Below are 57,671 nucleotides of genomic sequence, written 5' to 3'. Positions count from 1 at the left end.
ATTTTCCCTCGCTGAGCGCCTGCGCCTCGTCGTCGGTTACGTGGAGAGTGGGGTAGCAGGCCTGGAGGGCCTCGTCGAGGGTCAGGCTTAGCTCCGGATGATCCTCAAAGTGGGCGAGGGGGTGGGACCGGGAGATGTCGAAGGGGCCGACGTTTAAACGTCGTAAAGCAATTAGGTGCGCTCCCACCCCGAGACCGTGACCCAGATCGCGGGCTAGTGCGCGGATGTACGTACCGGAAGAACAGTGGACGCGCACCCGCAGATCGGTGCCCTCGCGGCCAGTCACCTCAAACGAGTGAATCGTCACCGGGCGGGGCGGGATCTCCACCTTCTCGCCCTCGCGCACGAGCTGGTGGGCACGCTTGCCGTTAATTTTGATGGCGCTGACCGAACTGGGGCGCTGCATGATGTCGCCTGTGAGCTTTTCCACCTCGCGAGCGATATCGGCATCGGTGACGTGAGAAGCATCCACCTCGCGGGTGATCTCACCGTCGGCATCCTCTGTGGTAGTCTCCTGACCCAGTCGAATCGTCGCCTCGTACGTCTTGGTCTCCGCCACCAGGTGCGCGAGGAACTTCGTGCCGCGCTCCACACCGACTACAAGCAGGCCAGTGGCCATCGGGTCGAGCGTGCCTGCGTGTCCCACCTTTTTCGTGCCAAAGTATCGGCGAATCGCCCCAACCACGCTGTGTGAGGTCATCCCCCTGGGCTTATCCACCAACACAAGCCCGCCTAATCTCTTCTCATCGGTCATACCCCCAAAATATACGGAACAAGATAACGCAGTACTGTCTAAGGGGTGAATATCTGGCCAGGATTAGACGAGTTCCCCCACGACATCGGGAAAACAGTAGTCACCATCGGAGTGTTCGACGGCGTCCACAGGGGGCACCAAAAGCTCATCTGTCGTGCCGTGGAGAAAGCACACGAACTTGGGCTGCCGTGCGTCATGATCACCTTTGATCCGCACCCGCTCGCCGTCATCCGCCCCCAGGCCATGCCGCCGATCCTCGGCACCGTGGAGCAGCGGGCGCGCCGGGCAGACGAACTGGGCGTGGACCACATCGTCGCCCTGCAGTTCGACCGGGCGCTGTCCAGCCTCGAGCCGGAGGACTTTTTCGAACACGTGCTGCAGGACAAGATTCATGCCGCCGCTGTTCTCGTGGGAGAGAACTTCACCTTCGGCCATAAGGCTGCTGGCACTACGGAGACCCTGCAAAAACTGGGGGAGAAGTACGGCGTGGAAGTGGACGTGGTGGAGCTCCTCAAAGACCACGGGGAACGGATTTGCTCCACGATGATCCGCAAGGCACTGCTTTTGGGTGACATCAGAAAGGTAAACTGGGCGCTTGGCCGTCCGTTCACCGTCCGCTCGCTTGTTGTCCGTGGCGCCGGCCGCGGCGGGGCGGAACTCGGCTACCCCACGGCAAACATGTACTTCGGCCCCGACGTAGCCATCCCCGCCGACGGCGTATACGCAGGCTTCTTCACCGTGCTCGACGAGGCCCCTTCCACAGCTCCCATCGAGGGCACGATGAAGCCGGGGGTGCGGTACATGACGGCCGTGTCCGTGGGCAGCAACCCTACCTTCGGCGACGAGAGGCGCTCCGTGGAATCCTTCGTGTTGGACGAGCACGCCGACCTCTACGGCCGGTACTGTCGCGTGGAGTTCATCGACTTCATCCGCGGGATGGAGAAATTCTCCAGCGTAGACGAGCTGCTCACGCACATGGACCGCGACGTGGCCAAGGCACGCGAGATTCTCGCGGACGCGGACACACCGGTGGAGCACCTGAAAGAGATCAACTAGTGAAACTCATCTGCGACCTCGACACCGGCATCGACGATGCCCTCGCCATCGCGTACGCGCTCGGCTCGCCCGACGCCGAGCTCATCGGCGTCACAGGCACGTACGGCAACGTGACGGTGGAGCAGGGCGTGGCCAATTCCCGCCGGCTGCTGGGGATCCTCGGCGCGCCGGGAATCCCGGTGTTCCCGGGTATTGGTCATCCGTGGGGTAAGCGAGAGTTTGTACGCACGGATGCCTCCAGGTTCATCCACGGCGACAACGGAGTGGGCGGGGTGGATATTGGTGCAGCAGTGCCGGAGGAACCCGCGGACGGGGAGAAGGCGATCGCGTTCATCGCGGACCAGGTGCGTCGGTGCGGGCAGGAGCTCACCATCGTCCCCACCGGTGCTCTCACCACCATCGCGGAGGCGATGAAACGCCACCCACAGGTCGCCCGCGCCCGCATCGTGCTCATGGGCGGGGCGCTTACCGTCCCCGGCAATGTGAGCGCGGTGGCTGAGGCGAACATTTCCCAGGATCCGGATGCCGCCGATTACGTTTTCCGCCACGGAGAGAACGTGACGATGGTGGGGCTCGATGTCACGTTGCAGACTCTCCTTACCGGCGCGCAAACGCGCCGGTGGCGCGACCTCGGTATGGTTGCGGCAGCAACGTACGCGGACATGGTGGACTACTACATCGGCGCCTACGCCACCACGTCCCCGGGCCTGGGCGGCTGCGGGCTGCACGACCCGCTGGCCGTGGCCGTGGCGCTCGACCCCACGCTGGTGACATCACTTAATACCAACCTCAAGGTGGATCTCGGCGGGCGTACCATCGGTGACGAGGCGCGGCTACTCGATCCGGTGAAGAACACCCACGTCGCGGTGAGTGTGGACGCGGACCGCTTCGTGGGGGAGCTCATGGCGCGCACGCTGCGCCTGTTCGGCGAAAAATAACCGAAGAACAGAGCTGATTTGCCTTGCGCGTTGCTTAACGACTACCATGTCGAAGGTTCGTGTTTGTCTGCGGTCCGCAGCAGATGAGCACACGGAAACGTGAACTATCATGCGGAACTGAAATATTAGGGAGTTTAACCCATGGCACTGTCTTCAGAAGAGAAGAAGGAAATCCTCAAGGAATTCGGCCTGCACGAGACCGACACCGGTTCGCCCGAGGCTCAGGTTGCGCTGCTGACGCGTCGCATCACCCAGCTGACCGAGCACCTGCGCACCCACCGTCACGATCACCACTCGCGTCGTGGCCTCATGCTCCTCGTTGGTCGCCGCAAGGGCCTGCTCAAGTACCTGGCTTCCCGCGACATCGACCGTTACCGTGACCTCATCGCACGTCTCGGCCTCCGCCGCTAAGAGCTTCAAAGAACAATGCGCTAGGTTTTCCTAGCGCATTTTTTTGTGTGAGTAAGCAACATAGATTGCGGACGCAACCGTGGCGAGTACTGTCTGACTTACCCAGCAACATGTCGATCTGCGCCGTTGCTAGTATCTTCCGATCCCTCTGCTCGTGCACTTTGGTGTCCGTGGGCATAAAGTTTGTTGATTCCATCGGCGTAAAACCTGCGGCGTACAAGGTCAGCAAACACGTTTCGGCCTTTGGCTCGCACGGTGGTTTTTACTCTTCGTCGCCTGGTATACCCGCAAAGGCCTAAATCCTTCATGATCCTGGCCACACGCTTGTGGTTTAGAGGAGTAGAACCTGGATCATCATTGAGTTTAAGCCGTAATACGCTTGGCACCGTAGCAACCGTTTTCTTGCCGGAAGACCTCCGTGATGCGCACCCCAAGAAGCGCATCTGACAAAGCCTTGTGATCCCGCCTTTCGCGTCTAAAACGCCAGGTGTTGTAGCTACTGCGGTGGATTGTCAAAACAGCACACATCCGCTTGACCGAGTACACGGTGCGGTGGTCATCAACAAACCGGAAGCGGATCACCAGTTTGTCTCTCCCGCGAAATATTTCGCGGCCTTGACCAAAATATCCCGCTCCTCACGAAGCCTGGTGTTTTCCTTTTTCAGACGGCGGTTTTCATCTTCTAGATTGCGGTCATCAGAAGGCTTTTCCACAGCTACAGGTGCTGTTTTCTTACCAGTTCCAAATTGGTCGATCCAATAACGCAGTGTGGCTCGATTGATCCCCAAATCCTTGGAGACCTGGTTCATCGACACATCGGGGTCGTTCTCATACATCGCAACCGCATCGCGCTTGAATTCCTTAAGAAAAATTTCTACGCGGCATGACAGTAGACTACCTTTCCCCCGACCCAACAAGCCGGGAATCAGGGTGTCCACACAAACGGGGTCAGCTCCGTCGTCGGTATTTTCCCCAACCGCGACGCTGTTACCCGGCTAGTCGGCGCCGTACTGTCGGAGCAACACGACGAGTGGATCCAACAAAAACGGTACATGTCACTAGCTGCTCTAGCAGAAACACGAAGAACAATAAACCAAACTTCTATCGATGCCGAGCCGGAAAAGAAAGAAATAGCCTAACCATTGACCCCCACACGCAACCACAACCCATCGAGGACACACTTGACCGCATCGCCTCCATGCTGAACGCCCTGCCGATGATCATCGACCAAATCGCCCTGCAACCCAACGATACCCACCCAATCCTCGCCCTAAACAACGCGCTGCAACCAATCATGCCCGAAATCGAAGACCCCCTCGGTCACCTGATGAACATCAGCGCACAATGCTACCAGGAGGTCATAACCTACCTCCACGACTAGCAAAAACCAGTATCAACTACCCCCACACCCCCAAACAGTTAATACACCACACAAATCGACTTGACCCTTGGGAAATCTAGAGGAGAACTGGTTTACGATTATTTGTGTGATTTTTATCTCTCTTGCAAGATTTTTGAGTTCAGTGGAGCTCTTTGTCGTATCTTCTTTTATAAGCAATCGCGAAAGGAGTGTCTCGTGCCACGGTTTTTCTCGCCGGAAAGCGAACCCCTTTTTAATGCGGTTAGATCCCACGCCACTTCTGTAGCATGCGGTAAGGCTGCGAACGCGTTCGAGTTGACTATTAATCTCGTACAGACCTGTAACTTAGCTTGTAGCTGCTGTTTTGCTGGTGGGGGTTCATATTCGTCATTCCGTAGAGCAATCTCCAAAGAAATGCTGCGTGAAACTATGGGGTGGGGAGCATCCTGTTTCCCCCAAACTACTAGTATCAAACTTTTTGGTGGTGAACCGCTGCTTCGTCCCGACTTAGTGATCTATGCAATCCAGCTTGCCGAAGAATCATTTTCGAAAGTGCCTTCGATTGGAGCTGTTACAAACCTCACAGTACTGAGTGATAAGTTAATACCGTATTTAAAAAAGAGGCAACTAAGGTTGACCGTCTCCGTGGATGGCTCAGAGTCAATCCACGATGCGCAGCGGTTCGACAAAACAGGGAAGGGTTCCTTTTCCCGAGTAAGTTCAAACTTAAGATCATTGCAATTTGAAGGAATTGATTTTTCGACTGAGTGTACTTACACACCAGAGCACCTTCGTAGGGGGTTAACCCCTTTTGAAGTGTTTAGATACATCGATGCGGAATTTAGCCCTTATTCGATAATGATGATCCCGATGACAGGTGCACGAGATTGGCCACTGTCTCCGAATGAGTTTCAGGAATTAGCGTTTCATTTTGTAGTTTCGCTTATAGAAAATTGTGACACTCGTGCTGCTAAACGCCTTATTCTAGACCACCTTCATATCATATTTCAACGGGAAAATCGGCTTACCCATTGCGAACTTATGCGGAGCACGATTTCCGTGTCGGCAGATGGGCAGATCTGGCCGTGCTATCGCGCAATTGGAAGCCATGAGTTTCATTTAGGAAGCGTGTTGGACGGGGAGCCATTTCAAACGGCTACGGCACAGGCTCAACATAGTGTTGAGAGCGTTATTCGAAATGATAGACCTGAATGCCTCGCATGTCCGGTTCGGAGCATTTGTCGTAGTTGCGTCGGGGAGCTCCTTGAAGGTGAGGAGAGTATGAACCCATATATGTGTGCCTGGAGAGTCGGGGTGATTGAGGGGATCTTAAGTGGGGTTGTAGGAAAAAGAGGATCTATTTATTTTCGGTCAGTGGGGCTAGCCCCCAAATGACTGGTGGCGTTATCGGATTAAATCTTGAGGAGGGAGGCGAAAATGGAAGAGCTTCAGTTGTCTGAATGGATTGATGAAATTGATGAGGTGCTAGCTGCTGATTTGTATCGTGACATCGAACATTGCGGCGGTGGAGGCACTCTCTGTGGTGGCTTCTAGCTCCCAATCAGCTATTACTTTCCCTCTGGCTATACCGTAGCCAGAGGGAAAGGGGAATTTAACTTACCTTCTAGGGAGAATTATTCCTTCTTACGAACGAGGCTTGTCAGCATTAGAGGTGAGCTTGTTACAGGGCACCTATGAGAAACTAATACTAGAAATACAAAATCCATGAAAAAACTTTATTCCTATACCTCTTATATCGGATCGATTTTTAAGGGTGCAAAGCCCGCAGTTTCAGTAGCATTTTTGGCAGCAATTACGTCGGCAGTGGCAAATATTGCAATTCTTTTTGCCACAAAGGCGCTAATTGATGCTGTTGTTGGCTCAGGAAAGGATGCAGGCCACGTAGCTTTGATACTGGCGGTGCTGGCTCTGGCTATGTTTGCGGCGAAGACGATGCCAAGAATTCAAAACGTTGCAGTGGAAAGAGCAAATACTGGGTTCCTAAAACACCAGTTTGATGATCTTCACGTGGCGCTTTACGGCTCTCCTACACTTGAGGTAGTAGAAGATCCACAAATGCGTTCGACCTTAGAGACAGTGTCGAACCAGCTTGTGAAGATGAGCGGAAGTGTCGGCGTCGGGCCCTTGTTCCAGATTTTCAATGCTCGGTTAAGCGCACTGTGCGTGACAGGTGTCGTTCTTGCATGGAATCCGCTTATTGCGCTGGCTCTCATCGGGTTGATGTGGTGGGCAGCCGCAACGTGGGAAAGCTATGGAGAGAAAGCTTTTGCTTCGTTGTACGACTCTGGTTCGCAAGCCCTCTCTCACGCTACCTGGTACAACAGCTTGCTTACTGACTGGCGAAATGCGGGAGAAGCACGTGTATGGGGAATACGATCCCTAGCACTGTCACGGTTTTCCCAACTGTGGCATGAGGCAGTGCGGCCGATGTGGGCAGAGCAGGACAAACAGCTTCGTGCGGTGTATCTATCCAGCGGTGTCGCCTCCACTTTCGTTGTGGGGTGCTGGCTGTGGAGTATCCACGGTGCGCTCACCGGGGCGCTGACAGTGGGGTCTTGCATCATGATTATCCAAGCGGTGGATCAAATGGGACTTTGGGGTCCGGTCGGAGGCGATGCTGAAATACGCGTTGCCCAGCATAAGAAACAGTGGGAAGAACTACGGCGTATGAGGCACCAGGCGGAAGCTGGAGCTGACGGGAAGGGAAGCGATCGCTGGAGGAAAAAGAGCCTGAATGGGGATGGCGGGGACGCAGAGGTGCGATCGCACCAGGTGGCCCCCGAGGCAACGGTGGGGGAGGCAGGTGCCATACACGTGCGGGAGCTGACGTTCGGTTACCCGGGAGGTACTGACGTACTCAAAAACGTGAGCTTTGATGTCCAGCCGGGAGAAGTCGTCGGGGTCGTCGGCAAGAATGGCTGCGGGAAATCGACACTGGTGAAACTTCTTTGTGGTCTTTACAAACCGGAGGCCGGCACGATTGAAGTTGGAGGAAACTCGCCAGGGGAATGTGTGGCGGAAAGAAAACTCGCGGTCGTTCACCAGCAAGGCGCGCGTCTCCCATTAACTGTGGTGGAAAATGCCACTATTGGTGCAGGTGTACACGGCTCTGCCGCGGATGCTGCTCGTGACGCATTGGAGCTGGCTGGATCTCCGGAACTGATGCACCGTACCGGCGTTTTAGATATCAGCCAAAGCGAAGGTTCGTCGCTATCTGGAGGACAGTGGCAGCGCATCGGGCTTGCGCGCGCTTTTGTTCGAACCGCGAGCCAAGCTGAGGTCCTCATTCTTGATGAGCCTACGGCAAAACTTGACATCAAGACGGAGGCCGATATGTATGCCTCAGTGATGGGAAACCGTGGCAAAATCACCACGATTCTAGTGACACACAGGCTTGCGACAGTCCGGGGTTGCGATCGAATCATTGTCCTCGACGGGGGAGGAATAGCCGAGGTAGGCACGCATGATCAGCTCATGCACGATGGTGGACTATATGCCGAGGCATTTAAAACGCAAGCAACTTTGCTGGGACTAGGGGAGAGCCGTCATGAGTAAACCACGATCCGGTAAGAACCGAAAAACAGCACATTCCAGTGACAGACCTCAAGTGGAAAACGCCACAGTGTACGCCGAAGACGACGACGTAAAGGAAAACGTGGTGGAGGACTCTACGGTTGGCAACGAAGATAAAACGCGCACCGGAATATGGGGGCAAATAGCCGGCACGGCCGGCTGCTTGCGCTACCTCGTCGCCTCTGGGTGGAGCGTTGCCCGGCGGGAAATGGTTTTGTCCGTGTCTGGCCTCATCTCCGCGCTAATCACCACGCTGTATCCGTTTGCCATAGCTGGTCTCGTGGGAGGTCTTGCACGCCACGATGAAACCCTCATCATTTTTTCTCTAGCAGGACTTGCCGTCTATTCAATCCTGCCGTCCTTTTTATCCGCGATGGGCGTTCATTATCGGCTCCGCGTCGCAGACAAGATCGGGCATCACTTTGATCGCGAGATAGCGGACTATCTCTCCCGGCCCCGGACGCTTTCGGTTTTTTACGATAGTAAAGTCGCGGATGCGCTCGGGCTCCTGATCGCGAGGAAAGGCACACTTGGACAGTCCTTCAACATCCTTGGAAACGTCGCCCCACTTTTTATCTCCCAGGTTGTTCTGCTCGTCCTTGCAGTGCTGACAGACTGGCGCCTCATTTTCGTCGCTATTGCCGGGCTTGGTGAGACACTCTTCCAAACAAAGGTGATGGCTTGGCAGGCAGAAGCAGACGACGCATCGGCGCCGTATGTCCGCCAGATTCAACAACTCGTGAGTGCGGGGCTCGACCCGCAGATGAGCGCAGACCTTCGAACCCTCAATTCGCAATCTGATCTGCATGAAATTCTACGTAAGCGAGTTCATAACTGGCGGGCTCCGATCCACGTGCGCGACAATAAACAGGCGGCGGTATCCATCGGGTCGAGCGTGGTTTATTACGCAGTGGCTGCTGCTGTCCTCATTAGTATGGGAGTGGACACCGTCCACGGCCACGTGTCAATCGAGCAGCTTACAGCCGCGTGCGCACTCGTACCCAAGCTCACAAATTCTCTCGCGATGGTATTGGCTTCCGTGACCGCTCTTGGGAGCAGCGTGCACGCCGTTGACCGTTATTTGTGGTTGGCTTCGCACATCGAGACAATGCAGGCAAACGAGGCAAATAACAACGATGAGTCAGCGAATAACAACGATGAGTCTGCGAATAACAACGATGAGTCTGCGAATAAGAACGAAGAGCCTGTGACGCTCCCTGACGGCGTTGCCAGCCAGCAAGACACAGTAGTGGACGGCTACAGTGCGGGTGATGGAGCGCCGATTGCGGTTTGCCCGCACCAGTCGCTTTTCAAGGAACTTCGCTATGGCATCGATGTTGACCACCTCACCATCACATATCCGGGGCATGATTCACCTGCTGTGTCAGACCTCAGTTTTCGCATCCCCGCCGGTCATGTGTTGGCTGTCGTAGGGGAAAACGGTGCAGGTAAATCGACATTGTCGCTGTGCCTTCTCGGTCTTCTCGATTACGACGGCCATATTGTTGTGGACGGTAAAGAACTGTCGGGCATCGGCAATTGGCATTCTCGCGTCTCGGCCGTTTTCCAGGATTTCCTTCGGCCTCGGATGATTGCGGCTGAGGCACTCACTCTTGGCGGCGTGGACGGGCACGATGGTGTATTCGGTTCTGCAGAGGTCGCTGCACAAGCCCTCTCCCGCGCAGGCGTGGAGGATGTTCTGGAGGCGTTACCTGACGGTCTATCCACGCCACTTGGTTTGGAAGACGGCGGCAAACAGCTTTCTGGTGGACAGTGGCAAAAAATTGCTTTGGCTCGAGGATGCACGCGGCCGCATCCTCTCTTGCTGGTTCTGGATGAACCCACCTCGGCGCTTGACCCGGAATCAGAGAAGAGGTTGTTCTCCGCTTACGAACGCATCGCTAAGGACAACGCACGTTACGGCGGGATTACCGTCATCGTCAGTCACCGTTTGCCCAGTACCCTGCTGGCGGATGAAGTGCTCGTACTCGACCATGGGAAGCTCGTGGAATTCGGCTCGCCGGAAGCCCTGTTACGTGCTGATGGATACTACGCGGAGCTAAGAAGGCTCCAAGCAGCCGGATATCGTGATGGTGATGGGGAAGCAGAATCAGCTGGAGAACCTGAGAAAATCGGTGACCAATAGCTAGGCCGGGTGGCCGGAAACCGGCTGCGTGACCAGTGACCCCTAGACCGGTGGTCAGCCCGCACGTTCCACACCAGCGCGCTTGTGTGGTTGCTAAACCTGCGACTGGAGAACGTGCGTCTGGTGAGACCTGGGGGAATGAGCGCCGTAGCTTGGACCCAACCCCATGGAAGTGGACACCTGGGGTTGGGTCCGAGCCTTCTCTGTCGGCCTTGGCACCTTTGTGCATTGCCACCCAGGCAGCGCAGGATGCCGTGGGCGAAAATGGAGGGTCGAGGTGGGTGACACAAACCCCGCAAAACGTGACCGGTTCTCTGAGGGGGTAGGCCGAGTTGCTTCTAACCGAGACACCTCCCCTGTGGTGGGGAACCGAGAAATAGTACAGCGAGCAATAAGTGGTTAGCGCCCGTTGGCCCGGGGCATCCCCTCAAGGAAGCCGGAGGCGGACTGCACGCCGACGACGGCACGCTCATGGAAGGACGCGAGGGAATCGGCGCCCGCGTACGTCATAGCGGAACGGAGGCCGGAAACCATGTTGTCAATGAGGTCCTCCACGCCGCCCTTCTTCTTATCCACAGTGATCTTCGCCGTGGAGATGCCTTCCTCAAACATGGCGCGCCGGGCGCGGTCGAAGGCCGCGGCAGCGGAGTTTCGATTCTCCACCGCGCGGCGGGAAGCCATACCGAAACTTTCCTTGTACCAGTTCCCATCGCCGTCGACAAGCAAATCCCCAGGGGACTCAAACGTTCCAGCAAACAGTGACCCAATCATGACGTTTGAGGCGCCGGCGGCAAGTGCGAGCGCAACGTCGCGGGGGTTGCGGATCCCGCCGTCTGCCCACACGTGGCCGCCGAGCTCCCGGGCCTGGGCAGCACAGTCGAGGACGGCGGAGAATTGCGGCCTACCCACGCCGGTCTGCATGCGGGTGGTACACATCGCGCCGGGACCGACACCGACTTTCACGATGTTCGCACCGGCAGAGATGAGGTCGGCGACACCCTCCGGTGTCACCACGTTGCCGGCTACGAGCGGAATATCAGGAAGTGCTGCGCGGACCTTTTCTACCGCGCTGATGGCGGAATCCTGGTGGCCGTGGGCCGTGTCCACGACGACGAGGTTCGCGCCGTGCCCCACAAGTGCGGTGGCGCGACCGGCGGGATCGCCGTTGATCCCCACGGCGACACCGACGCGGAAAGTGCCTTCCTCGTCCAAGGCAGGGGAGTAGAGCGTCGCGCGAAGGGCTGACTTCCGGGTGAGCACACCGACGAGCGCGCCCTCACCGTCGATGACGGGCGCGACTTTGCGGGAAGCCTCGGCGAGGAGCGTGAATGCCTCCTTCGGCTCAACCGAGTCGGGGATCGTCATGAGCTCCGTTGACATGATGGCCTGCACCTGGGTGAAGTTGTCCCGGTTGGCAAGATCCTTATCCGTCACCAGGCCAATCGGTCGCCCCTCTTCATCGACGACGATTGCGGCACCGTGGGCGCGCTTGTGGATGAGATTCTTGGTGTAGCCAACCGTGTGGTGTGGCTTGACGGTGATCGGAGTATCGAAAACCGGGTGTGATGCCTTTACTATGCGGATCGTCTCTGCGGCGATGTCCGTTGGCACGTCCTGAGGAAGGATTGCGATGCCGCCACGCCGGGCGACGGTTTCTGCCATGCGACGACCAGAAACCGCCGTCATGTTGGACACCACGAGCGGGATGGTCGTGCCGGAGCCGTCAGTTGTCGTGATGTCGACGTTGCCACGCGAGCCGACGCTCGAGCGCGAGGGCACCATGAAAACATCGTGGTAGGTCAGTTCGTAGGGCGGGGTGGAATCGTTGAGGAACCTCATGCCTGCCACACTAGTTGGTTGCGAACATGGCGTTCGGTTCGGTTCCCGTAGGTGGGACGTTGGATGCCTGTGGCCTGCGGGGTCTCGCCGGACAGGAGACTCTGGTGCGGGAAAATGCGGGTGGTTGCGTCTGTGAACGCGATAACGGTTTCGTAGGGGTAGAGGAGGGCTGTGCGGGCACGGCTATCTGCCCCTTTCAACGCGCTAGCAAAATGCCTGCTAGAATGGTTCGAGGTCTAGATACCCGAAAAGATTTATGAGGGCAGCACCGACGATTGCCCGAGAGGATTTTGGATACGAGGAGTGAACTCGTACATGAACGATGTACAGACTTTTGTCGACGAAGAGGTCGGCACCTTTGAAGCCACAGCCACCATTGATAACGGTGACTTTGGCACCCGCACCATCCGGTTTGAGACCGGTCAGCTAGCCCGCCAGGCAGACGGTTCCGTTACCGCCTACCTGGACGAGGACACAATGATGCTCGCCACCACGACGGCGAGCAACAACCCCCGCGAGGGTTTCGACTTCTTCCCGCTGACCGTGGATGTGGAAGAGCGCATGTACGCCAAGGGCAAGATCCCTGGTTCCTTCTTCCGTCGAGAAGGTCGCCCCTCCACGGACGCCATCCTCGCCTGCCGCCTCATCGACCGTCCGCTGCGCCCCACTTTCCAGAAGGGCCTGCGCAACGAGGTCCAGTGCGTCATCACCGTGATGAGCGTTGACCCCAACGAGTTCTACGATGTCGTCGCCATCAACGCGGCCTCCGCAGCAACGCAGCTCTCCGGTCTCCCCGTATCCGGTGCTGTCGGCGGTGTCCGCATGGCACTGATCGCTGATGAGGACCACAAGGACGGCCAGTGGGTCGCCTTCCCCAACGTTGAGCAGCACGAGGCTGCCCTCTTCGAGATGGTTGTCGCCGGCCGTCGTGTAAAGAAGGGCAAGAAGAACGACGTTGCCATCATGATGGTGGAAGCTGGTGCTACCGAGGGTGTCATCGAGCGCGTTGCAGACGGTGCGCCCGCACCGACGGAGTCCGTCGTTGCCGAGGGCCTCGAGGCAGCCAAGCCGTTCATCGATACCCTCTGCCGCGCACAGGATCAGCTGTCCAAGCTCGCCGCCAAGGACAAGAAGGAATTCCCGATCTTCCCGGACTACACCGACGAGATCCTGGAAGCAGTTCGCACGAGCGCTTCCAAGAAGATCGGCGAGATCATGTCCATCCCCGGCAAGCAGGAGCGCGATACCGCTACCGCCGAGCACATGGACCAGGTCGTCGAAAAGCTGCTGCCGAAGTTTGAGGAAGAAGACGAGACCGCAGAGAAGAAGATCCGCGCCGCCTACAACGCGGTAACCAAGGAAATCGTGCGCCACCGCATCCTCACCGAGGGTTTCCGCATCGACGGTCGCGATGTCAAGCAGATCCGTGACCTCTCCGTCGAGGTCGAGCTCGTTCCGCGCGCACACGGCTCCGCCCTCTTCGAGCGTGGCGAGACACAGATCCTCGGCGTCACCACTTTGGACATGCTGAAGATGGAGCAGCAGATCGACTCCCTGTCGCCTGTGACCTCCAAGCGCTACATCCACCACTACAACTTCCCGCCGTACTCCACCGGTGAGACGGGTCGCGTGGGTTCCCCGAAGCGCCGCGAGATCGGCCACGGTGCGCTTGCTGAGCGCGCCCTGCTGCCGGTGATCCCCTCCAAGGAGGAGTTCCCGTACGCCATCCGCCAGGTCTCTGAGGCCCTCGGCTCTAATGGCTCTACCTCCATGGGCTCCGTCTGTGCCTCCACGCTGTCGCTGCTCAACGCTGGCGTTCCGCTGAAGGCACCCGTTGCCGGCATCGCCATGGGTCTTGTCTCCGACAAGATCGACGGCAAGATGCACTACACGGCACTGACCGACATCCTCGGCGCTGAGGATGCCTTCGGTGACATGGACTTCAAGGTTGCCGGTACGTCCGAGATCGTGACCGCCCTGCAGCTGGATACCAAGCTCGACGGTATTCCCTCCAACGTCCTCGCCGCTGCCCTCCAGCAGGCACACGAGGCCCGCCTGGAGATCCTCGACACGATGGCACAGGTCATCGAGGAGCCGGACGAGATGAGTGACTTCGCACCGCGCATCACCTCCATCAAGGTTCCGGTGTCCAAGATCGGCGAGGTTATTGGGCCGAAGGGCAAGAACATTAACGCCATCACCGAGGAGACCGGTGCTGATGTGTCCATCGAGGAGGACGGCACCGTGTACGTGTCCGCCACGACGGGCGCAGCAGCCGATGCAGCGATTGAGAAGATCAACGCTGTGGCTAACCCGCAGATGCCGAAGGTGGGCGAGCGCTTCCTCGGCACCGTGGTGAAGATCGCCAACTTCGGTGCCTTCGTCTCCATCCTTCCTGGCCGCGACGGACTCATCCACATCTCGAAGCTCGGTGGCAAGAAGCGCATCGAGAAGGTAGAGGATGTTATCAACGTCGGCGAGAAGGTCGAGGTCGAGATCGCGGATATCGACAACCGTGGCAAGATCTCCCTCATCCCGGTCGATGGCCACTAGTCCGTAGCCGGTAAAAACGGTGCCATTAAGACGGAGCCGGTAAACCGTAAACGGGTTCATCCCCAGGGGACGCGCCCGTGCGCCGTCCCCTAGAGGATTGCCTCTCCAGGTCCGTCCTGTTAGAGATGGAGCTCACCGTCACCCACCGCGTGGGTGGCGGTTTTTGCTTGTCGACGCTTCCTCGTTGCGGTTGCTAGTAGGATGATGAACATGTCTTTACGTAAAGTTGGAGTTGTAGGTGCAAAAGGCCGCGTCGGCCAGGCTGTGGTTGAGGGGGTGACTGCCGCCGAGGACCTCGAGCTGGTTGCAGCAGTGGACAGGGATGACTCCCTGGAAGAATTGGTCAAGGCCGGGGCGGAGGTCGTTGTGGACTTCACCACACCGTCTGTCGTGATGGACAACCTCCGCTTCTACATCGACAACGGCATTGATGCCGTCATCGGCACGACCGGTTTTGATGAAGAGCGAATCGCCACCGTGAACTCCTGGCTCGAGGGCAAGGAAGGCCAAGGCGTGCTCATCGCCCCGAACTTCGCCATCTCGGCTGTTCTCACTATGGCCTTTGCCCGTCAGGCTGCGCCGTTCTTTGAGTCTGCGGAAGTCATTGAAATGCACCACCCGAACAAGGTCGATGCCCCGAGCGGCACCGCCATCCACACCGCCGAGGGTATCGCTGCCGCCCGCGAGGCCACCAGCGAGCCCGATGCCACCGAGCAGAGCCTCGACGGAGCCCGCGGTGCGGACGTTAAAGGCGTCCCGGTGCACGCTATCCGCATGACCGGTGCCGTCGCACACGAGACGGTGATCTTTGGTACGCAGGGGCAGTCGCTGACCATCAAGCAGGACTCCTACGATCGCACCAGCTTTATCCCCGGCGTGCTTGTCGGAGTGCGAAACATTTGTTCGCACCCGGGCCTCACCGTCGGCCTTGATAGCTACCTGGGGCTGTAAGCCATGGCAACACACGCTGACCTTTCTGTCGAGCTCATCGCGCTGACCGAGTTTCACAAGCCCGAGGGCATCGAGTGGACAACGGATGCGGTGGACTCCCCAGAAGCGTTAGTGGAGTTTGCCGGCCGTGCCTGCTACGAAACGTTTAACAAGCCGAATCCCCGAACCTCCACCAACGCGGCGTATGTCCGGCACATTATGGAGGTTGGACACCTGTCGCTGCTGGAGCACGCCTCCGCGTCGATGTATGTGCGCGGAATTTCCCGCTCGGCTACGCACGAACTCGTCCGCCACCGGCATTTTTCCTTCTCGCAACTATCTCAACGCTTCGTTCACCCCGGTGAAACCGAGGTTGTCGTCCCTGATGAAATCGCAGGCGATGAACAGTTGGAAAGACTGTTCATGCGAACCGTGGATGACACTCGGTTCGCCTTCGAAGAGATCTTGTCCTCGCTCGAACAGAAGCTTTCCGACGAACCCAACGCGCTGCTGCGCATGAAGCAGGCACGGCAGGCCGCACGGGCTGTGCTCCCTAACGCGACGGAGTCACGCATCGTAGTGACGGGAAACCTGCGGGCCTGGAGGCACTTTATCGGTATGCGGGCGACGGAACACGCCGATAAGGAAATACGCACTCTCGCCGTGGAATGTTTAAAAATACTTGCTAAGGAGTGTCCCGTCGTGTTTGGGGATTTTGAGGTAACCCGCCTGTCGGACGGATCCGAGATGGCAACGAGTCCCTACGTAACGGATTTCTAAAATTTATTTAAAGGAGTGCTGATGAGCAATACATTCGGAACAGTCGGCGTGGCCATGGTCACCCCGTTTACAGCGGACGGCGAGTTGAATGAAAAGGTGGCCCGGGAACTTTCCGCCAGGCTGGTCGATGGCGGATGCGATGCGCTCATCCTCAACGGCACAACGGGTGAGTCCCCCACGACAACGGCAGAGGAAAAGGTAGCCCTTATCCGTGCGGTAAAAGACGAGGTGGGGGATCGGGCAACGATCGTCGCCGGCGCGGGTACGAATAACACTCGCTCATCTATTGACCTGGCTAAACGATCCGCCGATGCGGGTGCCGACGGGCTGCTTGTGGTTACCCCGTACTACTCCAAGCCGAGCCAGGAGGGGCTCATCCAGCACTTCACGGCCGTAGCCGATGCGACAGAACTGCCGGTCATCCTGTATGATATTCCGGGTCGCTCTGGTATCCCCATTAAGCCGGATACTATTCGGGCATTGGCCGCGCACCCCCATATCAAGGGGATGAAGGAAGCGAAGGGCGATCTTGCGTCTGCCGCCTCGCTCATTCCGGACACAGGTCTGGAGTACTATTCCGGCGATGATGCACTCAATCTCCCATGGTTGGCCGTGGGGGCAACGGGCTTCATCTCCGTCATTGGCCATATTGCACCGCAGCTCCTCCGAGAACTGAAAACGAGCTTCGAGGCCGGCGACCTCGCCCGTGCACGGGAAATTAACGCCACGTTAGCACCGCTGTATGCCGCTCAAGGAAAACTTGGCGGTGTCAGCCTAAGTAAGGCAGCTCTGCAGTTGCAGGGCATTGAAGCGGGGGATCCCCGCCTGCCACAGGTTGCTTTGCAGCCGCAGCAGGTGGAGGAGCTCCGCTTGGAACTAGAAAAGGGTGGATTCCTTTAAATATGACCGAACCTCGCAACCGGAGGCGTCGCGCGGAGCGTAAGACTGGCTCCGCAGACGCGCCTTCGAACGTCGACTCCACGTCGGCTCCTAAAAAGCGCAGTAGCAGTCGTCGTGCCACCACTACAAAAAACCGTGGAAACGGTAAGGCTGCTCAGTCTGCGAACCAGAAGAATACGAACAACAACAATTCCACAAATAACAAGAATTCTGGCACCAACGGCTCCGCCAAAAAGGGCGGACGTGGCGGTCGTTCCGACCGCTCCAACCGGCATGGGCGCAACGTTGTCCATTCCATGCAGGGCGCGGATCTGACGCAGCGCCTGCCTGAACCCCCGAAGGCTCCGAAGAATGGCCTGCGGATTGTCGCTCTTGGTGGCATTTCTGAGATCGGCCGCAACATGACCGTGTTCGAGTACAAGAACCGGATCCTGCTCGTCGACTGTGGCGTTTTGTTCCCCAGTTCCGTCGAGCCGGGTGTCGATCTGATCCTGCCTGATTTCTCCTACATCGAGGATCGTCTCGATCAGGTCGAAGCGCTCGTTATCACGCACGGCCACGAGGATCACATTGGGGCGATCCCTTATCTCCTGCGCCACCGGCCGGATCTGCCCATCCTGGCATCGAAGTTCACGTGTGCCCTCATCTCGGCTAAGTGCCAGGAGCACCGCCAGCGTCCGAAGCTGATCGAAGTTAACGAGCTTTCTGAGGTTGATCGCGGACCGTTTAACATTCGCTTCTTCAACGTCGGCCACTCGATCCCGGACTGCTTGGGCATTGTGCTCAAGACGGGTGCAGGCACGATTCTGCACACGGGCGATATCAAACTGGATCAGACGCCTCCGGATGGGCGTCCCACCGATCTGCCCGCCATCTCCCGCTACGGCGATGAGGGCATCGATCTCCTCATGTGCGATTCGACGAACGCCACCACGCCGGGCATCTCCGGCTCTGAAGCGGACGTTGCCCCGACGATCAAACGGCTGGTGATGGGGGCAAAACAGAGGGTCATTCTCGCCTCCTTCGCGTCCAACGTGTACCGCGTACAGGCTGCTGTGGATGCGGCAGTCGCCGCCGGCCGCAAGGTTGCCTTCAACGGTCGCTCCATGATTCGCAACATGGACATTGCCCAGAAACTGGGCTACCTGCAGGCACCGCGTGGCACTTTTGTCACGATGGATGAGGCTGCCAAGATGGCACCCCACAAGATCATGCTCATCACGACGGGCACCCAGGGTGAGCCGATGGCCGCCCTGTCCCGTATGGCGCGCCGTGAGCACCGCCAGATTACGGTCCGCGACGGCGATCTCATCATCCTCAGCTCGTCCCTCGTCCCAGGCAATGAGGAAGCGGTCTTCGGCGTTATCAACATGCTGGCACAGATCGGCGCCACCGTGGTGACGTCCCGTGATGCGAAGGTTCACACCTCTGGCCACGGCTACGCCGGCGAATTGCTGTTCATTTACAACGCAGCACGCCCGGTGAACGCAATGCCGGTCCACGGCGAATGGCGACACCTCCGCGCGAACAAGGAACTCGCCATCTCCACCGGCGTTGATCCGGAGCGGGTCGTGCTTGCACAAAACGGCGTTGTTGTCGATCTTGTCGACGGACGCGCACAGGTGGTTGGCCAGATTCCGATCGGCCATCTCTACGTCGACGGCACCACCATGGGTGACGTTGGAGAGCATGTTCTCGCCGACCGCACCGAGCTTGGCGAGAGCGGCCTCATCGCTCTTACCGCCGTCATCGATAACCGCTCGGGTCGCCTGCTGGAGCGCCCCACCGTTCAGGCCCGTGGCTTCTCCGAGGACGCGAAGTCTATGATGCCGGAGATTGCAGAACTTGCAGAAAATATCATGCTCGACCTCGCAGGAGAGGGCGAAAACGATACGTACCGTATGGTGCAGCAGCTGCGCCGCCGGATCCGCAAGTACACGGAGAAGAAGTGGCAGCGTAGCCCGATGATCGTTCCGACGGTTGTCCAGATGGCTAGCCCGAATGACGGCCCCGACGACGAGGATGTCGCCCAGACCGTCGAATCCCGATAATAGGGGCCCCGTCAGAGGGTGAGGGTTCCTGCCTTCCCCTCTTCGCCCGCTACATCTGTAGCGGGCGATTTTTGTTGTCTACCCCGCCGGGGCTGAGTGTGTGCGCTGCACTATGAGGTTTCCCTCGTGAACTATCTGTGGGGTCCGCATGACGAAATGGTGGATGTGCTGGTAACACCAGACAACGCAGTGGCGAATGCCTTCCGGTGCGAAACATAAAAGGCGAATAGTAAACGGTTGGAAGTGGACTAGTGTCACGAAGTAGAAGGGTGCGCACCAGAGGGGAGGATCCATTGGGGCCGGGGGGAGTGGGTCTCGACGCGTCTCCGCGATGACACCCATCCTTCGACACACCGATGCTTTTGGTCTCATAAGCTTCTCTGCAGTGCATTCGAGAGAAAGGTAGAATTTTGGCATGAAGTTTGCTGAGGTTGAACGGCGTCGTCTAGCAGAAACCTTCCTCGAGGTAGGCCCCGACGCGCCTACCCTGTGCGAGGGGTGGAAAACCCGTGATCTGGCCGTCCATCTATGGGTTCGTGAGAACCGACTTGACGCGGCTGCAGGAATGTTCGTTCCTTTCCTCGAAGACCATCTGAAGAAAGTCTCGGATGAGGTCGCAGGGCACGGTTATGAAACAGTGGTGAAACAGTGGGCAAAGGGGCCGCGGATCCCAATGCCGGCGGGTGTGAACACCGCAGAACACTTCATTCACCATGAAGATGTTCTGCGCGCCCAGCCAGACTGGGAGGGGCCGCGCATCCTCAACGAGTGGGAAGAAAAGGAGCTATACGGTTCGCTCAAGGTGCTCAGTAAAGGCCTTCTTCGCAGTCACACGGTCCCTGTAATTTTGGAACCTACGGGATTCCCCCGATTTGTTGCTGTGGACAAGCACGGTGTCGCGGAAAAGGGCGACGAGGTCCTGCGTGTGAGCGGACCGGTCGGGGAGATCTTTATGTGGGCATTCGGCCGTCACGTGTACCGCAGTCTTGTTACCTCACGATAAAGTTCGGTGCCACTCCGCAGCCTAAGGCGGTGGCATTCCTCCTTAACTCCTAGCCGCTCAGGGGCCGGAATCATCCGGAAAATTGCCATCTCGGCGTTGCTTGTGTGGAAAATGGTGCAAAAGGGGTTATTGTTACTTACATGACTGTGCGTAACTCCTCTGCAAGCCGTAGAAAGAAGGCAGCTACCGGCCCGTCCTCCCGTCGACAGGCCGGGGATTCCCGCACGCATCCCCGCTCCTCGGCGTTTCGCGCTGCAGACACTGCGGGGGAGCGCACAGGGAGCGCTACCCGAGCGACGGCCAAGGGGGTAAGCACGATGTTTGGTGCCGTCGCGCGTGGCTCAGGCGCGCTATGGCGGTCCCTGACGAGCCCTAAGCCGAACCCGGAAGAGCTTGACGACGACTTTTGGAACGAGGAGGACGACTTCGCTATCGAGGCCGACGACGTGGCAAACCAACAAAACGACGATGAACCCGCCGACGAGGCCGGGAGCTCTACCCGCCGTCGGCGCAGCAGAAATCGCCAGCCTGAGCCGACGTCCCAGGAGGACCGCACGCAACCGGCACGCTGGCGCCGTGACGAACCCTCGGCACACTCGGATGGCATCGCACTAGTGTGCATCGGCCTTGCCGTTGTTCTCGCTGCTGCAGTGTGGTTCGACATCGCAGGTCCAGTAGGACAGTGGATTTCTATGGGGGTCGGATCCGTCATCGGCTCGGCCTCCTGGATCCTGCCTATCTGCCTGGTGGTCATGGCATGGGTTCTGTTCACCGGGAAATCCGTCGAACCGGCACGTCGAAAAGATATTGCCATTGGTGGTTCGATCATTGTCGCCTGCGTTCTTGCGATGCTGCACATTTTTGCCGGTCTCCCATCCGACTGGCCAGGTCGGATCGATGCCGGCGGGGCGATTGGTCTCGTTATCGGCCAGCCACTGGCCATCGGGTTTTCGCGCTACATAGCCATTCCTCTGCTTATTCTTGCTGTGATCTATGGTGCGGTCGTGGCAACCGGTACAACGGTGAAGGACTTCGTCAGTGAACTGATCGCGTACCTCGGATTCGGTAGCTTCGAAGAAGTCAATGAGCCTCTGGACGACCCGTACAGTGGGGCGGAGGCCGATATCGATGCGATAGCCGAAGACCGGCCACGCAGCCAGCGTCCTGCCCCGCGTCGGGCACGGTCGCATCGATTGGCATGGGGGAGACGTGATGGAGGCGCGGCCTACGACGATGAATCGTCTTACGCCGAGGGGGCAGAAACTGAACTGACTGGCAACCGCCGTCGGGCGGCAAACGATCGCCGTGGTGCGAAGTCTCGTCGCTCTGGTCGCACAGGCACCGGATTTGGTGGTGTCGCCGGCGCGGCAGGTGCTGCTGCGGGCGTCGTCGGCTCCGCAGCGAGTGCGGTCGCTGGTGCAGCAGGTGCCGCCTACGGGGCCGAGCACGGTGCCAAGGAAGGTGCCCGCGGTTTGATCCGGCGGGGCGTGGATGCTGCGGGAAAGGTCGGTCGTCGAGCAACGGAGGACCTGTATAAGCCGGAGACAGCTGCGATGCCTGCCGTTTCGCCCACGCAAGACGTGCTCGACGCAGGCACAACTCGAGTCCTTGACAGCCAGGCGCTCACTGCGCCGGAGGTCGACAGCGAATCCGCCGGTGCGGTCACGGGCGCAAACAGGCATCCGCAACCGACGACGGCTCCCAACCGTTCGGCGGGACCAGCGACCCCAGCGGCACAGAAAGCAATGGAACCGGTCACTGCTGGTTCTGCTACGGGTACTTCCGCAGATGTCTCTGAGGATACGGACGAGGATGCTGCGCCCGCGATGGACACTGCTTCGACGCACTCGGACTACCGAGTTCCTTCGACATCGTTGCTCATCCCCGGGCAGCCTCCCAAGGAGCACTCGGCAGCCAATGACCGGATTATTGATGCCATTGACGAGGTATTCCGTGAGTTTAAGGTCGGTGCCCAGGTCACCGGCTTTTCACGCGGCCCAACAGTGACCCGCTATGAAGTAGAGCTGTCACCCGGTGTCAAGGTGTCCAAGATTACGAACTTGCAGGCAGATCTCGCCTACGCGGTGGCCACGGACAACGTGCGTCTCCTTGCCCCGATTCCCGGCAAGTCAGCCGTGGGCATCGAGGTTCCCAACAGTGACCGTGAGATGGTTCGGCTTTCCGACGTCCTCAACGCACCCAAGGTGCATAGTAGTGACGATCCGCTCCTCATCGGATTGGGCAAGGACATTGAGGGCAACTTTGTCAGCCACTCCATCCAGAAGATGCCTCACCTGCTCGTTGCCGGTTCAACAGGTTCCGGTAAATCGGCGTTCGTGAACTCCCTTCTTGTATCCATTCTCACCCGGGCTACGCCGGATCAGGTGCGTCTCATTCTCGTGGACCCGAAGATGGTGGAGCTAACCCCCTACGAGGGAATTCCTCACCTCATCACACCGATTATTACGCAGCCGAAGAAAGCATCTGCGGCTTTGCAGTGGCTCGTGGAGGAGATGGAACAGCGCTACCTGGACATGAAGTCTGCCCGCGTGCGCCATATCAAGGATTACAACAGGAAGGTGCTGAGCGGTGAGATTCAGGCCCCTGCCGGCTCTGAACGCGAGTACCGTCCATACCCGTCGATCGTATGTGTCGTCGACGAGCTCGCGGATCTGATGATGACCGCTCCGAAGGAGATCGAGGACTCGATCGTGCGCATCACCCAGAAGGCGCGTGCCGCAGGTATCCACTTGGTGTTGGCCACCCAGCGTCCCTCTGTGGATGTCGTCACAGGTCTGATCAAGACAAACGTTCCTTCGCGTCTCGCATTTGCTACTAGCTCCCTGACGGACTCCCGCGTTATCCTCGATCAGGGTGGCGCAGAGAAGCTCATCGGCATGGGCGATGGTCTCTTTATCCCACAGGGTGCCGGGCGACCCCGGCGTATCCAGGGTGCGTTTGTCACCGATGAGGAAATCCAGGCCGTCGTTGATGCTGCCAAGCAGCAGGCGGAGCCGGAGTACGCCGAAGGCGTGACGGAAGAAAAGGAACCGGAAAAGAAGGCCATCGATGAAGAAATCGGCAAGGACATGGATGACCTCATTGAGGCCATCAATCTTGTTGTGACATCGCAGCTCGGTTCCACCTCAATGCTCCAGCGAAAGATGCGTATCGGCTTTGCTAAGGCTGGTCGGCTCATGGATCTCATGGAATCGAGGGAAATTGTTGGGCCTTCTGTGGGGAGCAAGGCGCGCGATGTGCTGGTTAAACCGGAGGAACTCGAGACTGTCATTTGGCTGGTGAAGGGTGCGGACCCTGCAACTGCCCCGAAGGAAGTGGACGATGATGTTATCGAGGGAGAAGTCATCGATAACTCGCAGGGTGCCACAACGACAAAGGTAGAGGTTGCCCGTCCAACGGAAGGCACCTTCTAAACTCGTCGAGCACCGACGTACTCGCGCCCAGTACCTTTCGCTGCGCCTCGGTGCAGCCGGCCATCCCATGCAGGATGGCCGGCTGCGTACGTCTAGTGGTTGTCACCTGCTCGCCGGAGTCCTCTGTGGGGGGATGCGGATGCATGGGGAAACAGGATCATACACGTCCGGCTTTACTTCTCTCCGCCTCTGAACTCCTCAATTTCAGCGCAAAGAAAACTGGAGCGATCCGTCACACACAATTGGTACGGACGTGGCGTTGTCGCGACGCACAGCGGTCTGTGTAGTCGATGGTGGGGCAGTGAGAGGCATGAAGGGCTGGCCCGTCTGGAACGGGCATAAGTGGTGGAGGAACCCTGACCGAAAAAGCACCCCGTTAGCGCACAGAGGGAAGTTCAGCTAAAGTCGAAGCAGTTGTGACGAGGGGAGTAACCCGCAACGGCGTGAACGTCATCACGGTGTGCCGCAAACCAGTGGTACATCCGGGCACGTCGGCCACGATAGTGGTGGGTAAGACCTCAAGGTTTAAGGACATATTAGCCGGAGGTCTAAGTAAATATCATGGAAGTAAACCTAGTTACGTGGATTATCACGATCGTGGTGCTACTAGGGTTCATCGCGTTCGATTTCTATTCCCACGTCAAAAGCCCACACGAGCCCTCAATGAAAGAGGCCGGTGGCTGGATGGCGTTTTACATGAGCCTCGCCGGCTTATTTACCATCTTCTTGTGGTTTATCTGGACGCACGAGCATGCGCTCGAATTTTTCAACGGTTACATCACCGAGTTGTCTCTGTCGATCGACAACCTGTTTATTTTCGCGTTGATCATCGGCTCCTTTAAGATTCCGCGCGCATACCAGCAGAAGGTGCTGCTCATCGGCATTGCGCTAGCCCTGGCCATGCGCCTCATCTTTATTTTACTCGGTGCCGCTGCCATCAACGCGTGGAGCTGGGTGTTCTACATCTTTGGTGCGTTCCTGCTCTACACGGCTGTAAAGCTTGTCGTTGATGAGGTCAAGGGCGAAGAAGACACGAATATCGATGACATGTTCGTGGTCAAGACCGCCCGCAAGGTGATTCCTGTTTCTTCTCATTTCCATGGCGATCACCTGTTCACCGTGGAAAATGGCAAGAAGATGGTCACTCCCTTAATGCTGGCGCTCATCTCCATCGGCTTTATTGACCTCATGTTTGCCTTCGACTCCATCCCCGCCATTTTCGGCCTGACGCAGGAGCCGTACATCGTGTTCGCCACGAATGCTTTCGCACTGATGGGCTTGCGGCAGATGTTCTTCCTTCTCGACGGCTTGTTGGAGCGGTTGGTCTACCTCCCTTACGGTTTGGCTACAATCCTGGCCTTCATCGGCATCAAACTCGTTCTCCATGCGCTGCATGAGAATAAACTCCCGTTCATCAACGGTGGCGAGGGAGTATCCGTACCGGAAATTGGCAACATTACCTCGCTGTTCGTCATCGTCGGTGTGCTTGCCATTACTGCCATTGCCTCAGTGATCAAGACAAAACGCGACGAGGCACAAGGTGCCGTCGCCCCAGATTGGAATCCTGCCTCGCATACACCGGATGATGAGGGTTCCAGTGGAGACGTCGCAACCGCAGCTGACAAGACAAACTCGAGCGACTAAAGCGTTCGGAGACTCTGGAGCGCAACGGCTACCAGCATCACCTGCCCACCGTACGGTTAGTGCACCTACACCGGTAGGAGAGATGCAGAAGCAGTGACCGAACGCGTGCCGGAGACCTCAGCGGAAAGCCCCTAACTCAAGCCCCTTTCCTCCAGCCTGCTGGAGGAAAGGGGCTTGAGAGCTAAAAAAAGGAAACTCCAGAGGGGTCGAGCAGCTCCGGCAGAAAGAGTGCAGTTCAGGTCATGGGGCAGCGCGCTCCTGCCTGAAATGCCAGGCTAAAACACCCGTAGAACTGGGTCCCATTCCTTGATCGTGCGCGAGGCGATCTTTTCCTTTTTGTGGAATGGATCGTTATCCATGACGGCTTTAGCATCGGAGACAGTAGCGTTGTCCGGCAACTGGAGCACGATGAGAGCCTCACCGGGATCCGTGCCTACGAGGGGGCCAGAACCTACAAGCGTGCCTTCGTCCTTTAGGCCGGCAAGAAACGCCCGGTGTTCGGGGCGGACAGCCGCAACTTGTTCGGCATCGCTAATGTAGGTATAGAAAACAGCAAAGTACGTCATGGCATAAAGTGTACTGAGTAAGACCAAAAATTCGTAGGTCAAAGGTGGTAGTGTGGCTTCTTCCGAGCACACGGTGACTGGCTCACCGAAACAGTCAAACGTCAACCTTCCCAATGCGCTGACGACGTTACGCATCATCGCCGTTCCCTTCCTCGGCTGGGCGGTCCTGCGTGGGGGAGGCGAAGACACCACATGGATGTGGTGGGCGCTGGCGATCTTCGTCGCTGCGATGATCACCGACAAGCTAGATGGGGACATTGCCCGTGCTCGGGGAATTGTGACGGATTTTGGCAAGATCGCTGATCCGATCGCTGATAAAGCGCTCATGATTACCGCGCTGGTAACTCTGAACATCATCGGATCTCTACCGTGGTGGATCACCGTAGTAATCGTCGTGCGGGAGCTGGGCATCACGTTCTGGCGCATGGTGAAACTCCGTCAGGGGCAGGTAGTGCCCGCATCTAAGGGGGGAAAGATTAAAACCACCCTCCAAGCCATCGCAGTCGGTCTCTACCTTGCGCCCCTCCCAGCGTGGATGGATATTCCGTCCCTGATCGTCATGCTCGCGGCCGTTATCGTGACCGTATCCACGGGCATTCAATATCTCGTTGATGCGAAACGTCTGAAGGAGAAGTGACACTATGACCGAGCCATCCCCCGTCGCACAGGAACTTGTCCAGACGCTGACTACTGGAGGACAAACCGTCGCCTTTGCGGAGTCACTAACAGCAGGCTTAGCTTCTGCAACTGTCGCCGGTATACCTGGAGCGTCGGCAGTACTCCGCGGTGGTGTCGTCAGCTATGCCACCGACGTCAAGCGAGACTTGCTGGGGGTCGATGCCTCTGTACTGGAAACCGTCGGGCCAGTTTCCCGGGAGTGTGCTGAGCAGATGGCTGCTACAGTACGGGTTCTGCTCGATGCAGATTGGGGCGTGAGCCTGACGGGGGTCGCCGGACCGAGCAAGCAAGACGGCCACGAAGTAGGCGAAGTATGGATTGGCCTATGTGATCCGCAGGGATATACTGTTGCTCTTCGCGCCTACCCACAACACAGCCACAGATGGATCCTGGTGCCCGGAGAGGCGACACCTGTGGCCGTTGTAGATGGAAACCGTAACGAGATTCGTCGCGCCTCTGTGGAGGCGGCGCTGGAAGAACTGCTCAAGCTGGTAAAGCTCATGAACACTCCCAAGGAGGAAAACGACCGGTAGAAGGAGGGAACAAAAGACTCTTCTTCTCCGTTGAAGTTAATGATGGTAACAACAATTTCCCCCGTAAAGACAGAAATAGCAGCAGGTATGGCACCAGTGGCTCGCCAGCACGTGCCCCATACCTCAGGTATTCCGGCCCACCGTCGTGCACCCGAGATGCTTCTTCGAGAGGCGCTCGGAACAGCTCTGCGGACGTTTAGGGCTGATAATCACCTGACGTTGCGTCAGCTTGCTGATCTCGCGCGGGTGTCTCCCGGTTACCTGTCGGAGCTTGAACGCGGGCGCAAGGAAGTATCCTCCGAGCTCCTAGCCTCCGTTTGTAGAGCCCTTGGCGTGTCTGTAGCCGACGTGCTCATTGAGGCCGCAGGGACGATGGCTCTTGCTGACGCAACTGCTGAGCTTGAGCGAGTCTAGCCTCAACGTCCCCCTCTTTTGTTCCTTTCGCTGCCACGGAAGGTGCGACAAGCTAAACTAAACTACCGACAATATCAACCGTTACACCCCATCAGGCTCGAGCGAGCGCTCAGCCGTGGATAACGAAAGGCTGGAAACTCACCAATGGCTAACCCCTTTGTGAAAGCGTGGAAGTACCTCATGGCGCTCTTCGATTCCAAGATCGAGGAGAACGCTGACCCGAAAGTACAGATTCAGCAGGCTATCGAGGATGCGCAGCGCCAGCACCAGGAGCTGTCTCAGCAGGCGGCTGCTGTTATCGGTAACCAGCATCAGCTGGAGATGAAGCTCAACCGCAACCTGAGCAATATCGAGAAGCTCCAGGGAAATACTCGACAGGCGTTGCAGCTGGCGGACAAAGCCCGTGCTGCAGGCGATGAGCAGAAAGCTCTCGAGTACGAAAACACAGCCGAGGCATTTGCCGCGCAGCTGGTCGCTGCGGAGCAGGAGGTTGAAGACCTCAAGGCGATGCACGATCAAGCTCTGCAGCAGGCAGCTCAGGCCAAGCAGGCCGTGGAGCGTAACTCCATGCAACTGCAGCAGAAAGTCAACGAGCGGACGAAGCTTCTGTCTCAGCTTGAGCAGGCCAAGATGCAGGAGAAGGTTTCCGAGTCTATCCAGTCGATGAATTCCCTCACTGCGTCCGGTTCCACTCCGAACCTAGACCAGGTGCGGGAGAAGATCGAGCGCCGCTACGCTAACGCCTTGGGCAAGGCCGAGCTGGCTCAGAACTCCGTGCAGAGCCGGATGGCTGAGGTTGAATCCGCAGGCTACCAGCTGGCAGGCCACAGTAGGCTGGAGGAGATCCGCGCTCAGATGCAGGGCGAATTGGAGTCTGGTTCCGGCAGTTCCAGCGCGTCACAGCTCACGCAGGGCAAGAAGGGCATTGAGGAACACTAACTCCCCGGGGTTGGGCACGCGCTGCATGCGTGCTTGCCAGCCACGTACATGATGAAAAAAGGCGCGAGAAATGTCTCGCGCCTTTTTACGTCCCTCCATGCTGATGCGTGTCACCCTGCTTCGCTGATCTCGCATGAGCAAATGATGCGTTCTCGTTCGGGGTGAGGAGGAAAGAGGGGGAGGCACACATCGGTGCCCTGGATGTGAGGTCGGGAGCCTTGTGAGGTTAGAAGGCTGGGACGCAGAGGACTGTAGTGCAAAGAAAAAGCGAGGCCGAAAACCTCGCTGCTATATCTCTGCTATATCTACTGGGCGATCATAGGCGGTCGCGCTAGATGATGTCCTTTTTCTTTAGCCAGTTCCCGAAACCGAGAATAGCTAACACAGGGGTGATAATGGATAGCTTGACTTTGTCGGGATGTACACGGCACCCGTTGTCATCCGTCGTGAAACCATTCGTTGTCAGCCCAAGGAAAAAGTCGATGAGACTGGAATCCGTGAGATAGGACCTACGGCTTCCATCGTCCCGCTCGGACGGTGCTTCTGCACAGTCGATAATCTTTGACTCAGCAGCGTTGCCGGTGGTAACTACAACCTCGGAGGCTGCAGAAGTCGGCGCTGGGCCGATGACTGCACCCGAAGTGAGCGCAACACCAACGAGCAGCGCTCCAAGCCGTGTGCAAATCTCTTTCATAGTTGTAATTTTGGTAAAAAACCTGCTGATTGTCAAAGGGAACCTGTGAATTGACCGTGTTTTTGGCTAATTGCTGAGGAATAGCGCGAAGAATAGCCTAATTAGGGGGTATTGCGTCAGCAGTGCGGAGGCGTGACATTTGTTGAAGATCTGGGCGGTTCACCGTGCGGCAGGGGGAAAGCCGGTTTGAACATGTATTATTCACATGCCAGGGGGACGGGCGGGATCGTCTAGCACGTCGCAACAATTTTTGCAGAAAAACAGCGTCGGGTTACCCCCGACCTTAATCCCCAACTCCACGGGCGACGAGGGCGTCACCAACAGCTTGGGAGCGTCGAATAGCGGAAACAATGAACGGAATCCCGAAAGCGAGGAGGGAGTGGTCAGCTCCCCGGGCTTTTCTTGCTTGAAGCACCTGAACGGCGCTCATTGCGATGAGCGGAATGAGCCGGATAGTGAGTGAAATGGCGAGAGCGACGAGCTCAGGGTTGACACCGAAACGCGAGAGTGGGCCGAGCCATCGTTCCAGGCCGTCGAGAAGCTCCTCGATGGTGGTTGTGAGAGTGAGTAGCGTGGCGGCGGCGATGGCTGCGGTAAAAGTTAGAACCATTGTCAACGCTGCCGGAAATCCCTTTTGCCACCATGTGAAGGCACCAAAGAACACGATGATGGGTAGCGGAGTCAGAATCTGCCCGACGGCGACTGTGGGGGGGATTTTCGCTATTACGTAACCGATGATGGGCACGATGAGCCAGCCGAGCGCATGCCAGGGCGTGGGGGAATAGATAGCGGAGGTGATGATGAACGCCAGGAGGACAATCATCTTCCACCCTGCCGTCATGTGATGAATGGGGGAGGTGCCGGGAATATAGAGTGCTAAGGGGATGAACTTAGTGATCATCGGTCATCTCCGAAACGTACGTGGGGAGGACGTTGTCGGGTGTGCCGTCGGCGCGAATCGTGCCGTCGGCGATGTAGATAACGCGGTCGAAACCCTCAAGAAGCGCCAGGTCGTGTGTGGCTACAATGATCTGCTGGTCTAGACGGGAAAGCTCCTTCTTAATGCGCACACGATTGCGGAGGTCTAGGAGGGTAGTTGGCTCATCGAGCAAAATGACAGACGGTTCCATAATGAGAATGGAGGCGAGCGCCAGGAGCTGTTTTTGTCCGCCCGACAGTGTGTACGGCGAGTCATCCGCGTGCGTTGCAAGACCATAGCGTTCGAGCATCGCTAGGGCTCGCTGTTCCCTCTGTTTGGCTGGGAGTTTGAAGCGCTTGAGGGAGAAGCCGATATCTTCTTTTACCGTAGGCATGATGATCTGGTTTTCCGCGTCGGAAAACATGAAACCGACCTTTTTGCGCACCTGCTTGCCGTTATCCGCGACAGGCAGTCCATCGACGCTCACTGCGCCCGACGTGGGGCTGCCAAGTCCATTAATGAGGCGCAAAAAGGTGGATTTTCCGGATCCGTTCGCGCCGACAATGCCAATGCGATTTTCGGTCAGAGTACAGGAGAGGGGGCGCAGGACGACGCGATTTTCGTAGCGGACTTCCACATCTGAAAACTCAATGGTGGGCACGGTGTGATCCGATTCTTCTTTCGTTACTGGTGGCGGAATAAAAGTGAAAAGCCCCCATGGATGCCATGGATGGCGAGAGGGGGCTGAGTGTTTGTCACCGTGGAGATTCTAGGCGGTGATGATCTTCTGGGGGCGCAGGCCGGGAAATGCCATGTGTACGGCAACGGCGATTGCGATCCAGAAGATAACCTCGATGAGGTCCGTGGGGATGAAAACGAGCTGGGACGTAAAAGCGGTTCCCCAATCTAGACCAGCGCGGAAGACGAGGCCAACGATTCCGAAACCGTACTCGATGAGCAGGCCGAGAACGCCAGCAACGGCGAGGTAGCCGATGAGGGCACCACGGCGACGGGGGGCCTTGTAGGCAATGAAACCGGCAAGTGCGGTAGCGACGATGTAACCGACGAGGTAACCAATGGTCGGGCCGACGATGGCGGTAAGAAGGGTCTTACCGGAGATAACCGGGAGAACGAGGCCAATGGCCAGCCAGAGAATTACGGAAAGGGTTCCGCGCTTGGCTCCTAGCACCATGCCAGCGAGGATGACGGCTGTATTTTGGAGAACGATGGGAACGCCAAGAACACCGACAGGGACAGAAACGAAGGCGAGAACTGAAATGAGCGCTGCGAAGACGGCGATATAGCCAAGGTCGCGTACATCAAAAGAAGAGTTATTGTTCACAGTTCAATTACTTTAGCAATTGAAAGTAGTTTAAGAAAGTGGGCTAAGGAAAGATATGTAGATGGCAGCATTGGTCGAAATGATCTGTCTCAGCGTGCCGAACGTACATTCATGGAGGTAACCGAGTCGGAGGATTGCCTAGCTGTGCCCTGAGCAGTCACGTGACCTCTATACAGCGAGGATGCTCAAGGGGCGGCGGTGAATCCGTGCGCTCCCCGCTGTACTATATGCGATATGCGTCTTAATCACTTCTACGAGCTGGTCCACCATGAATTCGGTGAATCCCGCGGTGACTACATCGTCGACCACCACCAGATCTCTAGCTTGGGTGATACCGCTGCTAACCTGCTGAACACTGACACCGATGTGCGGGATATCTGGGAGAAACTGTGTGATGACTTCGAAGTCCCCCACGACCGTCGCTGGGGGCCGAAGGATCTACCGTAGAGATCTGCTGTGCTTCCGCTCCCTGCCTCTCGCGCGGGTGATGACCGTGAGAAAAGCTATCTGAGTGGATCGTCGCAGGATGTCGGATTCTTACTCTATTGTGTGGTGTCCGTTTGTGGGGTCCGTCACGTACGGATCCCTGATGGTCGTGTGCCCTCTGGACACGCCGCGAGTAGTTGGGAGGTATTCGAACACATGTGCAGGTATAGTAGTGGGCGGAAACCGCGACCGCGTAGGGTCTGCTTTATAAGCGATACGGAATAGCGGGCTAACTCACCCTGACGGAAAAATTTTTACCCCCGAGGGATCCAAATGCCCGACTGAGACCGTCTAAGGAAATAGAGGCGCTCAAATGAGGCGTGAAACTCTGCGGGCCATCAGCGCTCGAGAGCTACTCTATGTACAGACGACCGAAGGAAAAGGAACTGATGGCACGAAAAACGACAACGTCCAAGAAGCCCGTGACTAAGTCCAGTGGCAGCGACCGCGAAAAGGCTCTCGATGCTGCGCTGAAGAAAATTGAGAAGGACTTTGGCAAAGGCTCGATCATGCGCCTGGGGGAGGAGAAACATCCTCCAATCGAGGCTATCTCATCCGGTAACACGGCTATTGATGTGGCACTTGGAATCGGTGGCTTCCCACGCGGTCGTATCGTAGAAATTTACGGCCCGGAATCCTCCGGTAAGACGACGGTAGCGCTCCACGCTATTGCCTCCGCGCAGAAGGAGGGAGGAATTGCGGCGTTCATCGATGCTGAGCACGCCCTCGACCCGGAGTACGCGAAGAAACTTGGCGTAGACACAGATCAGTTGCTCGTATCCCAGCCGGATACTGGTGAGCAAGCACTGGAAATCGCCGATATGCTCATCCGTTCCGGGGCTATCGATATCGTGGTCATTGACTCGGTAGCCGCTCTGACGCCGAAAGCCGAGATCGAAGGCGACATGGGCGATTCTCACGTCGGCCTGCAAGCCCGCCTGATGAGCCAGGCGCTCCGCAAGATGACCGGCGCGCTGTACCAGTCCGGCACGACGGCGATCTTTATCAACCAGCTGCGCGAGAAGATCGGTGTCATGTTCGGCTCGCCGGAAACGACCACGGGCGGTAAGGCGCTGAAGTTCTACGCGTCGGTACGCTGCGACATCCGTCGCATCCAGACGCTGAAGGACGGTGGTGACGCGATCGGTAACCGCACGAAGCTGAAGGTTGTGAAGAACAAGGTGTCGCCGCCGTTCAAGATCGCCGAGTTCGACATCATGTTTGGTGAGGGTATTTCCCGCGAGTCCTCCATCATCGACCTGGGTGTGGAAAATGGAATCGTCATGAAGTCCGGCTCGTGGTTCACCTACGAAGGCGACCAGCTCGGCCAGGGCAAGGAGAAATCCCGCCAGTTCCTGAAGTCGAATCCGGAGCTTGCCGACGAGATCGAGGACAAGATCTTCCGCAAGCTCAAGGTGGGGAAGTACTCCGCTGTCGAGGACGAGGAATCCGACGAGCTCTCCGATGACCTTGTTGACGTCGTACCTAACGTGGACATTGAAGACGATTACTCGTTCGACGATTCAGAGGATTAATACTCAGTGACACACCCCTCCCATTCCCGGATGGGTGTGTTTTCATGTGAAAGGTCATGGTGACATGGTTCGTAACCCGCACGAGCCCACTAAAGAAGAAAAGATTGCCCTGCTTTCCCGAGCGATCAGCGAATTTGAACAGTCGGACACCTCGTTGCTCTTCGATTCCGCCGCCGAATCTGCAGCGAAGCCAGTCCGTGAGCGCGCTCTCACACTGTTGGACTCCCGCATGCGCTCGGCACACGAGCTCACCGAGCGGCTCCTCCAGGCAGATTTTCCCCGTGATGTGGTCACCGCAGTCGTTGAGGAACTCAAGGGTTCTGGGCTTGTCGACGACGCCCTGTTTGCTCAAGAATGGGTGCGCGTGCGACATGCGCGCCGCGGGAAGTCGGTCACAGTTCTCGACCGGGAGCTGGAGCACAAGGGGGTGAGCGCGGACATCCGGGCTCACGCGTTGGAACAGATCACCCGCGAGGATGAGGAAGCCATGGTGCGGGCGCTCATCGAGAAGAAGGCGCGCTCCATTAGGGCAGTTCCAGCCGAACGCAAAGAACGCGACAAGGATCTGCGGCGCCTTGTCGGCGTGGCTGCGCGGCGCGGTTTCCCGCAAGGGCTGTGCTTCACCGTCGCCAAGGAAGTAGCAGAATCCCGCTACGCCGAGCTGGGGGAGTAGCCGGTAAAGAACAAAAAAAGAGGGTGCCTCCCAGCCTAGCTGGGAGGCACCCTCCGTCTTCTTGCTTTAGCCTACGAGGAAGGATCCTGCGTCGCTGACGAGCGAGATCACCCACGTGGGGAGAACGCCCATGAGGACGGTGAGAATCGCGGTGACGGCGATAATGACCGTCACTGCTCCTTGCGGAGCAACCATGCGCGCATTCTTCGAGGGGGTGTCGAAGAACATGACCGTGAGGAAGCGGAAGTAGGCGAAGGCTGCGACTGCGGACAGGAGCAGCGCAACGACGACGAGCCACGCCTGGCCAGCAAGCCACGGGACAGCGAAGGCTGACAATTTACCGATAAACCCAGCGGTGAGCGGGATGCCCGCAAAGCTGAGGAAGTAAATGACAAACGCTGCACCGATTGCCGGGTGCTTTCGCCCGATACCGGCCCACGAATCGAAATCTGTGGCTTCCTTGCCGTTCTCATCCCGCACGAGAGTGACAACGGCGAATGCGCCGATGGTTGCCAGACCGTACGCGAGAAGGTAGACAATCGCTGCGGACATTGCTGTGATCTCCAGACCGGCGACGGTGAACACTCCATCGGTGCTGCCGACGAAGGCCGCGAGGATGAAGCCCGCGTGACCGATCGAGGAGTACGCAATGAGTCGTTTCACGTCGCGCTGAGCGATGGCAACAATGGCACCGTATGCCATGGAGACGGCGGCGGCGATAGCAATGACGAGCTTCCACGTGTCCACGTCGTTCATCGGAACGGCGAGCGTGAGCAGTCGTCCGAGCGCGCCAAAGGCGGCGAGCTTGGTGGCGATCGCCATGAATGCCGTCACCGGGGTAGGGGCACCCTGGTAGACGTCCGGAACCCACGAGTGGAACGGCACAGCGCCGATCTTGAAGAAGAGACCAGCGATGATGAACAGGAAACCAAGGAAGAAGTTGGCTTCCACGCCATTCTCAGCAGCCTGTGCAATCGCCTGGTAGTCGAAACTGCCCGTGGCACCAAAGGTGAGGACAATACCGTAGAGCGTGAGTGCCGCAGCCACCACGCCAAGGAGGAAATACTTCAGGGAGGCTTCCTGGCTTCGGTTGGGGCGGTAGCGGTCCATGCTGCACAGCACGTACAGGGGCAGCGAGAGAACCTCGAGGGCGATGAACAGCATGAGGAGGTTCGTGGAGGCCACGAACATCACCATGCCGAATAAGGAGAACAGAGCCAGAGCGTGGATCTCGCTTTCCAGCTGGCTGTTGCGGCCACCGGCCTCGCGGGCGGAGGTGCTCGTGTGCGTGACAAACAAGAACATCGAGCCCACAGTGAACACGATGAGCGCCATCTGCATGATATAGGCAGGCTTGTCAGCCATAAGAAGCCCCGCGCCGTAGGAGCCGAAGCGTCCCTGCGCGAAGTTGTAGACGAGAACACCGAGCGTAGCGAGAAGCGTCAGTCCGACGGTGAAGACCTGGACAATCGAGCGCTGGGCTCCCTTGACCATGGCCTCAAACAGGATGGCGATGCAGGCACCACCAAACAGGACAAGCATGGGCACGAGGATCTGGTAATTCAAATCGGGCGCTTCCATTACGTCAGCGCTGCCGTGCCTGTTTCCCAGCTGAGCCAGCGTGGAGACGTGGGCAGAAAGGGGCATGAGTGCTGTCATTAAAGCGCACCTCCTTCGCTAGAAAGTTCGGCTCGCAAGGCGGGATCTGGAATATCCGGCGGGTCAACGACCCAGCCGTAGACCGTGCCCACGGGTGGGACACCCTTGGAGTTCAGGTATTCGACGGTGTTCACAGATGCCGGATTGACGAGGTTAGTCAGTGGCCCCGGGTAGACACCGAAGACAATCAGCAAAACGATGAGCGGGGCCAGGACCCAGCGCTCAGGATGGGTGAGGTCGGGCATCGTGCGGATCACCTCGTCGCCAGGCTCGCCGGTCATCGTGGTCTTGTACACGCGCATGATGTAGCACGCTGCCAGGACCATCGCGATAGCGGCGATACCTGCAGCCCACGGCGCGCCATTGAACGTGCCGGCGATGACACCGAATTCGGAAACGAACGGTGCCAGTCCGGGCAGCGCCACGGCGGATAGGAGGGCGATGAGGAGGTAGCCACCGAGAAGCGGAGCAACCTTCTGTACGCCGCCGAAGGCGTGAATGTCTGCAGTGCTGCGACGTTTGATCATGTAGCCGACGACGAGGAACAGCATCGCTGTAGACAGGCCGTGGTTGAACATGTAGAGCGAGGCAGCGGAGACTGCGGTCTCGTTCACAGCGAACATGCCGAGGACGATGAAGCCGAAGTGACTCACCGAGGTGTAGGCCACAAAGCGCATGAGGTTGGTCTGCGCAAGCGCGGCCAGCGCGCCCCAGATGACGGAGATAACCGCGAGCCAGATCATGACGTTGCGGAAGTACTCCGTGGCCTCCGGGAAGAGGCACATGGCGAACCGGATCATTCCGAAGGTGCCGATCTTATCCATGATGGCGACCATCATGACGGCACCGCCGGGAGTGGTGTTCTCTGCGGCGTCGGGTAGCCAGGTGTGGAAGGGGACCATCGGGGCCTTGACGATGAACGCGATCATGAAGCCGGCGAACAGCCACATTCCGACGGTGCCACCCAGATCTGCGTCTTGGAGATCCGACAGGAGGAAAGTACCGTCGCCGACGATGTACACGCCGATAATGGCGGCCAGCATGAGCAGGCCTGATCCCAGCGAGTACAGGAGGAACTTGATGGCCGCGTAGCGCCTGTTCTCACCACCGAAGCCGCCTATGAGGAAAAACATCGGGATGAGCGTTGCTTCGAAGAAGAGGTAGAACAGCAGGACATCGGTGGAGCTGAACACGAAGATAGAGAGCCCCTCGATGGCGAGAACGAAGCCGAGGAAGGCATGTTCTCTCATCTGATCGGCACGGTAGTGCTCCGTTCCGGAGTACAAGATGACGATCGGGGTCAAGATCGCTGTAAGGAGGACCATGGCCAGTGCGATGCCGTCTACACCGAGGGCGTAGTAGGCACCGAGAGCCGGGATCCACGGAATTTCTACCGTGTACTGCATCCCAGCGCCGGGGTCGAAACCCGCGACCATAACGATTGCCAGTGCGAGCGGGACGAGGCTTGCGACGAAGGCGACCACGCGGGCGGCACCGGATCGCAAGAACGTCATGAACAATGCCGCAACAAGCGGAACCAGAGCGGCTGTAGTGAGTAGATACATTCTTATTGCTCCTATGCCATCTGATTCAGGAAGAGGAGGACTGCTGCGATGACGACAGCACCGATGACCATGATGAGGCCGTAGGTGCGGGCGAGACCGTTTTGCAGCTTGCCAAACGCAGTAGCAAGCCCAGCGAAGCCCCGACCACCGTCGTCGACAGCGGTCGTAATGCCCACGGAATCCACAACAGCGGCAGTTTCCGCGAGAACGTGGGTGGGCTTCACGGCAACCCAATCATTGATGGTGTCTGCGTAGAACGCGTTGTCACCGATGAGGGTGGCAACACCGGGATTCTCCCTCGTGCGTGCGGTGGGCTTCTTAAACATCCACCAGCCGAGTGCGACGCCAGCGGCGACAACGAGGAGCGTCACGCCGGTCAGCGGGGTGAGGTGCACCAGCGGAACATTGTCCGCAGTGCCTCCCACAGCGGGGTTGAGCCAGGAGGCGATACCGTTTGCCAGGAGGAGACCGCCGATGACGGAGAGGATACCGAGCACGACGAGTGCCGCCACCATCGTGGGGGAGGACTCGTGCGGGTGCTGATCCTCGCGCCAGCGCTTCTCGCCGACAAACGTCATCATCATGAGGCGCGTCATGTAGAACGCGGTGACACCCGCGCCGATGAGCGCTGCGAGACCGAAGACCCAGCCACGCTCAAATGCGACCTCGATGATGGCGTCCTTGGAGTAGAAGCCGGCGAATCCGGGGAACCCGATGATCGCGAGGTAGCCCGCCGCGAAAGTGATGAACGTCCAGGGCATCGCCTTGCGTAGCGCGCCGAACTCACGCATATTCACCGACTCGTTCATGCCGTGCATGATGGAGCCGGCACCGAGGAACATGTTGGCCTTGAAGAAGCCGTGGGTGACCAAGTGGAAGATGGCCAGCGCATAGCCCGCCGGGCCAATACCCGCAGCAAGCACCATGTAACCGATCTGGCTCATGGTGGAGCCGGCGAGTACCTTCTTGATGTCGTCCTTCGCGCAGCCGATCCACGCGCCGACGAGCAGGGTCACCGTGCCGATGATGACAACGGCCAACGATGCTGTGGCGGAGTGCTGATAGATGTCACCGGCGCGAACGACGAGGTAGACACCGGCAGTGACCATCGTCGCGGCGTGAATGAGGGCGGACACCGGGGTCGGGCCCTCCATCGCGTCGAGAAGCCAAGCCTGAAGCGGAACCTGCGCGGACTTTGCGCACACACCGAGGAGGAGGGCGAAGCCGATGAACGTTACAACACCGGTGGAAAGACTGCCTACATGAGCGTTTACTTCGTTGAACTCTGTAGTTCCCATCGTGGCGAACATCGTGGAGATGCCGAGCACCATGCCGATATCGCCGAGACGGTTCATGATGAACGCCTTGTTGGCCGCCGCAGCTGCCGAGGGGCGTTGCGACCAGAAACCGATAAGCAGGTAGGACGCGAGTCCCACGCCTTCCCAACCGATGAACATGATGAGGTAGCTGGCGCCCAAAACGAGGGTGAGCATCGCCGCCATGAAGAAGTTGAGGTAGGCGAAGAACTTCCGCCGTTTTTCATCGTGGGCCATGTAGCCCACCGAGTAGAGGTGGATGAGTGAACCGACACCCGTGACGAGCAGAACAAACACGATGGAAAGCTGGTCGACGCGGAGTGTGAGGTCTGTTTCCAATCCGGGAAGCGTCATCCACTGGAAGAGGGGCGCGTGGAGTGGCCTTTCGGCTGCTGGTCGTGCCAGCATGTCCGTAAAGAGCGTCACTCCGCACGCGAATGCCGCGACGCTGGCGGCTAGAGCAATCCAGTGGCCGAAGGCATCGAGTACCCGTCCTCCGACGAGGAGGAGTGTAGCTCCTGCCAGGGGCAAGAGGATGATGAGCCAGGCGAGTGTGATGGCGGTGGAATCTGACACGGCGACCTCGCCAGGCACAGCGCCGACCTGTTGAGCAAGTAACAAGTAATTCACAGCGCCTAGCCTTTCATCACGCGTTCGTCATCGACGATCACTGTGCCCTGCGAACGGTAAATGGACACAACGATGGCGAGCCCCACCACGACCTCGGCCGCGGCGACCACGATGACAAACAGTGCTGCCACGTGGCCTTCTAGCTCGCCCCAGTGGCGCGCGTAGGCGACAAGCCCGAGGTTTGCCGCGTTGAGCATAAGTTCAATGGACATCAGCGATGCCAGCGCGTTGCGGCGGGAGAGGAACCCCCAGATGCCGACGCAGAACAGGATCGCCGAAAGCCCGACGTAAAATCCAGTAGACATTTACTCCTCACCTTCGCTTTGCTGATCCAGCGACGCGTAGATGCGCTTGGTTTGGTCGACAAATCCCTGGGCGGGATCCACCTCGTCGCGTTCGTACAACGCGGGGTTGACAGAGGTCTTGAGCTCCGACCCATCGGGGAGGAGCGCCGGGACATCCATCGCGTTGGAATCGGCGTACACACCGGACGCAGCGAGTGGTCCGACGTTGATGCCACGCTCCTTGTAGGCGCGGAAGCGTGCCTGCGACAGCTCGCGCTGTGTGGAACGCTTGACCGCGCGGACGCGGAAGATCATGATCATGGCACCCACGGCGGCCACAATGAGGAGCGCCGAAAGCACCTCGAAACCGACAACATACTTGTTGAAGATCTCCACGCCGAGACCGGCGACGTTGCCACCGTGCTCTGCGTTGGCTTCGCTCATGCCCCGCGGCGCAGTAAGCGTGCTCATGTTCACAGCGATGCCGATGAGCGCGAGGAGCGCGATCGCGGCCACGCCCGTGAGCACTGTGTGCGAGGTGCCTGTGGCGGTTTTCTCGCCGTCGGCAGCTTCACCGCGGGCACCCACCATCATGACGATAAAGAGGATCATCACCATGACGGCGCCTGCATAAACAACAATTTGCACAACGAACACGAAAGGCGCGCCCATGGTGGCGTACTCGATGGCCACGCCGACCATGACGAGCAGGAGGCACAGTGCGGAGTGGATGAGCTCTTTGCACATCACCATGCCGATAGCACCGGCGATGATGACCGCGGCGAGGATCCACGAGGAAATCTGGCCGAGGAGCCCGAACCCTTCGTAGGCGGTTTCTGCCGCGTCAGCAGCCAGGTAGGTAAGCGACATCATCGTGCGGCCTCCTCCTGCGTCGAGATGCTGGTTGCCTCAGTTTCGTCGGCAACCTCTTGCGCCGACTGCGGTGCAGTGTCCTTCGTGGGATCAACCGCGATATCCGCACCAGGGGAGGTGGGCAGGCCGAGGAAGTAGCCGCGCTCGTCGTCGGCAAGCCGGCGCGGGTGCGGGGGTTCTTCCATCCCGTCCTCAAGTGGGGCGAGGAGCTTGTCCTTGCCGTAAATGAGGGCCTCGCGGGAGACGTTGGCCAGCTCGAACTCGTTGGTCATCGTCAGCGCGCGGGTGGGGCAGGCTTCAATGCACATGCCGCAGAAGATGCAGCGGAGGTAGTTGATTTCGTAAACCTTGCCGTAGCGTTCACCGGGGGAGTAGCGCTCCTCATCGGTGTTGGCGGCTGCCTCCACGCGGATAGCATCTGCGGGGCAGGCCCAGGCACACAGCTCACATCCGACGCACTTCTCCAGCCCGTCAGGCCACCTGTTCAGTTGGTGCCTGCCGTGGAAACGGGGGTTTGTCTCGGCAGGTTTTTTTGGATAGTTGACAGTCGACTTTTCTCGGAACATGGCTCCGAACGTCACTGCCATTCCCCTCCAGCGGGAGAAGATACTCATGACAATTCCTTCTTTCGCGCGGATGTGGTCAGGGCCGCGGTGTCGTAGTCACCGTTGGTGGCTCCGAACTTCTTGCCGTCCAGTTCGGGCAGTGGGAAGATCGTGGGATCCAGCTCTGCGATGTTGCGGACACGGTACGGGGTGGCGAGCTTGCGCTCCGTTGCCTGGCGCTGCACCGCGAGGACGACGTAGGCGACGATGAGGAAGACGATAACCAAACCGATAAGCGTCGCATCGTCGCGCAGGAACGAGTCCGGCACGGACAGCTGGCGAGCCTTCAGGTAGATAGCCTCCACCATGAGGAACCCGAGGGCAAGCGGCAGCAGCGTCTTCCAGCCCACGTCCATCAGCTGGTCGTAGCGGTAGCGAGGCACCGTGGCGCGCACCCAGATGAAGAAGAACAGCATGATGGCCACTTTGATGATGAACCACATGATGCCCCACCAGCCACCGTCGAGTGCCGTTCCGTTGAGCGGCCACGGGGCGTGGAAACCGCCGAGGAACAGCGTCGCGCAGATGGCGCTCAGCGTTCCCATGTTCATGTACTCGCCGAGGTAGAACATTGCGAAGCGGAAGCCGGAGTAGTCGGTGCCGTAGCCACCGACGAGCTCGGACTCACACTCGGGCATGTCGAAGGGGGCGCGGTTAGCCTCTGCCAACATGGTGACGCAGAAGATCAGGAAGGCGGGCATGAGGATGAGGAAGTTCCATGCAGGCAGTGGGGACTCCCAGCCGAACAAGGTGAGCGTCTCGCTCTGCGCCTCGACGATGCCCAGCGTGCTCATCGTTCCTGCAACGAGGACGACGGCGACAACGGCCAACCCCATGGAGATTTCGTAGGAGATCATCTGGGCCGCAGCACGCAGGCCGCCAAGCAGCGAGTAGCGCGATGTTGAGGACCAGCCCGCCAGAACCAAGCCGTACGTGCCGAGACCGGCCACGGCGAGGATGAACAGTACGGCGACGGGAAGGTCACCGTTTTGCAGTTGCGTTTCGTGGCCGAAGATGCTGACTCGACCGCCCAGCGGCAGAACCGACCACGTCGTGAACGCGGCGGTGCCGGTAATAAACGGAGCGAGCGTGAAGACGAACTTGTCCACACCCTTCGGCATGAAATCTTCCTTGAAGATGGTCTTCACACCGTCGGACATCGGCTGTAGAAGGCCGATGGGGCCGGCCATGTTGGGGCCGAGGCGGCTCTGCATGAACGCCAGAAGACGACGTTCGTACCACACGGTGACGATGGCCATGAGGAGCGGCAGGGCAAAAAATATGATGGCTTTGATCAAAATCAGCCACCATGGGTCGCCCCATAGCCCGATTTCGTTTTCAATCACGGGTTTTACCTTCCAATCGTTTCTTTATCCTGCCGGGTGCCGGTGGCGCTCGGCTCCGGTGCGGCTGTCACGCGGACCCGCTTCGTCCCCGCGAGGGGGAGCGTGACGGTGGCAGGTGCGTTGGAGGGCACCCACACAACGTCGTCAAGCATTGTGGGCCAGACGGTGACGGGGAGGACGACCGTCGTGTCGCCCACTGTCAGCTCGATAGAGGAGTGTCCACCGCAGCCTGCGCAGTGGTGGATGCCGAGGGCATCCGCAGTCGTGGGGCTGATCCGAGCGTGCCCGCGGCGGTGATCCGAGCCCACGAATGTCGTCTCTGCCAAGGCTTCTGACTCACCCATCAGCTCCGGCCAGGAGTCAAGGAGCAGCCCTTCACTCTGGGGGGCGCCAGGCGTGCCCGCGGAAGCGGGGACCGTCGGCGCGAACACGGCGGGCGTATTCGCGCGCAGCCCCGCCACGAAGTCCCGGTTTGAGGGGAGCCCGAGGTCTGTGCCCAGCGTGCGGGCGAGGTTGATGAGGACTTTCCGATCGCTCATAGCTATTACCTTCACGCCATCGAGGGCACGGACACCACGCCAGTGACCTTCCCAGTTCATGAAGTGGCCGTTGACCTGGCTGATGAGAGCCACGGGGAAGACGACATCGGCGTGCTCAGAAAGAGCGGTACGCCGGTGGGCGAGCTGAACCGTGAAAGCGGCATCTGCGGCGGCGAAGAGGCCGGCCTGATCCGTGTAGTCGCGTTCGTCGAATTCGCCGAGGACAAGGCCGCGGATCTCGCCATTGCGGGCGGCTGCGAGGATGTCGGGTGTGTTCTTGCCACCCTCAGCAGGCAGCAAGCCAGCCTCGACGGCACCGCGATCGCCGGCGTGGGCGGGCACCCACGCGCACCGTGCACCGGTCGACTGGGCAACATCCGCCACTGCGGTGAGCAAACCGGGAGTGCGGGCGGCGCGCTGGCCAACGAGGATCACGGTGTTGCTGTCGAGGTCATCGATTCCGCGCAGCGCGGCAGCATCTTCGCCAGGCCGGGCTGCCACGTGGGTGGCACCAAGCTTGTGCGCGCCGATCGAGACGTGGGAAGACACGGTGACGATCTGCGTGCCGTGCCTGCGGTGCGCGTCGCGCAGACGCAAGAAGAACACGCCGGCTTCGTCCTCTGGATCAAAGGCGACGAGAACGACGCGGGAGGCATCGTTCAGGTCTTCGAAGGTGATGCCGTCCTTACCCGCAACGTGCTGAGCGAGGAACGCCTGCTCCTCGTCCGTCGCTGCGTCCGTGCGGAAGTCGATGGAGCCAGTTGCCAGCGCCTTCTCGGCGAAGGCTTTGTAAGCGGCGGTGTTTTCTACCGTCGCAGCGCTGGGGGCGATGACCGCTGTCGCGCCACGGGCACCGGAGAGCCCGTCGGCTGCAGCCTGCAGGGCTTCCGTCCAGGAGGCCTCCGTCAGCTCACCATCGCGGCGAACGAGGGGAGTGGTGAGGCGGAATTCCTGCAGCCCGTACCGGTAGCCGTAGCGGCCCTTATCGCAGCTCCACTCCTGGTTAACATCCATGTCCTCGCCGGCGAGGCGGCGCGTGATCTTGCCGTGCCGGTGGTCAACGCGCAGCGCGCAGCCAACGGCGCAGTGTTCGCAGGTGGTGTCGGTGGACACGAGGTCGAACGGGCGTGCCTGGAACCGGTAATCGGAGCTGGTGAGTGCGCCGACGGGGCAGATCTGCACGGTGTTGCCCATGAAGTAGCTGCCGGCATCGGAGGCGGGGTCTGCGAGGATTTGTTCCTCGGCACCACGTTCCGCCTTGGCAATGCACGGGTCACCGGCGATTTGTTCCTGGAACCGTACGCAGCGCGTGCACATGATGCAGCGCTCGCGGTCGAGCAAAACACCGGAGACGAGGTTGATCGGCTTGGGGAACTCCCTCTTTTCCAGGTCAAAGCGCGTGGCACCTTGGCCGGCGCTCATCGCCTGGTTCTGCAGCGGGCATTCCCCGCCCTTGTCACAGATAGGGCAATCAAGCGGGTGGTTGACCAGAAGCAGCTCCATGATCCCCTTTTGAGATTCGCGCGCGAGCTCGGAGGTGTACTGGGTCTTCACCACCATGCCGTCGGCGGCCTGCAGTGAGCAGGATGCCTGCGGCTTGGGGAACCCGCGGCCGTTGCCGGCATCGGGAACGTCCACCATGCACTGGCGGCACGCGGCGATGGGCTCAAGCCCTGGGTGATCGCAGAAGCGGGGAACATCGATGCCGAGCTTTTCCGCAGCGCGGATGACCACGGTGCCCTTGGGGACAGTGACCTTCTTGCCGTCGATTTCCAAGGTGACTGTCTCAACGGCATCCAAAGCCGCTGCCTCAGCCTTTTTGTCGGTTACCTTGTCGGTCATGACAGCATCTCCTTGTCAGAAAAGATGGCGCTTTTTTCGTACGGGAACAGTTCCCAAGCGGGCGTGGTGTAGCCGGCCTCGAACTCCTCGCGGAAGTTCGCTACGGCGCTCGTGACGCAAGCGACGGCACCGTCGGCAAGAGCACAGAAGCTGCGGCCACCGATGTGGTCGCAGATGGATATCAACTTGTCCACATCGCCCGGCTTCCCCTCGCCGCGCTCGAGCCGCTGCAAGAGCTGGAGGAGCCACCACGTGCCTTCGCGGCACGGCGTGCATTTGCCACAGGATTCGTGCTTGTAGAATTCCACGAACCGGGTGGTGGTGCGGACGACGGAGGTGGTGTCGTCGAAGATCTGCAGGGCCTTGGTGCCGAGCATGGAGCCCGCTTCGCGCAGCGCTTCGTAATCCAGGGGCACATCGAGGTGTTCTGCGGTGAGCATCTGTGTCGATGAGCCACCCGGGGTGAAGTACTTCAGGGTGTGGCCCTCGCGGATGCCACCGGCCATGTCGATGAGTTCGCGCAGTGTGATGCCGAGCGGTGCCTCGTACTGGCCGGGGTGCGTGACGTGACCGGACAGCGAGTAGATGGTGGCACCCTTGGACTTTTCGGTGCCCACCTGGGTGTACCACTCCGCGCCGTTGCGCACGATGGCGGGAACGGAGGAAATGGATTCGACGTTGTTGATCACGGTCGGGGAGGCGTACAACCCCTCCACTGCAGGGAACGGCGGGCGCAGCCGTGGGTGGCCACGCTTGCCCTCGAGGGAATCCAAAAGCGCGGTTTCCTCGCCACAGATGTAGGCGCCGGCACCGGAGTGCACCTGGATATGGACGGTCTTGCCGGATCCCATGATGTTTTCGCCGGCGTACCCCTTGCGGTAGGCCTCTTGGATCGCGGCCTGCAGGCGACGGGCGATGTGTACGACCTCGCCACGCAGGTAAATGAACGCATGCTCGGAGTGGAAGGCGAGGCACGAAATAATCGCACCCTCCACGAGCGTGTGCGGGGTGGCCATGAGAAGTGGCATGTCCTTGCACGTGCCGGGCTCACTCTCGTCGCCGTTGACGACGAGGTATTTCGGCTTCGGGTTATCCACGGGGACGAACGACCACTTGCGGCCGACGGGGAAGCCTGCACCACCACGACCACGCAGCCCGGAATCGAGGATGAGATCCACGAGCTCCTTCGGCTCCATGGTCAGCGCGGTACGCAGGGCCTGGTAGCCCCCGCGCTGCTCGTAGCTTTCGATCTTCCACGGCGTGGGGTCGCCCCAGTTGGCAGAAAGGATCGGGGTGATCTTCAGCTGCTGTGGCTTGTCGACGCCCACATGGTCGGTAGTCTCGTTAGTCACGGTCAGCACCTCCCACCGTCTTGTCGTAGGTGTAACCATCCGCTAGCTCAAGGCCACGGAGACTAGCAGGGCCAGCGCCTGGTCCCTCGTCGGCGCGACCATCGTAGAAGCCGGCGAGTACGCGTTCGTTGTCGCGCCAGCTAGTGATCTTGGGGCCGCGGGTGGAGGAGACCTCTTGGCCGTCGCGAAGCTTGTCCAGGATCTCGATGGCCTTCTTGGGGGTCATGTTGTCCATGTACTCCCAGTTGAGCATGAGGATGGGGGCGAAGTCGCAGGCTGCGTTGCATTCGATGCGTTCGAGGGTGAACATCCCATCGCTGGTGGTGTCCTCTTCGCCGTCGAGCTCCAGATGGCGCTTGACTGCGTCATAGATGATGTCGCCACCCATGGTGGCGCACAGTGCGGATGTGCACACACCCACGAGGTGCTTTCCCACCTCGTGGGTGTGGTACATGGAGTAGAACGTTGCCACTCCGATGACCTGCGCCTCCGTCATGTGCAGAAGCGACGCGATGCGACGCACGCCTTCTCCGGATACCTTGCCATCCACGCTTTGCACGAGGTGCAACATGGGGAGCAACGCGGACTGGGGGTTAGGGTACCGCCCAGCCAGTTCCTTCAGGTCGGCGACATCAGCGTCGGTCAGGTTAGTAGTTGTATCGGCGAGATCGACGCGGTCGTCATCGCTGAAGTGGGCCTCAAAGTGCTGGTGAGGCGTGTGGTCGGTCACCGGTCTACACCTCCAAGAACGGGGTCGATGGAACTGATTGCTACGACAACATCCGACAGCGTTCCGCCCTCGCACAGGGCGGGCAGCGCCTGGATGGCGTGGAACGCAGGGTCGCGCATGTGGACGCGGTAGGGGTGGGTGCCACCATCGGAAACGACGTGGCAGCCAATGATCCCCTTCGGGGACTCGAGCTCCACGTAGGCCTGGCCGGCAGGCACCTTGAATCCCTCGGTCACCAGCTTGAAGTGGTGAATGAGGGACTCCATATCCTGGCCCATGATGTTCTTGACGTGCTCGTAGCTGTTGCCTTGGCCGTCCTTGTACACCTTGAGGTAGGCGGGGCGGGCGATCTTCGGGTCCTTCACCATGAATGGCTGGCCCTCGGTCTGTGCCAGACGATCACGACACTGGCGGGCGATCTTGAGTGATTCAAACATCTCCGCCAGGCGGACGCGGTATGCGCCGTAGGCATCACAGGTGTCCCACACAGGAACGTCGAAATCGTATGTTTCGTAGCCGAGGCACGGCTCCGCCTTGCGGAGGTCCCACTGCAGGCCGGCAGCGCGCAGGCGTGGGCCGGTGATCCCGAGAGCCATGCAGCCCGTGAGGTCAAGGTAGGCGACATCCACGAAGCGCTTCTTGAACACGGGGTTATCGTTGAGCATCTTGGAAAAGTCGGGCATCCGCTTTTCCAACCAGTCGAGGCACGTATCGAGGATCTTCATACCGTCTTCTGGCAGATCCCCAGCCACACCGCCGGGGCGGATGTACGCGTGGTTCATGCGCAGTCCAGAGATGCACTCGAAGAAGTCGAGGATGCGCTCACGCTCGCGGAGCCCGTTGGTGAGCAGCGTCGTGCCACCCAGCTCGTTACCGCCGGTTGCCAGCGCCACGAGGTGGCTGGCGATGCGGCAGAGCTCAAGGCACAAAACGCGAATGATCTGTGCCCGCTCAGGGATGGCGTCCGTAATCCCCATGACCTTTTCCACAGCCATGGAGTAAACGCACTCGTTGAACATCGGGGCGACGTAATCCATGCGCGTGACGAGGGCAGAACCCTGCGTCCACGTGCGGTATTCGGCAGTCTTTTCAATTCCCGTGTGTAGGTAGCCGATTGCCGGGCGGAGGTTGGTGACAATATCACCATCCATCTCCAGGCACAGGCGCATAACGCCGTGTGTGGAGGGGTGCGCCGGACCCATGTTGATGATCATCCTGTCGGCGCGGTCACGGTGCTGCGCCTCGACGATCTGCTGCCAGTCTCCGCCTTCAGCCGAGTACTGGGGGATCGACGGGTCAGAAAATTCCTGCTCGGGCGACAGCGCAGTCGATCCAGCTGGAGCCGAGTATCCGGTAGTCACTAGCGGTACCTCCTTCTGTCCTCAACCGGTGGCACGTCAGTATCGGAGAACTCCACTGGCACACCGCCGAGCTTGTAGTCTTTTCTCTGCGGGTGGCCGGACCAATCATCCGGCATGAGAATGCGCGTGAGAGAGGGATGGCCGTCGAAGATGATGCCGAACATGTCCCATGTCTCCCTCTCGTGGAAGTTCACACCGGGGTAGATACCGGTGAGGGAGGGAATATGCGGATCGTTGACGGGGCAGACGACCTCGAAGCGCACGCGGTGGTTGTGCGTGAACGAATAAAAGTGGTACACCGCGTGCAGCTCGGCATCCGTGTCCTGCGGGTAATGCACACCGGAAACTGAGGAACACGTCTCGCACCGTAGTTCTTGGTCATCGCGCAGCGCGTGGGCTGCCGCCAGCAGGTGCTCGCGGGGCACATAAATGGTCAGCTGGTCTCCACCAGAGACAGCAGGGGCATCACGAAGCTCAGGGACGAGCTCGAAGAGCCGAGCTGCCAGTGGGTTCGCGGTCGGATCATCGTCGGCGACAATCCGGTCTGGCAGGCGCACGATCTTGGAAAAGCCGGACACATCGCCGGTACCATCCACCCACATACCACGACGGGAACCGAAGACTGCGTGCGAATTATCGCGAACGATCTCCTGTTGCTCCTCCGTGGATGGGTGAAGCGGGTTTGCTTGGTTTTCAGTCACGTCGCACCCTACTTCTTCATCTTGATGAGTTTCTCGGGGGCCTGCCGGATTTCTCCTGCAAGGGCCGCTTCTTCCTTGCGACGCTCGTCCTCGATCGTGTTCGCATCGCCGACCTTGGTCTGCTTGGCGATGATGGCACGAAGCTTGAACGAAGCGTCGATAAGCATTTCCGGGCGCGGAGGGCAGCCGGGGACGTAAACATCGACGGGGACGATGTGGTCCGCACCCTGGACGATGGCGTAGTTATTGAAGATGCCACCGGAGGAGGAGCATGCGCCCATGGCGATGACCCACTTCGGATCCGGCATCTGGTCGTAGACACGTCGCATGATCGGCGCCATCTTCTGGCTCACGCGGCCTGAGACGATAAGCAAATCCGCCTGCCGAGGGGAGGCGCGGAAGACCTCCTGGCCCCAGCGAGACGAATCGTAACGGGGCCCCGCGTAGCTCATCATTTCGAATGCGCAGCACGCGAGGCCGAAGGTGGCGGGCCACACTGACCACTCGCGAGTAAGACCAAAGAGCCACTCGGTGGTCGTTGTGAGATAACCGCCTTTAAGGTTGTCTTCAATTCCCATAGGTACTAATCCAGTTCTTTTTCGGAGATACGTACTTCAACGTCTGAGCTATTCCCAGGTGAGCCCCCCGCGACGCCATACATAGATGTAGGCGGTGAGGAGGGTGAGCACGAACAGGATGATTTCAATCACCATGAACCACCCCATGAGCCCAAAGCTCACGGCGAAGGGGAAGAGGAAGATGGTCTCCACATCGAAGATGATGAACATCATGGCGATGGTGAAGTACTTCAACGACATCTTGCCACCGTCGGCGGGGCGTTCTACAGCTTCCACACCGCACTCGTACACGTCATACTTGGCGTTGTTGTGCCGGTGCGGGCCTAAGACGATGGACACCACGATCATCACGGCGACGAAGATTGCCGCGATGGCGACGAGCGCAAGGATGGGAACGTAATAATTCACGAGGTCTCCTGTCTATTCCACAGCCTCGCGCATGGCCTGTCGTTCAGAAAGAACGCGGGACACTGTCGCCGGGAGCTGGAGAGGGTCAATAGGAAGTGGGACTACCTCGTCGGCCTTGGACCACGTGGCAAGCCACGCGTCGTCGCGTCGTGCCAACAGGAGTACCAGTGGCGGGGGATTGTCCACTTCATTTCGGATCTGGTACGCCAATCCGATGCCACCAAGCGGGGCGGTTTCGCCGTCCAGCAGGCAGAGATCGAACTCGCGGTTAAGAAGCGCCCTGACGAGGATGGGCGCGGTTGCAAAATCTGTTAGTTCCACCGACGGAAAGTCGCGACCAAGACTGCTGCCGATAGCCGCGCGAACATCCTCTCTGAGCGCTCGCCTATCGGAGTAAACAGCAATACGAACCGGCTTGGCCGGGTCGTGACTGTCGTGGGTGGTTCTAACCACACTGGATTCGGGCATGTATTTAGCCTAAAACATCTGAACTCAAGTTTTGGAGTTTTCGACTGCCCGGTAACCCGCTCGATGCGACGGGCGAATGTTTTAAAATTCTGCGCTGTAGCAGGAATAACGCAACAATTTAGGTTTCTAATTCCTGGCATGGAGTAACGGCCGAATTTTCGCCACTTTAGTAACACTAAATCGAGGTGCGAAATAGTGGCATCGTTGAATTTATTACCTGCGATGCATAGCCATCGGGTGCCCCCGAAACAGCAGACCAATTACGTACAGCGGGGGTTAATAAACAAAGAGGAGCGCTGGTGAAGTATGTAGCCACAAATTATGGTACTGCGCCAGAAAGGCCAATAGGGTGGCGCTACACAGTTCCACTCCGAAGAAAGGCAACGTGCTGGCGAGTACCCCAACGTGTGAAGCAAAACAGGCGAGATAATAGCGAAAGGTACAAATGGTGTGCGACGCCAAAAGCAGCAATCGCCTTTTATTCACCAGCGCACGGCCGGTTAGGCCTAAGAAACCTCGTACCATACAATGTTGTGCCGTGACTGCCTCGATACCTAAGACCTACCAAGTGCGCACCTTTGGCTGCCAAATGAACGTACACGATTCCGAACGGTTATCCGGGCTCTTGGAGAGCGCCGGCTACGTTGCGTATGAGGGCGAGGATCCACTGGTCGCTGGAGATCACACAGTCGTACCGGATCTCATTGTCTTCAACACCTGCGCCGTACGCGAAAACGCGGCCCAGCGGCTGTACGGCACCCTGGGACAGCTCCTCGGAGTCAAAGAGGACCACCCCACGATGCAGATCGCCGTTGGTGGGTGCCAGGCACAAAACGACGGCAAAAAAATCATAGAAAAGGCGCCATGGGTGGATGTTGTCTTCGGCACCCACAACCTTGGATCCCTGCCGGCACTGCTCGATCGAGCATCCCACAACAAACGCGCGGAAGTGGAAATTAAGGACGCGCTGGAGGACTTCCCCTCCGTGCTGCCCGCAAAGCGTGAATCCGCCTATTCCGGTTGGGTGAGTATCTCAGTCGGATGCAATAACACGTGCACGTTTTGCATCGTCCCGCATCTGCGAGGCAAAGAACTCGATCGTCGCCCCGGCGACATCCTGGCGGAAGTACGGGCGCTTGTCGAGCAGGGAGTGGAAGAAGTCACCCTTCTCGGCCAGAACGTCAACGCCTACGGCGTGAACTTTGCCGACCCCAGCGTCGAGCGGGACCGGAGCGCCTTCTCCAAGCTGCTGCGTGCCTGTGGCGAAATCGACGGCCTGGAGAGGCTTCGTTTCACATCACCCCACCCTGCAGAATTCACCAGTGATGTCATCGATGCCATGGTAGATACCCCGAATATTTGCCCACAGCTGCACATGCCTTTGCAGTCAGGGTCGGACCAGGTGCTTAAGCGGATGCGCCGTAGCTACCGGACAAAGAAATTCCTTTCGATTCTCGACGAAGTGCGGGAAAAGATCCCCCACGCAGCCATCACTACCGACATTATCGTGGGCTTCCCCGGTGAAACAGAGGAAGACTTCCAAAAGACCCTCGATGTCGTCGAACGTGCGCGCTTCACCAGCGCATTCACCTTCCAATACAGCCCCAGGCCTGGGACACCTGCGGCTTCATACGAAGACCAAGTACCCAAGGAGGTCGTCCAGGAGCGCTTCGAGAGGCTTCAAGCCTTGCAGGAACGCATCTGCGCCGAGGAAAACGCTTGCTTCGTTGGTCAAGAGGTAGAACTCCTCGTCCAAGAGCACCAATCAAAGAAGGGGACGGAGAATCATCGCCTGTCTGGGCGCGCTCGCGACGGGCGCCTCGTCCACTTTGCTCCCAGCACGGGGGAGGGAATCCGTCCCGGCGACTTTGTTATCGTCACCGTTACCGAATCCAAGCCCCATTACCTCATCGCCGATTCCGGCGTTCATAGCCACCGCCGCACCAAGGCGGGAGACCACTATGAGGCTGGCATTATCCCCACTACGGCCCCGAATCCCCGTGAGGTCGGCCTGGGAATGCCTGGAATTCGGTCCCACTGACCTATTATTCAATGCAGAGCCATCCACCTCGAAGAAAGTAGCTCATGTCCGAATCACAAGAGAAGACGGAAAACACCGCGCACAGCTCTCAGGACTTAGCCTCGGCTGAACGTGCTGCCGGCGGAAAGATCTATATCGGCGGGGCGGCTTTCCTGCTGCCCATCGCCGTTGTTTTGTTCATCGTCGCCCAGTTTCTCCGCTACTTTGGTTCGCTCACAGGCCTCGACGTTTTTATGGTCACTGATGCTGCCCAAACATATATGTTGAGCGCGCCCATTTACATTTCGTCTTGGCTTGGGCTCATCGCGCTCATCATTTTGGTTCCGGCTACCCTCATTACTCGGTCCACCCTTGTTTCATGGGCCGGATGGGCGACCGTTACGGCAGCGTTTTTCACTTCTCTCCTCGTATGGTGGTTGTCCCTGACTCCTCCTGGTGATCTTCCATGGGGCGTTGGCATCGGTTTCGTTATCCAAGAAGCTGCCTACATTCTTGCCATCCTCGGTTTTGTACTCACACTTTTTACCCGCACACCCGAGCAACTCGCGCTGGCTGATGAGAGACGCCGCGTGGCAGCTGAGCGTGAGGCCTCCAATGAACAGGCGGTCATCCTTACACAGTCGCGCAACGCAGAGCATCCCCTTCTTACCGACGATCGGCGCGCCCGTGCCCATCATCGCAGCGAGTCCACCTACGGTCGAGAAACCAAATAGGAAGTTCCCGGCTCACCGCACCCCGCTCAGGCGGGGTGTTTTTGTATTTGGTCGGGGTAGTGGTTGTGGGAATGCGTGTGTGCTAGCAGCATCGGGAGCGTGAGCGTGCGAAGGCAACCCCCTGCTGAGAGGGTTGCGTTTTGAGCAGTGTCGTTGCCCCGCCGGCGGGCGCGCGGACGGACCCTGCGTGGGGTGTGTGCTTTTCGACGTGCGAAGGGAACCCCCTGCTGAGGGGGTTGTATTTCGAGCAGTGTTTAGCTGTTTAGTGTGGCCATTTTTCGTGCTAGGCGGATGGCGCCGCCTTGGGCGCAGGGGTGCATGTTGAGTTTGGGGTTGCCGCCGAAGGCGGGCACCCACATGTCCAACCCACCAATTTTCTCCACATGCCCATGCAGGGGACGGTCCCGATCATCATCGTTTCGCCCATTGTCATACGGGCACAGCATCGTCAGGTTGGAGGTTGTTGTTTTCCCACCGTGTTTAAAAGCCACCACATGGTGCGGCTGGCAATAATCTGCACCGACCCCGCACCCATCGGCCACACACACCGGGTTAATAAGCCGGAGCACCTGACGCTGATACGCATCAGCAAACCGGGCATCCGGATCCTCTGGATCCAGGCGGAACAACCCCAGGTCTTCACCGGTGATGTGGTTGACAGTCAGGGCTAAACCGAAGGCGGTGATTTGGACTTGGGTGAAGTCTTTGACTTGCATCACCGACCCGTCGGTAAGCGATAAGACGGCGTGTGCGCGTTCTGCGGGGGTCACCCCCAACACGTCGGGGTTAAGCGGCACGATGACAGCGGGGGTAACGGTTGCGACTTTGCCGGTGGCATTGCCCAGAATCAACTGGCAGATGGCGTCTGCCAGGTCGAGGTGTTCCTTTTCGGCGTAGGCTTTGGCGGCGTTTATAGCCTGGGTGACCAGGTGGCTGGAGGTGCGTACGCACAGGTCCTTCATGGTGGAGTTTTTCACCCGCCTCGTCGACACCGCCTTCTTCGGGTTCTCCGCCCCCGTGCCATTGATCGCGGCCAACAGTTCTTTGGCGCGGTGGCCTATTGCCGCCTGGTCGGCGGGTTGCTGCAAAAGGCCGATGCGGAGCTGCCAGGCGTTGTTTTTGTTTTTCAGTTTGGCTACGTGGCGTTCGATTTCCCGCAGTGATTCCAGTGTGTGGTGGTTAGCACTAGACCGCGCCCGGCAGCGTTCTTGTTTGACGGTGGCGCTGGTGGTGCCGAAGTAGATGCCGGATAGTTTCTTAATCACCCGGGCGTGTGCCGGGTCGGCACCACCGCGAACAAGTTTTGCAACAGACCAGCCTTGGTACACCCCAAGGATGGTGTTCATTGAATCAGCGTAGAGGCGTAAATAATCCCCCCGAAATGTTTCCATACCCCGCACCGTACCGGCACCACAAAACCAGCGCACCACGAAACGGGGGGTACACCACCCCCGAAATTACAAGAATCGCTTAGCGGTCTTCGACGGCGTGGCTTGCTGTGTCGGCCCATTCCTGCCACTGGGCTGCCTGGGCGCGCAGTTCCTCAGCCTTGGCAGTCTTGCCCTTGGCCTCGGCGGCGGCAGCCTGCTGGTTCAGCTCTTCAACCTTTCGCGAGAACTGGTCAGCGCGGGCCTGAGCGGCAGGGTCGGTGCGTCGCCACTGATCGTCGGCGGCGTTGGACACGCGGGATTCAAGGGCGGCAATCTTCTGCTCAAATTCGCGGATGCGGTTGCGCGGGACGTAACCGATTTCTTCCCACTTGTCTTGTAGCTCGTGGAGTTTTTCGCGTGCACCGGCGAGATCCTTGTCGGGTTGGATCAGCGGATCGTATTCGTCGATGAGCGTCTGCTTGGCGGTAGCGTTGGCCTCGAATTCCTGGTCGCGTTCGCGGGTGACGGAATCGCGGTTTCCAAAGAAGACATCTTGGGCGGCGCGGAAGCGGGCCCAGAGCTTATTGTCGGCATCGCGAGGCGCGCGACCGGCGGCCTTCCATTCCTTCATCAATTCGCGGTATTTGCCTGCAGTTTCGCCCCAATCAGTGGAATCCTGCAGCGCCTCGGCGCGTTCGACGAGTTCTTCCTTGATTTTCTTGGCAGCTGCACGGTTGCGGTCGAGCTCAGCGAAGTGGCTTCCGCGACGGCGACGGAAGGAGTCGCGAGCGCGGGCGTAACGCTTCCATAGAGCGTCGTCGGTTTTGCGGTCGATTCCGCGGATCGTCTTCCATTCCTCGAGGATGGCCTTGAGTCGGTCGCCGGCGGCCTTCCACTCGGTGGAGTCGGCGGCGATGGATTCGGCCTCGGCAATGAGCTCTTCTTTGCGGGCGATGGCCTTCTCTGAACGTTCTTCCTTAGCCTTTTTCGCTTCCGCGTGTGCGGATTCAGTGGCTGTGATGAGGAAATCGAGGTAGGAGCTGACGGCGTCGAGGTCGCCTACGACCTGCTCGCTGGGCAGCCGGTCCGCGATGGCGCGTGCTTGGTTAGCGATGGTGGAGGCCTCTTCGGGGTGCGCTTCGAGGCGGTTTCCTAGGACGAGAACCTCGGTGCGCAGGTCGTCGAATCGTTGCGCGAAGTGGACGAGTCCCTGGGTCGGATCGCCGGCTTGCCAGGAGCCCACTTCGACCTCTCCGACGGCGGTGGTACGGAAGATAGTGCCGTTGTCGTCGGCGCGACCGTAGGCACCGGGGTTTGTGGAGGCGACCGGAATGGTGGGGGCACCGACGAGGGCGAACGAGGCTGTGGACGTAAGAGTTGCTACCGGTTTACGCGAGGGCGCGGGGCGGGGTTTCGGCCGTGGGCCGGGCTTCGGGGTGGGACGCGGTGCGGGCGCGGTGGCATCTGCGGTCCGGGGGTCGTTGGGATTGAGGTTCTGCGTCGTCATGGTGTGTCCATGCCCTTCTACCGCCACTGGCGGCTACGTAGTGCCGCGCAACACGGCTGCCAAATACATTCGACCCGGGTGGTATCACCCGTTATCTTTTTCCAAGTTTACCGTTTCCAGTGTCAAAAGTCCGGGGTTTATTGCAGACGAAACGTGGCGCTAACTCGTGGCTTACTACACTGTCGGTATGAGTTGCGAACCAGTGGCCATCGTTGGCCCAACGGCCTCGGGAAAGTCGGACCTGTCGCTCGACGTGTGCGAGCTGGTGGGCGGGGAGGTCGTCAACATGGATTCGATGCAGTTGTATCGGGGAATGGATATCGGCACGGCGAAGGTGCCGGTTGAGGAGCGACGCGGTATCGCCCACCACCTGTTGGATATCTGGGATGTGACTCAGGAGGCATCGGTGCAGCGTTACCAGTATGTCGCCGAAGAAACTATTAATGAGCTTCGTGGTCGCGGTGTCCGTCCTGTTCTGGTCGGTGGGTCGATGATGTACTACCAGAGCCTTGTCGACGCATGGAGGTTTCCTCCCACCGATGCCGCTGTCCGCTCACGGTGGGAGAAGCGGGGCGAAGAGATCGGAGTGCAGGCTCTGCACGCGGAGCTCGCCCAACAGGATCCCGAGGCGGCCCGCATTATTGAGCAAAACGATCTCCGGCGCACTGTCCGCGCTCTCGAGGTCATCGAGCTTACGGGGCGTCCGTACGCCGCAAGCATGCCGACGAGGCGCGCAACGCCCCGGTGGGGCATGCGGGTCGTTGGTCTCGCAACGGAGACGGAGTGGCTCAATCCGCGCATCGAGAAACGATCCCGGCAGATGTTTGCCACTGGGCTGGTAGAGGAGACACGCAGCCTCGTTGAGCAGGGGCTCACACGTGAGTCGACGGCAGGTCGCGCCATCGGTTACGCGCAGGTGCTGGATATGGATGCGGGCCTGTTGTCACCCGATGAAGCGGTGGAGCGCACCATCACGGGAACACGGCGGTATGTGCGCAGGCAGCGCAGCTGGTTTAAGCGCGATCCGCGGATTACGTGGTTTCCCGCGCAGACGGTGGATGCCGAGCGTGTGTGCGAGGCTCTACACTTGGGTGCATGATTTCTTCTAGGTTCGCTGAGGCGACTGTTCTTAAAGGACACGGGACGGAGAATGACTTTGTCATCCTCGTCGATACTGATAATTGCCTAGCCCCCACGCCCGAGGAGGTTGCCGCGCTGTGTGATCGCCATGCCGGAATTGGTGCCGACGGGCTGCTGCGGGTTGTTCGCGCCCGCGATATTAATGCGAGCTCGGCAGCGGACTGGTTTATGGACTACCGCAACGCCGATGGTTCGGTAGCGGAGATGTGCGGAAACGGCATGCGTGTCTTTGCACACTATCTTGTGGTCTCTGGCCTGGAAAAAGAAAAGGATTTCCTTGTGGGTACGCGTGCGGGGGATAAGCACGTGACGGTGCACGCTGCAGATGAACGAACTGCAGATGTGTCTGTGGAAATGGGGGAAGCCTCTGTCACCGGTGTGTCCACCTGTGTGCTGGGCCAGACAACGTTTGCCGGGCTCGGCGTCGATGTGGGGAACCCGCACTTGGCATGTATCATCCCGACGCTGACG

At 58.9% G+C, this 57,671-nt stretch carries 52 protein-coding genes and 1 pseudogene (2 of these 53 cut by a window edge); 27 read left to right on the top strand and 26 right to left on the bottom strand.

From position 1 onward, the window contains the following. Positions 1–754: the 5' portion of a tRNA pseudouridine(55) synthase TruB gene (gene truB / locus CGLUCO_RS07660; protein WP_005389666.1), read on the bottom strand. It extends 134 nt beyond the left edge of the window; 754 of the gene's 888 nt are visible here — the first part of the coding sequence; its start codon is at positions 752–754; the stop codon falls past the left edge of the window. A gap of 45 nt (positions 755–799) precedes the next feature. On the opposite strand from truB, the gene CGLUCO_RS07655 reads away from it, so the two are divergent. The 3 genes from CGLUCO_RS07655 (at position 800) to rpsO (ending at position 3,159) form a co-directional block, all read left to right on the top strand. Beyond that, complete coding sequence (locus CGLUCO_RS07655; RefSeq protein ID WP_005389669.1) at positions 800–1,810, top strand: bifunctional riboflavin kinase/FAD synthetase; 1,011 nt, start codon at positions 800–802, stop codon at positions 1,808–1,810. Next, positions 1,810–2,748, top strand: coding sequence for a nucleoside hydrolase (locus tag CGLUCO_RS07650; protein WP_005389674.1), 939 nt, complete (start codon positions 1,810–1,812; stop codon positions 2,746–2,748). The genes CGLUCO_RS07655 and CGLUCO_RS07650 overlap by 1 nt, the downstream gene beginning before the upstream one ends. 141 nt (positions 2,749–2,889) lie before the next feature. Further along, the gene (gene rpsO, locus CGLUCO_RS07645) at positions 2,890–3,159 is read left to right on the top strand and encodes a 30S ribosomal protein S15 (RefSeq protein ID WP_005389675.1); all 270 of its coding nucleotides are present in this window, start codon (positions 2,890–2,892) and stop codon (positions 3,157–3,159) included. A 98-nt stretch (positions 3,160–3,257) separates the two neighbouring features. Here rpsO and CGLUCO_RS13055 read toward each other — a convergent pair whose 3' ends face one another. Continuing rightward, a complete protein-coding gene (locus CGLUCO_RS13055) occupies positions 3,258–3,602 on the bottom strand; it encodes an IS3 family transposase (protein WP_084037027.1) in 345 nt (114 codons plus the stop codon). 135 nt (positions 3,603–3,737) lie between these two features. Beyond that, entirely contained in the window at positions 3,738–4,097 is a 360-nt protein-coding gene (locus CGLUCO_RS07640) for a transposase (RefSeq protein WP_198481402.1), read from the bottom strand. A gap of 12 nt (positions 4,098–4,109) precedes the next feature. Here CGLUCO_RS07640 and CGLUCO_RS07635 point away from each other — a divergent pair. From CGLUCO_RS07635 to CGLUCO_RS07615, 5 genes and pseudogenes are all read left to right on the top strand, one after another. After that, positions 4,110–4,298: pseudogene (locus CGLUCO_RS07635) on the top strand (transposase); the annotation flags it as partial. Between the two features lie 59 nt (positions 4,299–4,357). Further along, positions 4,358–4,540, top strand: a complete 183-nt coding sequence (locus CGLUCO_RS07630) for a hypothetical protein (RefSeq protein WP_084036249.1) — start codon at positions 4,358–4,360, stop codon at positions 4,538–4,540. A gap of 195 nt (positions 4,541–4,735) precedes the next feature. Further along, a complete protein-coding gene (locus CGLUCO_RS07625; protein WP_084036248.1) occupies positions 4,736–5,914 on the top strand; it encodes a radical SAM/SPASM domain-containing protein in 1,179 nt (392 codons plus the stop codon). A 330-nt stretch (positions 5,915–6,244) separates the two neighbouring features. Further along, the gene (locus tag CGLUCO_RS07620; RefSeq protein WP_084036247.1) at positions 6,245–8,095 is read left to right on the top strand and encodes an ATP-binding cassette domain-containing protein; all 1,851 of its coding nucleotides are present in this window, start codon (positions 6,245–6,247) and stop codon (positions 8,093–8,095) included. Positions 8,096–8,147: 52 nt separating this feature from the next. Then, the gene (locus CGLUCO_RS07615; protein WP_084036246.1) at positions 8,148–10,259 is read left to right on the top strand and encodes an ATP-binding cassette domain-containing protein; all 2,112 of its coding nucleotides are present in this window, start codon (positions 8,148–8,150) and stop codon (positions 10,257–10,259) included. Positions 10,260–10,658: 399 nt separating this feature from the next. On the opposite strand, the gene CGLUCO_RS07610 is transcribed toward CGLUCO_RS07615, so the two are convergent. Beyond that, entirely contained in the window at positions 10,659–12,098 is a 1,440-nt protein-coding gene (locus CGLUCO_RS07610) for a GuaB1 family IMP dehydrogenase-related protein (protein WP_084036245.1), read from the bottom strand. Positions 12,099–12,413: 315 nt separating this feature from the next. On the opposite strand from CGLUCO_RS07610, the gene CGLUCO_RS07605 reads away from it, so the two are divergent. The 8 genes from CGLUCO_RS07605 (at position 12,414) to CGLUCO_RS07570 (ending at position 25,393) form a co-directional block, all read left to right on the top strand. Beyond that, on the top strand, positions 12,414–14,651 hold the full coding sequence (locus tag CGLUCO_RS07605) for a polyribonucleotide nucleotidyltransferase (RefSeq protein WP_005389688.1): 2,238 nt from the start codon (positions 12,414–12,416) through the stop codon (positions 14,649–14,651). Positions 14,652–14,861: 210 nt separating this feature from the next. Next, a complete protein-coding gene (gene dapB / locus CGLUCO_RS07600) occupies positions 14,862–15,602 on the top strand; it encodes a 4-hydroxy-tetrahydrodipicolinate reductase (protein WP_034989073.1) in 741 nt (246 codons plus the stop codon). 3 nt (positions 15,603–15,605) lie between these two features. After that, on the top strand, positions 15,606–16,361 hold the full coding sequence (thyX, locus tag CGLUCO_RS07595; RefSeq protein ID WP_005389695.1) for an FAD-dependent thymidylate synthase: 756 nt from the start codon (positions 15,606–15,608) through the stop codon (positions 16,359–16,361). A 21-nt stretch (positions 16,362–16,382) separates the two neighbouring features. Beyond that, complete coding sequence (dapA, locus tag CGLUCO_RS07590) at positions 16,383–17,261, top strand: 4-hydroxy-tetrahydrodipicolinate synthase (RefSeq protein ID WP_005389696.1); 879 nt, start codon at positions 16,383–16,385, stop codon at positions 17,259–17,261. 296 nt (positions 17,262–17,557) lie between these two features. Beyond that, positions 17,558–19,312, top strand: coding sequence for a ribonuclease J (locus CGLUCO_RS07585; protein WP_005389700.1), 1,755 nt, complete (start codon positions 17,558–17,560; stop codon positions 19,310–19,312). A gap of 415 nt (positions 19,313–19,727) precedes the next feature. Further along, positions 19,728–20,315 carry a TIGR03085 family metal-binding protein gene (locus CGLUCO_RS07580; protein WP_005389701.1) on the top strand — a complete coding sequence of 196 codons (588 nt, stop codon included), beginning with the start codon at positions 19,728–19,730 and terminating at the stop codon, positions 20,313–20,315. Positions 20,316–20,632: 317 nt separating this feature from the next. Further along, entirely contained in the window at positions 20,633–23,749 is a 3,117-nt protein-coding gene (locus CGLUCO_RS07575) for an FtsK/SpoIIIE family DNA translocase (RefSeq protein WP_005394208.1), read from the top strand. Positions 23,750–24,310: 561 nt separating this feature from the next. Continuing rightward, positions 24,311–25,393: a TerC family protein gene (locus CGLUCO_RS07570; protein ID WP_005389703.1), complete on the top strand. Its 1,083-nt coding sequence runs from the start codon at positions 24,311–24,313 to the stop codon at positions 25,391–25,393. A gap of 275 nt (positions 25,394–25,668) precedes the next feature. Here CGLUCO_RS07570 and CGLUCO_RS07565 read toward each other — a convergent pair whose 3' ends face one another. After that, entirely contained in the window at positions 25,669–25,959 is a 291-nt protein-coding gene (locus CGLUCO_RS07565) for a YciI family protein (protein WP_034989071.1), read from the bottom strand. Positions 25,960–26,011: 52 nt separating this feature from the next. On the opposite strand from CGLUCO_RS07565, the gene pgsA reads away from it, so the two are divergent. From pgsA to CGLUCO_RS07545, 4 genes are all read left to right on the top strand, one after another. After that, positions 26,012–26,596 (top strand): CDP-diacylglycerol--glycerol-3-phosphate 3-phosphatidyltransferase, encoded by a 585-nt coding sequence (pgsA, locus tag CGLUCO_RS07560; protein WP_084036243.1) that lies wholly within the window; start codon positions 26,012–26,014, stop codon positions 26,594–26,596. A gap of 4 nt (positions 26,597–26,600) precedes the next feature. After that, positions 26,601–27,170, top strand: a complete 570-nt coding sequence (locus CGLUCO_RS07555; RefSeq protein WP_084036242.1) for a CinA family protein — start codon at positions 26,601–26,603, stop codon at positions 27,168–27,170. Positions 27,171–27,257: 87 nt separating this feature from the next. Continuing rightward, positions 27,258–27,584, top strand: coding sequence for a helix-turn-helix domain-containing protein (locus CGLUCO_RS07550; RefSeq protein ID WP_050762612.1), 327 nt, complete (start codon positions 27,258–27,260; stop codon positions 27,582–27,584). Positions 27,585–27,728: 144 nt separating this feature from the next. Further along, positions 27,729–28,523, top strand: a complete 795-nt coding sequence (locus tag CGLUCO_RS07545; protein ID WP_005389711.1) for a PspA/IM30 family protein — start codon at positions 27,729–27,731, stop codon at positions 28,521–28,523. Between the two features lie 331 nt (positions 28,524–28,854). Here CGLUCO_RS07545 and CGLUCO_RS07540 read toward each other — a convergent pair whose 3' ends face one another. From CGLUCO_RS07540 to CGLUCO_RS07525, 4 genes are all read right to left on the bottom strand, one after another. Continuing rightward, positions 28,855–29,217: a hypothetical protein gene (locus tag CGLUCO_RS07540; protein WP_005389713.1), complete on the bottom strand. Its 363-nt coding sequence runs from the start codon at positions 29,215–29,217 to the stop codon at positions 28,855–28,857. A gap of 283 nt (positions 29,218–29,500) precedes the next feature. Beyond that, complete coding sequence (locus CGLUCO_RS07535; protein ID WP_005389715.1) at positions 29,501–30,118, bottom strand: energy-coupling factor transporter transmembrane component T family protein; 618 nt, start codon at positions 30,116–30,118, stop codon at positions 29,501–29,503. After that, a complete protein-coding gene (locus tag CGLUCO_RS07530) occupies positions 30,108–30,797 on the bottom strand; it encodes an energy-coupling factor ABC transporter ATP-binding protein (protein WP_005389716.1) in 690 nt (229 codons plus the stop codon). The genes CGLUCO_RS07535 and CGLUCO_RS07530 overlap by 11 nt, the downstream gene beginning before the upstream one ends. Before the next feature lie 108 nt (positions 30,798–30,905). After that, a complete protein-coding gene (locus CGLUCO_RS07525) occupies positions 30,906–31,478 on the bottom strand; it encodes a biotin transporter BioY (RefSeq protein ID WP_005389718.1) in 573 nt (190 codons plus the stop codon). Between the two features lie 234 nt (positions 31,479–31,712). Between CGLUCO_RS07525 and CGLUCO_RS07520 the strand changes: the two genes are divergently transcribed. From CGLUCO_RS07520 to CGLUCO_RS07510, 3 genes are all read left to right on the top strand, one after another. Continuing rightward, positions 31,713–31,925, top strand: coding sequence for a DUF3046 domain-containing protein (locus tag CGLUCO_RS07520; protein WP_005389719.1), 213 nt, complete (start codon positions 31,713–31,715; stop codon positions 31,923–31,925). A gap of 428 nt (positions 31,926–32,353) precedes the next feature. Then, complete coding sequence (recA, locus tag CGLUCO_RS07515; RefSeq protein WP_034989027.1) at positions 32,354–33,499, top strand: recombinase RecA; 1,146 nt, start codon at positions 32,354–32,356, stop codon at positions 33,497–33,499. Between the two features lie 64 nt (positions 33,500–33,563). Continuing rightward, on the top strand, positions 33,564–34,172 hold the full coding sequence (locus CGLUCO_RS07510; RefSeq protein WP_084036241.1) for a regulatory protein RecX: 609 nt from the start codon (positions 33,564–33,566) through the stop codon (positions 34,170–34,172). Between the two features lie 66 nt (positions 34,173–34,238). Here the strand turns inward: CGLUCO_RS07510 and nuoN are convergent, their stop codons facing one another. Genes nuoN through CGLUCO_RS07435 form a run of 15 tightly spaced genes read right to left on the bottom strand, consistent with a single transcriptional unit; the run spans position 34,239 to position 50,429 of the window. After that, complete coding sequence (nuoN, locus tag CGLUCO_RS07505) at positions 34,239–35,831, bottom strand: NADH-quinone oxidoreductase subunit NuoN (RefSeq protein WP_005389726.1); 1,593 nt, start codon at positions 35,829–35,831, stop codon at positions 34,239–34,241. Beyond that, positions 35,831–37,396: an NADH-quinone oxidoreductase subunit M gene (locus tag CGLUCO_RS07500; protein ID WP_005394195.1), complete on the bottom strand. Its 1,566-nt coding sequence runs from the start codon at positions 37,394–37,396 to the stop codon at positions 35,831–35,833. Before CGLUCO_RS07500 ends, nuoN begins: the two co-directional genes overlap by 1 nt. An 11-nt stretch (positions 37,397–37,407) precedes the next feature. Beyond that, entirely contained in the window at positions 37,408–39,342 is a 1,935-nt protein-coding gene (gene nuoL / locus CGLUCO_RS07495) for an NADH-quinone oxidoreductase subunit L (RefSeq protein ID WP_084036240.1), read from the bottom strand. A 5-nt stretch (positions 39,343–39,347) separates the two neighbouring features. Continuing rightward, positions 39,348–39,647 carry an NADH-quinone oxidoreductase subunit NuoK gene (gene nuoK / locus CGLUCO_RS07490; RefSeq protein WP_005389731.1) on the bottom strand — a complete coding sequence of 100 codons (300 nt, stop codon included), beginning with the start codon at positions 39,645–39,647 and terminating at the stop codon, positions 39,348–39,350. Next, positions 39,648–40,499, bottom strand: coding sequence for an NADH-quinone oxidoreductase subunit J (locus CGLUCO_RS07485; protein ID WP_084036239.1), 852 nt, complete (start codon positions 40,497–40,499; stop codon positions 39,648–39,650). Then, positions 40,496–41,113, bottom strand: coding sequence for an NADH-quinone oxidoreductase subunit NuoI (gene nuoI, locus CGLUCO_RS07480; RefSeq protein WP_040428815.1), 618 nt, complete (start codon positions 41,111–41,113; stop codon positions 40,496–40,498). Before nuoI ends, CGLUCO_RS07485 begins: the two co-directional genes overlap by 4 nt. Further along, complete coding sequence (gene nuoH, locus CGLUCO_RS07475; RefSeq protein WP_005389736.1) at positions 41,110–42,450, bottom strand: NADH-quinone oxidoreductase subunit NuoH; 1,341 nt, start codon at positions 42,448–42,450, stop codon at positions 41,110–41,112. The genes nuoI and nuoH overlap by 4 nt, the downstream gene beginning before the upstream one ends. Before the next feature lie 5 nt (positions 42,451–42,455). Further along, positions 42,456–44,831, bottom strand: coding sequence for an NADH-quinone oxidoreductase subunit NuoG (nuoG, locus tag CGLUCO_RS07470; protein WP_070739243.1), 2,376 nt, complete (start codon positions 44,829–44,831; stop codon positions 42,456–42,458). Next, a complete protein-coding gene (nuoF, locus tag CGLUCO_RS07465) occupies positions 44,828–46,189 on the bottom strand; it encodes an NADH-quinone oxidoreductase subunit NuoF (RefSeq protein WP_231286072.1) in 1,362 nt (453 codons plus the stop codon). Before nuoF ends, nuoG begins: the two co-directional genes overlap by 4 nt. After that, the gene (gene nuoE / locus CGLUCO_RS07460; RefSeq protein WP_084036238.1) at positions 46,176–46,913 is read right to left on the bottom strand and encodes an NADH-quinone oxidoreductase subunit NuoE; all 738 of its coding nucleotides are present in this window, start codon (positions 46,911–46,913) and stop codon (positions 46,176–46,178) included. The genes nuoF and nuoE overlap by 14 nt, the downstream gene beginning before the upstream one ends. Beyond that, complete coding sequence (locus tag CGLUCO_RS07455) at positions 46,910–48,274, bottom strand: NADH-quinone oxidoreductase subunit D (protein ID WP_005389740.1); 1,365 nt, start codon at positions 48,272–48,274, stop codon at positions 46,910–46,912. Before CGLUCO_RS07455 ends, nuoE begins: the two co-directional genes overlap by 4 nt. Then, on the bottom strand, positions 48,274–48,975 hold the full coding sequence (locus tag CGLUCO_RS07450; protein ID WP_005389742.1) for an NADH-quinone oxidoreductase subunit C: 702 nt from the start codon (positions 48,973–48,975) through the stop codon (positions 48,274–48,276). Before CGLUCO_RS07450 ends, CGLUCO_RS07455 begins: the two co-directional genes overlap by 1 nt. 8 nt (positions 48,976–48,983) lie before the next feature. Then, entirely contained in the window at positions 48,984–49,553 is a 570-nt protein-coding gene (locus CGLUCO_RS07445; protein WP_005389744.1) for an NADH-quinone oxidoreductase subunit B, read from the bottom strand. A 48-nt stretch (positions 49,554–49,601) separates the two neighbouring features. Then, a complete protein-coding gene (ndhC, locus tag CGLUCO_RS07440; RefSeq protein ID WP_005389746.1) occupies positions 49,602–49,961 on the bottom strand; it encodes an NADH-quinone oxidoreductase subunit A in 360 nt (119 codons plus the stop codon). Positions 49,962–49,973: 12 nt separating this feature from the next. Beyond that, positions 49,974–50,429, bottom strand: coding sequence for a hypothetical protein (locus CGLUCO_RS07435; RefSeq protein WP_005389747.1), 456 nt, complete (start codon positions 50,427–50,429; stop codon positions 49,974–49,976). A gap of 445 nt (positions 50,430–50,874) precedes the next feature. On the opposite strand from CGLUCO_RS07435, the gene miaB reads away from it, so the two are divergent. Together miaB and CGLUCO_RS07425 are read left to right on the top strand one after the other, a co-directional pair. Beyond that, entirely contained in the window at positions 50,875–52,470 is a 1,596-nt protein-coding gene (gene miaB, locus CGLUCO_RS07430; protein ID WP_371326110.1) for a tRNA (N6-isopentenyl adenosine(37)-C2)-methylthiotransferase MiaB, read from the top strand. 44 nt (positions 52,471–52,514) lie between these two features. Continuing rightward, complete coding sequence (locus CGLUCO_RS07425; RefSeq protein WP_005389751.1) at positions 52,515–53,183, top strand: Rv2732c family membrane protein; 669 nt, start codon at positions 52,515–52,517, stop codon at positions 53,181–53,183. 254 nt (positions 53,184–53,437) lie between these two features. Here CGLUCO_RS07425 and CGLUCO_RS07420 read toward each other — a convergent pair whose 3' ends face one another. Together CGLUCO_RS07420 and CGLUCO_RS07415 are read right to left on the bottom strand one after the other, a co-directional pair. After that, entirely contained in the window at positions 53,438–54,574 is a 1,137-nt protein-coding gene (locus CGLUCO_RS07420) for an HNH endonuclease signature motif containing protein (RefSeq protein ID WP_198481404.1), read from the bottom strand. Between the two features lie 79 nt (positions 54,575–54,653). After that, entirely contained in the window at positions 54,654–56,060 is a 1,407-nt protein-coding gene (locus CGLUCO_RS07415) for a DUF349 domain-containing protein (protein WP_084036290.1), read from the bottom strand. A 187-nt stretch (positions 56,061–56,247) separates the two neighbouring features. Here CGLUCO_RS07415 and miaA point away from each other — a divergent pair, with 187 nt between their 5' ends. Together miaA and dapF are read left to right on the top strand one after the other, a co-directional pair. Further along, positions 56,248–57,159, top strand: a complete 912-nt coding sequence (miaA, locus tag CGLUCO_RS07410) for a tRNA (adenosine(37)-N6)-dimethylallyltransferase MiaA (RefSeq protein ID WP_084036347.1) — start codon at positions 56,248–56,250, stop codon at positions 57,157–57,159. After that, positions 57,156–57,671, top strand: partial view of a diaminopimelate epimerase gene (gene dapF / locus CGLUCO_RS07405; protein WP_084036291.1) — the 5' portion only. It continues 321 nt past the right edge of the window; 516 of the gene's 837 nt are visible here — the first part of the coding sequence; its start codon is at positions 57,156–57,158; the stop codon falls past the right edge of the window. Before miaA ends, dapF begins: the two co-directional genes overlap by 4 nt.

This window comes from Corynebacterium glucuronolyticum DSM 44120, assembly GCF_030440595.1.
Taxonomy (GTDB): Bacteria; Actinomycetota; Actinomycetes; order Mycobacteriales; family Mycobacteriaceae; genus Corynebacterium; species Corynebacterium glucuronolyticum.
The sequence above is the reverse complement of the archived record's forward strand: the minus strand, read 5'-3'. Positions and strand labels throughout refer to the sequence as shown.

Bases quoted from the DNA above. Each gene is read 5' to 3' on its own strand.
- rpsO (WP_005389675.1), top strand. From the start codon at position 2,890: ATGGCACTGTCTTCAGAAGAGAAGAAGGAAATCCTCAAGGAATTCGGC.
- CGLUCO_RS13055 (WP_084037027.1), bottom strand. From the start codon at position 3,602: ATGCGCTTCTTGGGGTGCGCATCACGGAGGTCTTCCGGCAAGAAAACG.
- CGLUCO_RS07630 (WP_084036249.1), top strand. From the start codon at position 4,358: ATGCTGAACGCCCTGCCGATGATCATCGACCAAATCGCCCTGCAACCC.
- CGLUCO_RS07620 (WP_084036247.1), top strand. From the start codon at position 6,245: ATGAAAAAACTTTATTCCTATACCTCTTATATCGGATCGATTTTTAAG.
- CGLUCO_RS07610 (WP_084036245.1), bottom strand. From the start codon at position 12,098: ATGAGGTTCCTCAACGATTCCACCCCGCCCTACGAACTGACCTACCAC.
- CGLUCO_RS07605 (WP_005389688.1), top strand. From the start codon at position 12,414: ATGAACGATGTACAGACTTTTGTCGACGAAGAGGTCGGCACCTTTGAA.
- dapB (WP_034989073.1), top strand. From the start codon at position 14,862: ATGTCTTTACGTAAAGTTGGAGTTGTAGGTGCAAAAGGCCGCGTCGGC.
- thyX (WP_005389695.1), top strand. From the start codon at position 15,606: ATGGCAACACACGCTGACCTTTCTGTCGAGCTCATCGCGCTGACCGAG.
- dapA (WP_005389696.1), top strand. From the start codon at position 16,383: ATGAGCAATACATTCGGAACAGTCGGCGTGGCCATGGTCACCCCGTTT.
- CGLUCO_RS07585 (WP_005389700.1), top strand. From the start codon at position 17,558: ATGCAGGGCGCGGATCTGACGCAGCGCCTGCCTGAACCCCCGAAGGCT.
- CGLUCO_RS07580 (WP_005389701.1), top strand. From the start codon at position 19,728: ATGAAGTTTGCTGAGGTTGAACGGCGTCGTCTAGCAGAAACCTTCCTC.
- CGLUCO_RS07575 (WP_005394208.1), top strand. From the start codon at position 20,633: ATGTTTGGTGCCGTCGCGCGTGGCTCAGGCGCGCTATGGCGGTCCCTG.
- CGLUCO_RS07570 (WP_005389703.1), top strand. From the start codon at position 24,311: ATGGAAGTAAACCTAGTTACGTGGATTATCACGATCGTGGTGCTACTA.
- CGLUCO_RS07565 (WP_034989071.1), bottom strand. From the start codon at position 25,959: ATGACGTACTTTGCTGTTTTCTATACCTACATTAGCGATGCCGAACAA.
- CGLUCO_RS07555 (WP_084036242.1), top strand. From the start codon at position 26,601: ATGACCGAGCCATCCCCCGTCGCACAGGAACTTGTCCAGACGCTGACT.
- CGLUCO_RS07550 (WP_050762612.1), top strand. From the start codon at position 27,258: ATGGCACCAGTGGCTCGCCAGCACGTGCCCCATACCTCAGGTATTCCG.
- CGLUCO_RS07545 (WP_005389711.1), top strand. From the start codon at position 27,729: ATGGCTAACCCCTTTGTGAAAGCGTGGAAGTACCTCATGGCGCTCTTC.
- CGLUCO_RS07540 (WP_005389713.1), bottom strand. From the start codon at position 29,217: ATGAAAGAGATTTGCACACGGCTTGGAGCGCTGCTCGTTGGTGTTGCG.
- CGLUCO_RS07535 (WP_005389715.1), bottom strand. From the start codon at position 30,118: ATGATCACTAAGTTCATCCCCTTAGCACTCTATATTCCCGGCACCTCC.
- CGLUCO_RS07520 (WP_005389719.1), top strand. From the start codon at position 31,713: ATGCGTCTTAATCACTTCTACGAGCTGGTCCACCATGAATTCGGTGAA.
- recA (WP_034989027.1), top strand. From the start codon at position 32,354: ATGGCACGAAAAACGACAACGTCCAAGAAGCCCGTGACTAAGTCCAGT.
- CGLUCO_RS07510 (WP_084036241.1), top strand. From the start codon at position 33,564: ATGGTTCGTAACCCGCACGAGCCCACTAAAGAAGAAAAGATTGCCCTG.
- nuoN (WP_005389726.1), bottom strand. From the start codon at position 35,831: ATGACAGCACTCATGCCCCTTTCTGCCCACGTCTCCACGCTGGCTCAG.
- CGLUCO_RS07500 (WP_005394195.1), bottom strand. From the start codon at position 37,396: ATGTATCTACTCACTACAGCCGCTCTGGTTCCGCTTGTTGCGGCATTG.
- nuoK (WP_005389731.1), bottom strand. From the start codon at position 39,647: ATGTCTACTGGATTTTACGTCGGGCTTTCGGCGATCCTGTTCTGCGTC.
- CGLUCO_RS07485 (WP_084036239.1), bottom strand. From the start codon at position 40,499: ATGATGTCGCTTACCTACCTGGCTGCTGACGCGGCAGAAACCGCCTAC.
- nuoI (WP_040428815.1), bottom strand. From the start codon at position 41,113: ATGAGTATCTTCTCCCGCTGGAGGGGAATGGCAGTGACGTTCGGAGCC.
- nuoG (WP_070739243.1), bottom strand. From the start codon at position 44,831: ATGACCGACAAGGTAACCGACAAAAAGGCTGAGGCAGCGGCTTTGGAT.
- CGLUCO_RS07445 (WP_005389744.1), bottom strand. From the start codon at position 49,553: ATGGGAATTGAAGACAACCTTAAAGGCGGTTATCTCACAACGACCACC.
- CGLUCO_RS07435 (WP_005389747.1), bottom strand. From the start codon at position 50,429: ATGCCCGAATCCAGTGTGGTTAGAACCACCCACGACAGTCACGACCCG.
- miaB (WP_371326110.1), top strand. From the start codon at position 50,875: ATGGTGTGCGACGCCAAAAGCAGCAATCGCCTTTTATTCACCAGCGCA.
- CGLUCO_RS07425 (WP_005389751.1), top strand. From the start codon at position 52,515: ATGTCCGAATCACAAGAGAAGACGGAAAACACCGCGCACAGCTCTCAG.
- CGLUCO_RS07420 (WP_198481404.1), bottom strand. From the start codon at position 54,574: ATGGAAACATTTCGGGGGGATTATTTACGCCTCTACGCTGATTCAATG.
- CGLUCO_RS07415 (WP_084036290.1), bottom strand. From the start codon at position 56,060: ATGACGACGCAGAACCTCAATCCCAACGACCCCCGGACCGCAGATGCC.
- miaA (WP_084036347.1), top strand. From the start codon at position 56,248: ATGAGTTGCGAACCAGTGGCCATCGTTGGCCCAACGGCCTCGGGAAAG.